This is a genomic window from Mesorhizobium sp. B2-9-1 (assembly GCF_006439455.1).
In the GTDB taxonomy this organism is placed as follows: domain Bacteria; phylum Pseudomonadota; class Alphaproteobacteria; order Rhizobiales; family Rhizobiaceae; genus Mesorhizobium.
Map to the genome: position 1 here is coordinate 1 of NZ_VFTP01000007.1, position 53,954 is coordinate 53,954.

Below are 53,954 nucleotides of genomic sequence, written 5' to 3' on the forward strand. Positions count from 1 at the left end.
GGTGCGTTCTTGGAGAGATTGGCGGGACAGCCCCCCCCTCTGGCCTGCCGGCCATCTCCCCCTCGAGGGGGGAGATCAGATGTCGCCGGCGCTTTCGCCAATCGCCAACGTCGCAAAGGGGGCGCCGGCGTCCAAGCTGCCAATCTCCCCCCTTGAGGGGGAGATGCCCGGCAGGGCAGAGAGGGGGGCCTCGCGCCGGCCTGCGCAGCAGTCCTTTAAGCGCCGCCGCCTATTTCGCCGTGACGGTGCCCGTCATCGAGCTGTGGATCGCACAATGGAACGGATGCGCGCCGGCGGCCGATATCTTGACCTTGACGCGTTTGCCCTTGGCGAGGTGGCCGGTATCGAAGGAACCGTCATCCGCCGTGGCGGTGTGCGTCTTGGAATCGGCGTTGGTGAAGGTCACGGTGTCGCCAACGGCGACACTGATCTTGGCCGGGTGAAATTTCATGTCCTTGATCTCAACCGCGTGGTTTGCGGCGAAGGCGGGCATTGCGAAGGCAAGCAAGGCAAGGGTGAGCATAGTGCGCATGGTGGATTCCTCCTCAGAGTCCTCTCCCTAAGCTAAGGCGGGCGCAGCGTTTGTCATGCCACGAACCCCACTCTTTTATGCGACCCGTCGCAAAACGGCTTGTTGGCCGAATGCCCGCAGCGACAGAGGAACACCTTGGTGGTGCGGGCAATGGTATGCCCCGTGCCGGTGACGATCTCGGCGTGGCCTTCGACCTTGAGCGGGCCGTTGATGGTGGGAGTGACCCTCAGCGGGCCGTCTCGCGCTTCCAGCACCTGCGCTTCCTTCAGCGGCGGCTCGCCTGTGGCGGAAAAACCGGCCTTGATGTGGCTGTTGTCGCAGAACGGCTTGTTCTGCGACAGGCCGCAGCGGCAGAGCGTGGCGCGAAAGAAGGTGTCCTCGCCGAGCACGATCTCGGCATGCACCGCCAGCGGGCCGTTCTCGCGCAACCGCACGGTGTTGACCACCGGCGGCTTCTCCTGCGGCCCGCCATCTTTTCTGGTGTAGGTGATGGCGCCCGAGGGGCAGTTTTGCGCCAGCGCCACGACCTGCTCGACGCTGGCTGCTTCCGGGTGGATCCACTCGCCCGGCGCGTTGGGCACGAAGACATGCGGGTTGCCAAGCACGCAATTGCGCGAATGGATGCAGCGCTTGCCGCTGAAGGAAACGTCGATCTTCTCGCCTTCGACCGTGCCTGCCATGTGGGTGGGGTCTCCTGTTGGGTTGAGGCGAAGGCTAGGGCGGGGGCGCGAGGCGCGTCAAGCTGGCCGGATGACTACTTCCCCTTCTCCCCTTGTGGGAGAAGGTGGCTCGGCGCGCAGCGCCGAGACGGATGAGGGGTGCTCCAGCTTGGCGAAGACGCCCGGCGGCATCACCGCCAGGGCTGCAAACTCTTATCGTTCACATACGCAATAATGGTATCGCAGACCGCACCCAGCTCTTTCAGGACATCGTCGTTCCAGAACCGCAGCACGCGAAATCCCCTTGCCTTCAATTCGGTGTCGCGCTCCTGGTCATGGCGCGATTCCGCGTGCTGGCTGCCGTCGATTTCGACGATGAGTTTCGCCGCGGGACAGACAAAGTCGGCCACGTATCGGCCCATCGGCACCTGCCGCTTGAACTTGATGTTGTCCAGCCTTCGGCCGCACAGTTCCTGCCACAGACGCTCTTCCGCCTCTGTGGGCTCGCGGCGCATGGACCGAGCGAAATTTCGTTTGGCCGGGGTTACGGGTTGGTGGGGCATGGCGGAAGATTAGCCATGTAGGTGACCGCTCAAATATCCGGCGCGTCACTCCGCTGGAACACCCCTCATCCGTCTCGGCGCTGCGCGCCGAGCCACCTTCTCCCACAAGGGGAGAAGGGGAAGAGCTACTCCTCCAGATCGATCTCCTCGGTCTGGCCGCCGCTGCAGGTGTAGCAGCAGTCCTCGCAGGTTTCCTTGTTGTTGGGGCCGACGCCCCAATAGGTCCCCTCGTCGCCGTCGACCCAGGCGCCGTAGCAGATCTTCTCGCCCTCGTTGCACGAGATTGGCAACTGCTTGGTCTCGCCGTCGTCGAGATAGAAATCCTTGCCATTTCCCGGCCAGACATAGTCGCGGTCTTGGCTGTAGAGCTCGACGCGCATGGCGTTGGGATGATTGTTCTTGATCTGGAAGGTGACGTCGCCGGCACGAGCGGCGGGCGCGATGAGGACGACAAGCGAAAGCGCGGCGGCAACGCGGCGCGCAAAGGTGGAAGACATGAGAACCCCCGAGGTAGAATCGGCCCCCACGGCCGATGGTTGGATGATGACATGGCCGGCGCGTATGCCAAGGGGTGGCGGCGAAAATGGCTGACGGAATTTGGGGGAAGGCGCGACTTCCCCTTCTCCCCTTGTGGGAGAAGGTGGCTCGGCGCGCAGCGCCGAGACGGATGAGGGGTGTTCCAGCTTGGCAAGAACGCGTGCGCCCCGCTACCGCCAGGGCTGCAGACTCTCGTCCCGCACATAGGCGATGATGGTGTCGCAGACGGCGTTCAAGTCTTTCAGCACATCATCGTTCCAGAACCGCAGCACGCGAAAGCCCCTCGCCTTCAATGCGGCGTCGCGCTCCAGATCACGGAGCGACTCCGCATGCTGGCTGCCGTCGATTTCGACGATGAGTTTTGCTTCGGCGCAGAGGAAATCCGCGACGAACCTGCTTATCGGCACCTGCCGCTTGAACTTGATATTGTCGAGTCGCCGGCCGCGCAATTCGTGCCACAAGCGGTCTTCCGCCTCTGTCGGCTCACGGCGCATGGACCGAGCGAAATTGCGTTTGGCCGGGGTTAGGGGTTGGTGCGGCATGGCGCGAGACTAGCTAATGTTGTGGACTTGAACAGCCGGCGCCTCATTCCGCTGGAGCACCCCTCATCCGTCTCGGCGCTGCGCGCCGAGCCACCTTCTCCCACAAGGGGAGAAGGGGAAGGCGCCACGCTACTCGGCCAGGTCCACCGTCTCGGTGGAATGCTCGGTGCAGATGAAGCAGCAGGTGTCGCAGGGTTGGTCGTTGTCGGGGCCGACGCCGGCGGTGACGGAATCGTCGCCGTTCACCCAGGCGCCCCAGCAGATGTGCTCGCCCGGCTCGCAGGAGATTGGGACGGATTTGCGCGCCTTCGGGCGGATGAGGAACACCTTGTCGTCGCCCGGCCAGACTTTTTGGCTGTCGCGGCTGAACAGCTCGACCGCGACGCCGTCCGAACGCTGGTTGCGCACGAAGACCGACATGTCGGCGGCCAAGGCCGGGGTGCTGAGGAGAAGGAAGGCGAGCAAAGCGCGAATCATGGCGAGGTCCTCCGAGGGAGTAGAGCACGGGAGCGGAAGCGGCGCGACCTCCCCTTCCCCCCTTGTGGGGGAAGGTGGCTCGGCGCGCAGCGCCGAGACGGATGAGGGGTGCTCCAGCTTGGCAAGGCCGTTCGCTGCAAACGGCGTATTGTACCCGATCGCCGATGCCTCATTCCTTCCAGCACCCCTCATCCGGCCGCTTCGCGGCCACCTTCTCCCACAGGGGGAGAAGGGAAAGTCAGCGCCTCACCACCACATGCGGCGCGAATGTCTTTACCGCGTCCACCATCTCCTCTCCCCGCACGTCGAGCGAGGAGATCTCCATATGCACGATGTTCCGGCCGAAGGGCATCAGGCCGAAGGCATTGGCGGAGGAATAGCGGATTGCGTCGGGCGGCTCCTCGGTGAGCTCGAAATTGAGCATCGCCGCGCCCTTGCCGCCGGCGGCGAGCCGCACGCTCCTGACCTTGCTCCATGGCACCAGCACGTCGCCGGCGCGAGCATCGCGGAAACCTTGGCTGTCCAGCGTCACCTTGACCGAACTGTCGAAGGCGCCGCGCGCTATTGATACGCCGAGCCCCAGGCAGGCGGCGCTAAGCAGCGCGATCCACAGCACATGCCCGCCATTGGCCCCCGAAGCCACGCCCTGCAGCGCGCCGAAGCCGAAAATGCCGCCAAGCAGGAACGGTCCGATGGCGGGCAAGATCTTTCCCGACGGGCTGTTGCGGAGTTCGAGTGGCGCGGGCATCGCCTTCGCGCTCAACGCTCCGGCTTCAGCAAAGTCCAGATCCAGCCGATGAAGGTTAGCACCAGGAACGGATAGCCGAGCGCCGGCAGCGGCGCCGAGGTGGGCAAAAGCGGCGCGCCCCACAGGATCATGACGACCGAGACGGAGAACAACACGGCGGCGACGGACGCCGCGAGCCGCATCCACAGCGCGAATGTGGCTTGCGCGCTGACCATCACCAGCCCCGCTGCCCACAGCGCGATGCCGCCGGCATAGGAAGGCACGGAGGCCTGCAGTCCCGCCGCATTGCCGGCCAGAAGCAGGCTTTCGCCGGCGAGGAAGGTGAGGAAGCCCGCCGCGACGAGATCATTGCCGAGCCGCTGGTATTTCATCGTGAGTAGCGCGGTGGCGACGACGATGCCGACGCCGTCGATGGTCCAGACCGTCTCGCGCAGGGCGTCGTTCGCGACGAAAGTGCCCGCAAGGCCAAAGGCGCCGCCGATGGCGAGGCCGATCGCGGCGACGAGATCGAGAGTGGAGCGCATGTGATGTCTCCCCAAGCCGGGGAGAGGATACGCCAAGATGGGAGGATGGAGAAGGGAGGACACTAGTAAGTGCACCGGGACCATAGCCACGAACTGAAGTATCGAAAGCAACCTGCCGAGGGAACAGGGGCGAGGGGGATCGATGGCAAAAGGCCCAGGACCGAAATGACGTGCGCCACACTTACGACTCTGGCAGAATCGTGTAGGAATCTAACCTAGGACGGCATTGGTGGGGGGAGGTTTAAATTCTAAGGCGAATCGAGTTCGAAAACTTTCGAAAGCACTCTAAGTTCCGCGTCACCTGCAAAGAGCGAAATATCTTCGTAGGTCCAAACAACGCTGGAAAGTCCTCAGTGCTCGACGCTCTCCGGCTGTTCGCCGATGTCGCTCGCTACGCAGAATACAGACTTCCGGTCCTGAAGACGCAAAATCCATATGGCGTTTGCGCAACATACGAAATGGCTAATAAGAATTTTTGCCTGCCAATTGCGAACATACCGACAGATGAATCGGAAGATGACGTTAAGATTTCGATATTTCACGAGAATGGATCCGCCCTTCACATTATACTGAATGTCGACCGCCAACCAATCGTTTTTATACAATCAGATAAGAGAGCAAAGAGCACCAAGGCCTTCTTTAGAGACTGTTTTCCGGAATCCATAATTGTCGTTCCAACTCTGGGCCAATTTGAGGAAACCGAGAAACCGAACGATCCCGATTACGTCAGAGGCGTCGAGCATACTCGACTTGCCGCACGAAACTTTAGGAATATATGGCGACAGAAGAGCCACAGCGAATTTCAGGAATTCTCCGCGCTAGTGGAGGGTAATTGGAAAGATATCGAGGTTCAGAAACCGAAAGTAATTGTTGGAGTGCCATCGACGCTTGAGATGATTTATCTTGAGAAGGGCCATCCAAGAGAAATCTATTTGTCAGGATTTGGATTTCAGGCGTGGCTGCAAATCATGACCCATTTTCTTCGAGGATCGGGGGGAGATATCCTCGTTCTGGACGAGCCTGACGTTTACCTTCACGCCGACTTACAGAGAAGACTTTACGGCATTGCCAAAAAGAGATTTTCTCAAATTTTTCTTGCCACTCATTCGGCAGAGATCATGAACGAAGCCAATTCAGGCGATGTCGTTCTGGTGAGATCGGAACTTCAGACAGGGAAGCGGATCACCACCGAGGAAGGCTACCGTAGCGCGCATGCGCTATTAGGTTCCTCTGAGAACGCCGACTTCGCGCGTCTTTCTAGAGCCAGAAGGATAATAGCATTCGAGGGAAACGACCGCTCCATCTATCGAAGGTTCGAGCAAATGCTGATACCCGATGGGGTGTTTAGCGATCCTGATACGATGCTGCTCAAGATAGGTGGGTACGAACAATGGCCTCGGGTAGGCAATCTGCCTTGGGCCTTTCAGGAGCTTTTTGGAATTCAACCCAAGATCGCCGCGATCTTTGACAGAGATTATAGATGCTTGGACGAAATTGAAGGTCACGAGCAGAAGCTAAGAAGATCTGGGGTCTTCTGTCATGTTCTCCGGCGAAAAGAGATCGAGAACTATGTCATCGCTCGGGACGCGATCTACAAGGCTACTCAAAAGGCAGCTAGAAAGAAAGAGAAGACGATAGAAGATGCTTGGATCGACAATACCTTGTCCGCAATTTCATTGGAAATGCGTGAGGATTGCCTTATTAACGTCCAATCAGCGACAAGCAAGTACTATCAGCTCAAACGCGACGGGAGGGACACTCAAACCATTCTGAAGTCAGCTAAAAGCGAATTTGATAAAGATTGGACGACTCGGGGATATAGCTGCCGAATTTCTGGAAAAGAGTTTTTTTCGGCTTATAATCGGGTGCTTGACGAGGCCTACGGGACATCTATCTCGCTGTTTCAGGTTTTGGACGAATTCCACGCATCGGATTTCGATGTCGAATTCTGTGACATGCTCACAGAGGTAAATCGATACTTCGCTGAGGAATAGCGAGCGCTCCGCGCGCCAACCGGCTTCTCAATCCCCCATCTTCAGCGCCTGAATAAACGCCTCCTGCGGGATGTCCACTTTGCCGAACTGGCGCATCCGCTTCTTGCCCTCTTTCTGCTTGTCGAGCAGCTTGCGCTTGCGGGTCACGTCGCCGCCGTAGCATTTGGCGGTGACGTCCTTGCGCAGCGCCGAGATGGTCTCGCGGGCGATGACCTTGCCGCCGATTGCCGCCTGGATCGGGATCTTGAACAGGTGGTGCGGGATCAGCTCCTTCAGCTTCTCGCACATGGCGCGGCCGCGCTTTTCCGCCGCCGTGCGGTGCACCAGCATGGACAGCGCGTCGACCGGCTCCTCATTGACCAGGATCGACATCTTCACCAGGTCGCCCTCGCGATAGTCGGTCAGGTGATAGTCGAAGGAGGCGTAGCCCTTGGAGATCGACTTCAGCCGGTCGTAGAAATCGAACACCACCTCGTTGAGCGGCAGGTCGTAGGTCAGCATGGCGCGTTTGCCGACATAGGAAAGATCGGCCTGGATGCCGCGCCTGTCCTGGCAGAGTTTCAGGATGCCGCCGAGATAGTCGTCGGGGGTCAGGATGGTGGCGCGGATCCACGGCTCCTCGATCGAGGCGATCTTGACCACGTCGGGCATGTCGGCCGGATTGTGCAGTTCCTTCACCGAGCCGTCATTGAGGTTCAGGCGGTAGACGACGGAAGGCGCTGTGGCGATCAGGTCGAGGTTGAACTCGCGCTCCAGCCGCTCCTGGATGATCTCCAGATGCAGCAGGCCCAGGAAGCCGCAGCGATAGCCGAAGCCGAGCGCGGCGCTGGTCTCCATCTCGTAGGAAAAGCTGGCGTCGTTGAGGCGCAACTTGCCGACGGCGGCGCGCAGATCCTCGAAATCGGCGGCGTCGACCGGAAACAGGCCGCAGAACACCACCGGCTGCGCCGGTTTGAAGCCGGGCAGCGCCTTTTGCGTCGGGCGGCGGTCCTCGGTGATGGTGTCGCCGACGCGGGTGTCGGCCACTTCCTTGATCGAGCCGGTGAAGAAGCCGAACTCGCCGGGGCCGAGCTCGTCGACATTGACGCGGGCCGGCTTGAACACGCCCGTCCTCTCGACGAGATATTTCGCGCCGGTGCCCATCATGCGGATGGTCTGGCCCTTCTTCATCACGCCGTCGATGATGCGCACCAGCACGATGACGCCGAGATAGGCGTCGTACCAGCTGTCGACCAGCATTGCCTTCAGGGGCGCCGCGATGTCGCCCTCGCGCGGCGGCGGCAGCTGGTGGACGATCGCCTCCAGCACGTCCGGCACTCCCAGCCCGGTCTTGGCAGAGATCAGCACCGCATTGGAGGCGTCGAGGCCGATCACCTCCTCCACCTGCTCGCGGATGCGCTCGGGCTCGGCGGCCGGCAGGTCGACCTTGTTCAGCACCACGACGATCTCGTGATTGTTGTCGATGGCCTGGTAGACATTGGCCAAGGTCTGCGCCTCGACGCCTTGGGACGCGTCCACCACCAGCAGCGAGCCCTCGCAGGCGGCCAAGGAGCGCGACACCTCATAGGCGAAGTCGACATGGCCGGGCGTGTCGATGAGGTTCAGCACATAGTCCTCGCCGTTTTTGGCGCGGTAGTTCAGCCGAACGGTCTGGGCCTTGATGGTGATGCCGCGCTCGCGCTCGATATCCATCGAGTCCAGCACCTGCTCCTTCATGTCGCGCTCCTCCAGCGTGCCGGTGAGCTGGATCAGCCGGTCGGCAAGCGTGGATTTGCCATGGTCGATATGGGCGACGATGGAGAAATTGCGGATGTGGTCGAGGGGTGTCGTCATGCGCCGCGCTTTAGCAGGGGCGGGGTTGAGGGGCAAGCGGAACGCCTTTTTCCCTTCTCCCCTTGTGGGGTGAGAAGCGGTCCGCGTCAGCGGGCGAAAAGCCAATTGCTTGGCTTTTTCGAGCTTCGAACGCCCTGAGCCTGCGAAGGGCCGGGTGGTGGATCGGCGCGCAGCGCCGAGACGGATGACGGGTGTTGGACGGAACTCAGCGGCCAGCTAGTCTGGCGCAATGCCGCACCAGCCCGTCACCCAAGCCAAGCGCAGTTTTGCCCGAACGCTCCGCCGTGAGATGACGGAGGCTGAGCACAAGCTGTGGCAGGAATTGCGCGACCGCAGGCTCGATCGGATCAAGTTTCGCCGGCAGGTGCCCATTGGAAAATACGTCGCCGATTTCGCTTGTCTCGAGGCGCGGCTCATCGTCGAGCTGGATGGTAGCCAGCACGCGGACTCGGGGTCGGATTTGGCTCGCGGAGCTGAATTGAAGGCGAGAGGATTTCGGATCTTGCGCTTTTGGAATGATGATGTGCTGAAGGATCTGGACGGCGTCTGCGATACGATCATCGCCTATGTGAAGGATCTCGGCCTGCAGCCGTGGCGGTGAGCGGGTAGACGTCTCACTCCGCTGGAGCACCCCTCATCCGTCTCGGCGCTGCGCGCCGATCCACCTTCTCCCACAAGGGGCGAAGGGAAGGCCCCAATCACAAACCGGTGAAGCTGTAACGAACCTCTCCACCCCGACGAAATGAAGCATGACCCCGCAACGGAGACTGCTTCCCATGACCGGAACGACAACAAGGACCGTCCTGCTCGCCGGCGCGATGCTCGCGGCCACGATGGGCGCGGCGACCGCGCAGCCGCTCACCGTGGTCGAGCTGTTCACCAGCCAGGGCTGCTCGTCCTGCCCGCCGGCCAACGCCAACCTGATCAAGGTCAAGGACCAGCCCGGCGTGCTGGCGCTGTCGTTCAACGTCACCTACTGGGACTATCTCGGCTGGAAGGACACGTTCGGCCGCAAGGAATTCACGGAACGCCAGGTGACCTACGAGCCGTCGCTCGGCCATGACGGGCCGTTCACGCCGCAAGTGGTGGTGAACGGCAGAAGCGACGGCGTGGGCGCCTCGCCGGGCGAGATCCAGGGCCTGATCGCCAAAGGCGGCCGCACGCAGGGGCCGGAGCTTTCGCTTGGGCAGGGCAAGGTCAGCATCGGCGCCGGCAAGGCGCCGGGCGGCAGCGCCGACATCTGGCTTGTGCGCTACACAAGAGGCATCGTCGAGGTGCCGGTGGCGCGCGGCGAGAACACCGGCCGCACGCTGCCGCACGCCAATGTCGTGCATTCGCTGACCAAGCTCGGCAGCTGGAACGGCGCGGCGACGACGCTGCCGTTGCCGGCAGCCACCGGGGGCTGGAGCACCGCGGTGCTGGTGCAGGCGGCGCGCGGCGGACCCATCCTGGCCGCGGCCGCCAACTGATCTTTTCCCCTACGCGCGGGGCCGTAGACAGCGGCAACGCATAACCCGGCCCGCCTCCGCGCGCCAAACCCAAGGAGACTACCTATGTCCAAGTTCCTCACGCTGCCGGCGCTGGCCCTCGCGCTTTTAGCGTCCGTCTTCGTCGCCGGCGCCCGCGCCGACGACGCGACCAATGCGATGAAGCCCGCCAACGCGATGGCGACCGACGCCATGAAGCCGGCGGGCGCGATGAAGCCGGCGACGGACGCGATGAAGCCGGCCGACGCCATGAAGCCCGACGCGATGAGCACCGAGGCGATGAAGCCGGCGGATGCGATGAAGCCGGCGGATGCGATGAAGCCTGTGACGGATGCCATGAAGCCAGCGGACACCACCGCTCAGTAAGGCGAGCTTGGCTCACCCGGATTGCCAACCGAATTGCCAAGAGCAATTCGAGGCAATCCGACCTCTCCCCGATGGGGAGAGGAGGCTTTCGGCGCCGGCGCCAATCTCTTCTCCCCACCGGAGAGAAGGTGGCCCGAAGGGCCGGGGGAGCGCCGCCGCTCACAAGAACAGCCGCACGGCAAAGTGAGAACCACTTCGCGGCTGCGTTCGTATATAATGAAGCAACAACAGGAGATCAGGACATGAACGGCATAAAGGCAAAGGCCGCGCGGCGATCGCCATTCTTCGCCCGCGGCACGTTGGCAGTGCTCGGCCTTGCGGCCGTGGCGGCAGCGGCTCTGTGGCAGACACCGGCCCGCTCGGCCGAGGACGCGGTGGTGATCCCGCCGCCGGCTCTGGACGAGAAGGCGGCGAGCGGCACCGAGAAGGCTATCTTCGCCGGCGGCTGTTTCTGGGGCGTGCAGGGCGTGTTCCAGCATGTCAAGGGCGTCAGCAAGGCGGTGTCCGGCTATACCGGCGGCAGCGGCGAAAACGCCGTCTATGAAGTCGTCGGCACCGGCCGCACGGGGCACGCCGAATCCGTCGAGATCACCTACGACCCGTCGAAGGTCACCTACGGCCAGCTGCTGCAGGTCTATTTCTCGGTCGCGCACAATCCGACGCAGCTCAACTACCAGGGTCCGGACCAAGGCACGCAATACCGCTCGACGATCTTCGCCGAGAACGACGAGCAGAAGAAGGTCGCCCAGAGCTATATCGCCCAGCTCGACAAGGCCAAGGTGTTCGGCAAGCCGATCGTCACCACGCTGGAGACCGGCAAGACCTTCTACCCGGCCGAGGATTACCATCAGGACTTCCTGACGCTGAACCCGACCTATCCCTATATCGTCTACAACGACCTGCCCAAGATCGAGAATTTGAAGACGCTGTTCCCCAAGCTCTACAGCGAGAAGCCGGCGCTGGTGCTGGCCTCCAGCAAGAGCTGACGAGACACCCACTCGTCGTCATCCACGGGCGGAGCAAGGAGCGAAGCGACGCGCGTAGGCCCGAGGATCCATTCCGTGACGTATGAGCGCCGCAACGGTGCAGAATTCTGCTCCGTTGTACCCTACGGCAAGGGTCGCGGCATGGATTCCAGGGTTTGCGCGACGCCGCTTCGCGGCTGCTCCGCCCTGGAATGACGAGGCTGGGATCTTTCGATCGCTGGGTCTGTGTCCGCAGGCGGCATGCCTTGGCGATTGGCCGAAACGCTCATCGCGATCGTCATCCGCGGGCGAGCAAGGAGCGCAGCGACGCGCGCAAACCCGAGGATTCCGTGACGTATGAGCGTCGCTCACGGTGCAGAATTCTGCACCGTTGTGCCCTACGGCAAAGGTCACGGAATGGATTCCAGGGTCTCCGCGCGTCGCTTCGCTCCTTGCTCCGCCCTGGAATGACGAGGTTGGGAGGCTTCAGCCAATCGCCTGCGTTTGCGCCGATTTCACGGAAGGGGAACGGTGAACGTCCTGCCCGACAAATGGCAACCTCGCCGCTCTCGCTTTTCCTGGAATTGCTCCAGGCCGGCCCGAACTTTCGGGCCTTTGTTTTGCTGGCAAACAAAACACAATGTGAAGCAGTTCATAGAATTATACTTGACGCTGCAAAACATTGACATCCGATCTTCTGCCGCCACATAATCATCGCCGTCACTCTTTCGACAATTCTGTTTCAGCTGATCCGGGGCCGTGCTTCCGGGGCGGATTCTTGTTGGCTGCGTTGATGGCCGGGCATACCGGCCACACTTCGGGAACAACGACGGATGGGAGGAACGACAGATGGCCATCGACATAAAAGTCTCCGTCTACACCAATGGCGACGACGCCTTCGTCGCCTGGGCGCCCAGCGATTTCATCGCCGGATGCCGGGGCTTTCTGCTCGAGCGCGGCCGCAAGGCCGGGGCGAGCGAGAGGATCGAGCCGGTGGAGAACCGCGTCGGCTTCACCAAGGACAAGCCGAAATCGGGCGACCACAGGCCGTCGGACGTCTGGCCGTTCCAGCGCTTCAACTGGACCGACCATGCGGCCGATGTCGGCAATGTCGTGCGCTACCGGGTGACCGCGATGATGAGCGCCGGCCCCGGCAAGCCGCTGACCAAGGGCGTGTCGAGCGACTGGACGGACTGGGCGACACTTGCCACCGACGCGGGCGGCGGCTTTTCCTGCTACTTCAATCGCGGCCTGGTGCTGTCGCAATTCGTCGCCCGCTACATGGCCAAGAACAAGCTGTCGCCCGCGGCCTTCAAGAAGAGCCTGCAGACCAATGGCGACGCAAAATTCCGCGCTTTCCTCGAAGGCGATCTCGGGCTGCGCATGGTCGGGCTGACGCAGGTCGCCGGCGACGAATTACACGCCGCGCTCTACGAGCTCGGCGACGCGACGCTGGAGACAGCGCTGATCGGGCTCGGGCCGCGGCTCCATCTCATCCTCGCCAACGGCTCCGACAAAAGTGGCGACGGCAACAAGGACGCGCGCAGGAACCTCAACGACCACGGCATCGCGACCATCGACCGGATGCTGAAATCGAAAGGCCTCGGCCACAACAAATTCGTCGTCGTGTCCAAGGACGGCGAGCCGAAGATGGCGTGGACGGGCAGCACCAACTGGAGCACGACCGGCCTGTGCACGCAGGTCAACAACGGCTTGCTGATCGAGGACGCGGCGGTCGCGGCGCATTTCCGCAAGCATTGGGACCTGTTGAAGGACGCCTCGCCGCCCAAGACCGACCCGGCCAATTTCACGCCGGCGCTGATGGCGGACAACGATGCCCCCAAGACCTTCACGGTCGGGACCGCCAAGGCGACCGTCTGGTTCACCCGCACCTCGGATGGTGCCGACATGGCGGCGCTGCGCGATGTCATCGCCTCAGCCAAACAGGCGGTGCTGTTCTTGATGTTCACGCCGGGCAAGCAGGGGCTGCACACGCTGGCCGGCCAGCGCGCCAGGGAAAAGGGCATGTATGTGCGCGGCGTGGTCTCGACGCTGAGCGCGGAGGAGGGCGGCACCGAGCAGAATTTCCTCGACATCGACCTGGTGAGCAGCGACCGGAAATTCACGCCCGACCACTATGCGGTGGCGCAGCCGCAGGGCCTCGATACGCCGCTCGGGCCATGGATCGCCGAGGTCAACCGGCGGAGCTTCCTGTCGCAGATCGGCCACGCCATCGTGCACTCGAAGATCCTGGTGACCGACCCGCATTCGAACGACTGCGTGGTGGTGACCGGCAGCCACAATTTCTCGGCGCCGGCGAGCGAGAAGAACGACGAGAACCTGGTGATCGTGCGGGGCCACAGGAAGCTCGCCGCCGCCTATGCCACCTACGCGATGTCGGTCTACAGCCACTACCGCTACCGCTCCTACATCCGCGAGATGCGGGCCCAAGGCAGGACGCCGTGGAGCTATCTCGACGACGACGACCAGTGGCTGAAGACCGAGCTCAGGACCAAGGCGCAGGAGATCGCGTTCTGGACGCAGGGTTAGTTGTTCGACGCAGGGAACTTTGGCCGCTCATTTCCGTGAAATCAGTGCAAACGCTGGCGATTGGCCTCCAACCTCGTCATTCCAGGGCGGAGCAGCCGCGAAGCGGCGTCGCGCAGACCCTGGAATCCATTCCGTGACGTTGATCAAACGTGCAGCGGAGCAGAATTCTGCACCGCAGCAGCGCTCATGCGTCACGGAATGGATACTCGCGCGCGTCGCTTCGCTCCTTGCTCCGCCCGTGGATGACGAGGTTGGGAGGCTTCCGCCAATCCCGGGCGTCTGCGCCGATTTCACAGAAAGGAACGGTGAAAATACTGCCGGCCGACAAGCGGCAACTTAGCCGCTTGCGATTAGATCGGGCATCGATGAGGGCACCCACAATCACTTCTGCTTAAACTGTGCTGTCTTCAGAGCTGTTTCCAGCGACACGGCTGTGTTCTCGACAGTTTCTTCAATCGGCGGTCCAACCCGGATCGCGTCGCCAGGTGGAAGCGTAAACGTTGGGGCCGCGTCGTTGACCCTATTCACAACCCAAAAAAGAAGCGTCATGACGGCGATGTACGCCATGAGGGAAATCAGCAAGCCAGAGATTCCCCAGGTGCGAGCTATCCAATGCGCGGTCGACAAGCCGAAGGCCATGACGGAAAACCCGGCAAAGATCAGGCCGTAAAGAACGCCAACCAGACCTCTGCGAAACGGATAGCTCTGTGCGAATTTGAACATCCCCCAATAGTGCGGCGACACAATTGCAATTTTCTCAAGCACCTATTTAAAGTTGAACCATTTGGAACAGGTCGGATAGACGCGGCGCCGGCAGCTCGCGCAGTCTCCGATCGATCTCATTCATCCCGTCGCAGGGCATTTCTCTACGCAACCGGGGAGAAAGACGCCCTCCCTGTCCAGAACTGTCAGCAGCAGCGGCGATTCACAGTTGCACCGGGCGGCATCCGACCTATATGAGATCACCTTTTCCAGCCGGCCGTATTTCAGCATGTCATCCATCATCTCGATCTCCGGTGTCACGAAAACGTATGCCACCGGCTTCAAGGCGCTGAAGGAAATCAATCTCGACATCGAGCGCGGCGAGATCTTCGCGCTGCTGGGGCCGAACGGCGCCGGCAAGACGACGCTGATCTCGATCGTCTGCGGCATCGTCAACCGCTCTTCAGGCACTGTCACGGTGGACGGCCACGACATCGGCCGGGACTACCGCGCCGCGCGCAGCCTGATCGGGCTGGTGCCGCAGGAGCTTACCATCGACGCTTTCGAGACGGTCTGGGCGACGGTGAACTACAGCCGCGGCCTGTTCGGCAAGGCGCCCAACGCGGCCTTCGTCGAAAAAGTGCTGCGCGACCTTTCGCTGTGGGACAAGAAAGATTCGAGAGCGATCACCCTGTCCGGCGGCATGAAGCGCCGGCTGATGATCGCCAAGGCGCTGTCGCACGAGCCCCGCGTGCTCTTCCTCGACGAGCCGACCGCGGGCGTCGACGTCGAATTGCGCCAGGACATGTGGGCGATGGTGCGGCGCCTGCGCGAGGACGGCGTCACCATCATCCTCACCACGCATTACATCGAAGAGGCCGAGGCGATGGCCGACCGCGTCGGCGTCATCAACAAGGGCGAGATCATCCTGGTCGAGGGCAAGGCCGAGCTTATGCGCAAGCTCGGCCGCAAGCAGATGAATCTGGAGCTGCGCGCGCCGCTCGCCGCCGTTCCGGACGGCCTGTCGCACTATTCATTGGAGCTGTCGGACGACGGCAACCAGCTCACCTACACCTATGACAACCAGAGCGACCGTCCGGGCGTCGCCTCGCTGATCCGCGACCTCGAGGCGGCCGGCGTCCAGTTCCGCGACCTCGACACCAAGAACAGCTCGCTCGAAGAGATCTTCGTCAATCTTCTGAGGCAAGAGCCATGAACCTGCGGGCTGCCCCCAATTTTCGTGCAGTATGGGCGATCTACCGGGTCGAGATGGCGCGCGCCTTCCGCACGGTGCTGCAGAGCATCATCTCGCCGGTCATCTCGACATCGCTCTATTTCGTCGTCTTCGGCTCGGCCATCGGCTCGCGCATCACCGAGATCGACGGCATCGCCTATGGCGCCTTCATCGTGCCGGGGTTGATGATGCTGTCGCTCCTGACGCAATCGATCTCCAACGCCTCCTTCGCCATCTATTTCCCGAAATTCGTCGGCTCGATCTACGAGCTCCTGTCGGCGCCGGTCTCCTATCTGGAGATCATCATCGCCTATGTCGGGGGTGCTGCGACCAAGTCGGTCATGCTCGGCCTGATCATCCTGGCCACGGCGGCGCTTTTCGTGCCGCTCAGGATCGAGCATCCATTCTGGATGATCGCCTTCCTGGTGCTGACCGCGGTGACCTTCAGCCTGTTCGGCTTCATCATCGGCATTTGGGCAAAGACCTTCGAGCAGCTGCAGCTGGTGCCGCTGCTCATCGTTACGCCGCTCACCTTCCTCGGCGGCAGCTTCTATTCGATCCACATGCTGCCCGGCATCTGGAAGACGATCACGCTGTTCAACCCGGTCGTCTACCTGATCAGCGGGTTCCGCTGGAGTTTTTACGGCAAGGCCGACGTCTCGGTCGGCGTCAGCCTCGGCATGACGGTGATGTTCTTGGCGATCTGCATCGCGATCGTGGCGTGGATCTTCAAGACGGGCTATCGGTTGAGGAACTGAACAGGGCTCAGCCGCCGCAGAGCCTTTGTTTTTACGGCACCTGTGTGATGCTGCCGCTGCCGCGCACCTGCGAACGCCGCATGGTCGGGTGCCCGTAGACATCGACGTCGCCGCTACCGGAAATCGAGACATCCGCATCCGCCTGCGCGGTGATCTCGGCATCGCCGCTGCCGCGGATATCGACCTTAGCAGATTGGGCGGTCAGGTTTTTGAGACGCCCGTCGCCTGAACCGGAAATCTGAAGGTCGACGGTCTGAGCCGTTCCGGCGGCGGTGATGCTGCCGCTGCCGCGGATGTCCAGCCGCAGCGCGGGCTGGTTGATCTCGTCCAGGGCGAGATCGCCGCTGCCGATTATCTTCCAGTCCGTTATCGCAGGCCCCGACAGGGTGACGTCGACGCGGTTGTTGAACCAGCCCGGATCGCAGTCCAGGCTGAGCTTGCTGCCTTCCATCCGCACATGGTCGACCAGGACCGATTCGCCGCTGACGACGGCTTGCGCCACGTCTCCCGGCCGGTAGCGCACCGCTGCCGGAACGGCGATGGTGAAACCATCGCCGGCGCTGAACGGCAGCGTGACCTGTTTCGTCGTGGAGGTGGACTTTCCGCAGGTGGATTGCCCGCCGATCCACGAGCCGCCGGCATAGATCCAGTCCGGCCCGGAAAGCCCGATGCCAAGCGCCAGAAAGACGATTGCGCCGGTCAGCCCCGCTGTCGCGACGAATGCCAGTTTTCCAGTCATTGTGCGGTTCCTTCCACGTGATGACAAACAAAGCTCAGGCGCGATCGCGGTCAGGTCGCGCCAGACGCGAATGCAGCCTGGCGTAGCGCCCGACGACCCGTAGGCCGGCGCTGAACCCGAGCAACAGCAAGGCGCCGCCGCCGATGAAGCCGCTCACCAGCCCGGCGCCGATGAAGAGGCGGCCGAGCACGGCGGTGAGCGTTCCGGCAGGATCGAACAGCAGCGTCGTGAGGATGATCTTGATGCCCAGCGCGCCGATGGCGACAAGCGTGATGCCAAGCCCGATGCCAAGGATGATCGCGGTGAGCAGAAGCGGCAGCAGCAGGACGAGATCGACGAAGGCAAGACCGGCAAGCGCGAGTGTCGCCCCCAGCATGTTGGACATGCTCCAATGCGCCTCGAAGCGGCGCAGCCCGGCCTCGGCGCGCAGCTCGCGGGCGAGCCTGGCCGGATCGCCCAGCGCCGCCGCGACCTCCGCTTCGCCGCGGCCGGAAGCATCAGCGAAATGGGAGCTATAGTCGCCGACTATGTCGTCGATCTCGTGCGCCGGCAGGCCGGCCAGCCCCTGTCTCAGCGTCTGCAGGAAAGCGTCCTTGGTCATGGCAGATCCTCGAGAATTTTGTCGATCGCGCCGACGAGCGAGCGCCAATCGCGGCGATGCGCTTCGAACGCCTTCTGTCCTAGCGGCGAGAGCCGGTAATATTTGCGGGGCGGTCCGTTGCTCGACTCCGCGATGCGGGTGGCGACCAGGCCGTCATTCTGCATGCGGCGCATCAGCGGGTAGATCGTGCCTTCCCCCATGCCGACCGCGGCGACCAGCTGGCTGGCGATTTCGTAGCCATAGCTTTCACCCCGCGACAGCACGGCCAGCACGCACAGGTCGAGCGCGCCTTTTCGCAATTGCACCTGGATCGAGTCGGTCATGTCGCATTCCGGTTCACCGGACAGCTTGGTTCCCGGTTTACAAAACAGATATAGCAAGCTACCTGTTTATGCAAGATACCAGTTGATGCAGCTTACCGAGCAAAGAGAAACTGCCATGATCCAGCCACGGTTCATCCGGCTGGCGCAGGAGTGTGTCTGGCATGCCCGGAAAACCAAGCGTATTCAGATCGCCTTGATCAACCGCAGCAGGCCCAGCATTTCCACGAAAGTCCCTTTGCGGAACGCGATATAGGTCGGCTCCTCGACGCCATGGAAGCGGCGCTTGAAGGCCGCTTGGCCCTGCAGGTTGAAGCGCGAGCGGTTGATCCAGGGCGAGTTGTAGGCGCGCTGGAAGGTTCCGCGCCAGAAGCCCGATTCGGCGAAGCCGCTCGGCTCGATGTCGAGCAGCGGCGAGAGCCCGAGCGTCACCTGTGAGACGCCCTCCTCGCGAAAGCGGTCGACGGCGAATTTGGTCAGGCCGATCTCGGCATGTGGCGTCGCGTCGACCTGCTTGCGCTTGAAGGAGGTGGTGTAGCCGACGACCTTGCCGTCGCGGAACAACGGGTCGAAATCGAGGACGGCGAGAAGCCGGCCTTCAGGGCCGTGCAGGAGGAAGCGGCGCATGTCGGCGCCGATCTCTTCGGAAAAGCGACGGTTGAGGAAACCCATTTCCCAACGCTTGATGATGCGCTCTTTGCGCCAGTCGGCGGAAAGCTGCTTGATCTCGTCCTGCAGCCCGTCGCCCTTGTCCTCGGCGAGGGTAAAACCCTTCTTCGTCAGCCAGCGCTCGGAATAGCGCACGGTCTCGTTGCGCCTGCCGGAAAAATCATGCGCAGGCAGCGGCAGCCTGGTGTCGATGCCGAGGCGATTGACCTGGTAGCCGAGGCCGGCGAGCACCTTGGCCGTGTCGGCGCCGACCTGGACGAACCAGGGGCTGTCGGCAGCCTCGACGAAGTGCTTGATATAGGCCGGACGGTCGGCCGGGTCTGCCACCGGATCGCCAAGCGCGAAATGACGGCTCATCTTGGTGCCGAAGGCGATGTAGCCGTCGCCATCGCTGAAATAGGACAGTTTCTGCTGCACGGCCGTCGAATAGGCGAGCGAGAAGTCGCCGTAACGGCGCACCAGCGCCAGGCGCTCGTCGTCCGTCAGGTCGCGTCGCGGGACCTTGGGTGCCACGGCATCGAGAAGCCTGTCGAAATAGATGCGCAGGGGCGCCATGAGCTCCGCGTGCCAAGAATGGATGACCTGCCCCCTCAGGTCGCGAATCGCCGGCGCGGCCGATTGCGGTCACGTCGCGCCAGCGCGATATAGGATGCAATTGGCGACGAATGAAGGGGAAATGTCCGAAAGCGTCCGTATCGTCCATCGGAAACGCGCCACGCGCGTGTAGGGCTTGATATTTCCATGCAATGTTATATATCAAATTATAGATATATAGGCGAATGGTGCTATGGAAGACGTCCTTCGATCCCTCGGCTTTCTCTGCCTCGGCAGCCGGATGAAACGAATAGGCGAGCAGTTGCAGGCCGATACGCAGCGCGTGCTCGACCGCCTGGAGGTGCGCATCCAGTCGAGTCAGTACCCGCTGCTCGCCGCGCTCGACAGGTTGGGTCCGCTGCCGGTCGGAGAGCTGGCGCAATCCCTCGGCGTCGCGCAACCGGGCGTGACGCGCAGCGCGACGCTGCTTGCCGAGCTGGGGCTGGTCGAGGTCAACCCTTCGAATGACGACCAGCGGCGCAGGATCGTTTCGCTGAGCCGCAACGGCCGGCGGCTGGTCGACCAGGCGAAGCGGGAGATCTGGCCGAGCATCGAAAATGCCGTAGCGGGTCTGTGCGCCGATCTTTCCGGGCCGCTGCTCGGCCAGCTTGCCGCCATCGAGGATCGTCTGGCCGCGACGCCGCTCGATCGTCGCGCCGAAAACACCAGGGTGGCCGCGTCGTGAAACATCTTCTCGACCGCCCCATCTGGAGCGCGCTTACGACGCGGCACCAGGCTCTCGCCGAAGGGGGTGAGCTGGCGAGGCGATATCGCCCGTCGATCGTTCCTTTCGCGGCCACCGCAGCCGACGATACGGACAGCCTGCGGGCGCTGGCCAGGCTTCTCCCACCGGGCGAAGCCGCCGTGCTGGTCCAGGCGGACGAGATCGCCTTGCCGCCGCAAATTTCAGCTGTTTCGACGGCGACGCTGGTGCAGATGATCGCCGAGCAGCCGATGCCGGCGACACCAGACGGGCGCATCCGGCAGCTGATGAAAGACGACGCAGCGGAAATGCTGGCGCTCGCGTTGCTCACCAAGCCCGGTCCCTTCACGCTGGAGGCGCTGAGCCTCGGCGATTTCTGGGGCATCAGGATCGACGGCCGGCTGGCGGCGATGGCCGGCGAGCGCATGAAGCAGCCTGGCTGCAGCGAGCTCAGCGGCGTGTGCACGCATCCAGACTTTCGCGGCCGCGGTCTTGCCAGCCTGCTGTCAACGTTCGTCGCCGGCCGGATCGCAGCACGCGGCGAGGTTCCATACCTGCACGCCTATGAAAGCAATGCCGCGGCGACCGGACTCTACGAATCGATCGGCTTCCGTTTGAGAAGCAGGATGAACATGGCCATGGTTCAACGCGCCGAATAAGCACTGGCAGCGGATGTCTCTCGCTTCGTCATCCACGGGCGGAGCGAGGAGCGTAGCGATGAAGCGCAGACCCAAGGGATCCATTCCGTGACATGCGAGCGTCGCAACGGTGCAGAGTTCTGCTCCGCTGCGCCCTGCGATCGCGGCATGGATTCCAGGGTCTACGCGACGGAGCTTCGCTCCTGCTCCGCCCTGGAATGACGACGTCGGGGAAGGCGTTAGCCAATCCCCAACGTCGAGCTGTCGGTCCGTGCTACCCCTAGCGCGTCACACCGCGATCTTGCCGCCGCCCTGCTTCGTGATGGCAACGACGGACGGCCGCACCGGCATGTCCGGCTTGAAGTCCGGCCAGCGCGTCGACGGGTCCTCGTAATAGGACGGGCGGCCAAAACCTTCCCAATCCTCGCCGCCGTCGCCTGGATGCTGGACGGCGACGAAAGCGGTCTGGTCGTCCGGCGAAAACAGCGGGCCGCACATTTCGGCACCGATCGGCACGCGGAAGAACAGTTTCGACGTTGCCCGCGCGTCACCCTCGGTATCGACCGCCCAGAGGCCGTCGGTGCGGCCGGTGGCCTTCGGGCCCTGGCCGTCGGTGGCGACCCACAGGCGCCCGGCAGAATCGACGGCGCAATTGTCAGGCATGCCGAACCAGCCATGGGCGGTGGTCCCGGTCGAGAAGGTAGCACCGACATCGGCAACGGAAGGATCGCCGCATTTCAACAGCACTTCCCATTTGCCCTTGGTCGCCGCGAAGTCGCCCCCTTCCTCGACGATCTCGATGATGTGGCCGAAAGCGTTGTCGGCGCGCGGATTGGCGGCGTCGACCTGCTCGGCCTTGCGCTTGGAATTGTTGGTCAGCATGACATAGACCTTGCCGTTGCCGGCATTGGGCTGGATATCCTCCGGCCGGTCCATCTTGGTGGCGCCGAGCAGGTCGGCGGCGCGGCGCGTCTCGATGAGAACGTCGGCCTGGGAAGCAAAGCCGTTCTCGGCCGTCAGCGGGCCTTGACCGAAAACGATCGGCATCCATTCGACCGAGCCGTCCTCGGCGAATTTGGCCACATGCAACGTGCCGTCGTCGAGCAGGTCCAAGTTGGCGGCGCGGTCGTTCGGGTTGAAAATCCCCTTGGTGACGAATTTGTAGACATAGTCGAAGCGCTCGTCGTCGCCGAGATAGAAGACGACGCGGCCGTCCTTGGCGACGATCGATTCGGCGCCCTCATGCTTGAAGCGGCCCATGGCGGTGCGCTTCCTCGGCACGGAGTTGGGATCGTTGACGTCGACCTCGACGATCCAGCCGAAACGATTGGGCTCGTTCGGCTCCTTGGCGAGGTTGAAGCGGTCGTGATGCGTGCCCCACTCATAGGCGCCTTCCGGAATGCCGAGGCGCTTGTAATTGGCGGCTTCGCTGTGGCCCTCCGGCAATTCGCCCGAGAAATAGCCGTGGATGTTCTCCTCGGCCATCACATAGGTGCCCCAGGGCGTGACGCCGCCGGCGCAATTGTTGAGGGTGCCGATGACCTTGGTACCGGACGGGTCCGCATTGGTCTTGACGCGGTCATGGCCCGCCACCGGGCCGGAGAGCGCCATCTCGGTGGTGGACATGATGCGGCGGTTGAGCTTGCCGTCGCGCACCACTTGCCATTTGCCGCCTTGCTTGCGGATCTCGACGATGGTGCCGCCATGGGCGGCCATCTCGACATCGACCTGCTCCTTTGAGAGCGGCGCCACCTCGGCCTTCTTCTTGCCGTCCTTCTCGACGACCGAGACGATGCCGGGGAACATCAGATGCGGGTTGGTGTATTCGTGGTTGACGACCAAAAGGCCGTGCTCGGCCGAGCCGTCGATCGGAATATAGCCGACATAGTCGTTGTTGTAGCCGAACTGTCTTGCCTGGGCTTCAGCCGACTGCTTCAGCGGATCGAAGTCGGGGGAATCGGAAAACAGCGGATCGCCCCAGCGCAACAGCACGTCGGCGTCATAGCCGGGCGCGACATGGTGCTTGTCGTCGATGCCGGCTTCGAGCTCGTCGAACTTGAAGGCCGAAGCTTCAGCAGCGCGCGCCTCGTCGGCCGCAATCAGCGCCAGCGGACTGACAGTGGCGGCGATGGCCGACACGGCCAGCGAACCCATGAGAAAGCCGCGGCGCGAGAAACGCGCGGCGATGATCTCGCCCATGGTGCGGTTGTCGGTCGGGTTGACCGGCGGGCCGTCATTTTCCTCGAGCTGGCTGGTGCGGAAACGGGTCTCAGGGGTCAGGCTCATGAGTTTGCCCTCGGGCTTCTTGAGTGGCTGGGGATCTTGACCTTTCGACCCCTAAAGCGCGCCGATCACATTTTCGTGACACTGCCGTGATTGAACCGCAATAGTTGTTTGCCGGCTCGCGGCAGCTTTTGCGACACCCGGCTTCGGTCCCTTGAGCGCCTGCGCTCCGCTGCGGTCGGCTTGACGACATCGCCTGCTTCGGAAACAAGAGCTGGCCGGCGTGGCGACGGCGTTTCAAAAAGGGACGGCAAGGTGAGCTTCTGGGGACTGGCGCAACTCGGCATTTCGACCGTGATATTCCTGCTGGCGGCGACGGCGGCCAAGCAATGGGGCATGGCGCCGAGCTTGGCCAAGCTCCTTTTGACGCTGGCGCTCTACTCGGCCGGCAATCTGATCATGCTGAGGCTGGTGCGCGAGTTCGGCATGTCGGTATCGTTCAGCCTGTCGGCGGTGATCCAGCTCGTCGCAGTCAATGTCGTGGCGCTCGCCTTCTTCGGCGAGCGGCTCAATGCCTTGCAGGCGACCGGTGTGGTGCTGGCGATCGCCGCCGTCGCGCTGATCACGCTCGGGCCCTATATGCAGCGGCTGTAGCTGGACCCGAGGGCCCGAATGAAATCGACCGCCAACGCGCTCCTCAACAGGTTGGAATTCCCGGTGCTCGTGGCTGGGCTGGTGATCGCCGGCGGGCTGTGGGGCCTGGTGGAACTCATGGAGGTGGCGCGCGCGACGACGCCGCATGCCTTCGATACGGAAATCCTGCTCGCCTTCCGCCACGCCGGGCAACCGGACAGCCCGATCGGCCCGCTTTGGCTGGAGGGCGCGGTGCGCGACATCACCGCGCTGGGCAGCACGGCAGTGCTGGCGCTGATCACGACGGCGACGATCGCCTATCTGCTCCTGATCCGCAGACCCTCGACAGCCCTGTTCATGTTCGCGGCCGTCGCCGGCGGGCAAGCGCTCTCCAGCCTGCTCAAGCTCGAGGTCGACCGGCCGCGGCCCGATCTCGTCTCGCATCTCGTCACCGAGACCTCGCTCTCATTCCCCAGCGGGCATGCCATGCTGTCGGCCGTGACCTATCTGACGCTCGGTTCCTTGGCGGCCCGCTTCCTGCCGGACCGGACGACCAAGGTCTTCGTGCTCGGCCTCGCCGTGCTCACCACCGTGCTGGTCGGCGCCAGCCGCGTCTATCTCGGCGTGCATTGGCCCTCCGACGTGCTTGCGGGCTGGTGCGCGGGCTTTGCCTGGGCCATGCTGTGCTGGCTCGCGGCGCGCCTGCTGCAGCGACGCAAAGTGGTAGCCGACAGCGATTGACCGATGTCAAGTACATATATAATGATGCTTGAGACATCGTAACATTTATAGTATACATCTTTTAAAAATTCAAAGGTGGATTCCGGCCGATGATCACTGCCGCACAGATGCGCGCCGCGCGGGCGTTGACGGGCATCGACCAGAAGACGCTGGCCGAGCGAGCCGGAGTCTCGCTGCCGACGATCCAGCGCATGGAAGCGAGCGGCGGCGTCGTCAGGGGCGTGGTCGACACGCTGATGAAGGTCATCCAGGCGCTCGACGAGGTCGGCGTGGAGCTGATCGGCGAGAACCAGGCCAGCGAGCGCGGCGGCCGGGGCGTGCGCCTCAAGGCCACCGCGGCGCAGAACCCGCAAGGCTAAGCCGGCAAGCCGAAATGCGAGAGGTTGGCGAGACAGCGCCCCCTCTGTCCTGCCCGTCCTCCGCAGCAGCTTCGGAGGGTAGACCGGACACCTCCCCTCAAGGGCGGCAGCTTCAGCGCCGCGATCAATCCTGCGAGGAATCCAGCGATAGCGCGACGACCTCGCCTTCGCCCATCAGCGGCACGAAGATGCGCCTGCCGTCTGTGCCGACGTCGGCGCTGCCCGGCTTGAACTGCGCTATCGCCGTCGGCGCGCCGCCGCGCTTGTAGCCGTAGAGCGTGCCGGTCATGTAGGCAGTGGCGTAGATGGTGTCGCCGATGGCGACGACGCCGTCGAGGTCGGCGAACTTTTGCGCGCCGGGCAACGGCGCGACCTTCCTGGTGGCGAGGTCGACCGACAGCAATCCGCCGGGCTCGGCGGTGCTGAAATCGGTCTTGTCGATGCCCTTGCCCCAGGACGCGACGATCAACCTGTCGCCATCGGCGAAGACGCCATTCGGCGAGGCGAGCAGCGCATCTTTGACGAACAGCTCCGGTCGGTCGCCGTCGATGCGGTATATCGTGTCGGCCAGCATGTCGCTGACATAGACCTTGCCGGCGCCGTCGGCGGTCATGTCGTTGAGAAACACAGCGCCCGGCACATCGATGGTCTCGACCAGTCTGCCGCTGGCGAGATCGACGACGCGCACCCTGGTGATGTCGGCGGCGTAGAGCCTGCCGCCGGCGATCGCCATGCCCTTGGGCGCGTCCATGCCGTCCACCCAGTGGCGAGAGACGACCTTGCCGTCCATCGACAAGAGCGACAGGTAGCCATTGTCGTCCACCGCGCCGGGATTGCCGACGATGTTGGAGACGACGATGCGGTTGTGGGCGGCATCGACAAGCGCGGATTCCGGCTGCTCGAAGCCGGTGGCCTGCCAGACCTCGCCGGCCTGCGCGACGGACACAGCGCCGATGGCGGCGAAGACGGTTGAAGCGATGAGGTGTTTCATGGGTGCTCTCCGGTGATGACGGCAGAGAGCTAGGATTTTCGATACTTTCCTGGAAGCCGGAACGAGACTAGTATCGCAGTTCAATACGAATTCGCGCAAACGAGGTGCATTCCATGAACGGTCCGATCTTCGAGGCGCTGAAACGGACGTTGAAGGCCAAGGGCCTGACCTATCGAACGCTGGCCGAGCGCATGGGCGTTTCCGAGCCGACGGTGAAGCGCATCTTCCATGAGAAGAACTGCAAGCTCGACCGGCTGATGGAGATCTGCACCGCGGCGGATGTCGAGCTGGAGAACGTGCTCGGCGCGATGAACCGCGGGCCGGGTCCGGCCAACCGCGTCGCGCCGGAAATCGAGCGCCGGCTGGCGGCGCGGCCGGCGCTGCTGTTCGTCTTCGTCATGCTGTCGGAGAAGTTCACGGCCGAAGGCATCATGCGCTCGCAAGGCCTGAGCGAAGCTTCGATGTTCCTCTACCTGCGCGACCTCGAGGAGCTCGGGCTGGTGGCGCTAGGGCGCGGCCTGTCGGCAAGGCTGCTCGTCGAGACGCCGATCCAATGGGATTTCGAAGGTCCGCTGAAGCCGCATTTCGAGATGACCAACAAGAACTTCATCGGCTGGGCGATCGGCCACATGGAGCAGGGCGCGACCTTCATCAGCTTTTCCAGGCGCATGCGGCCGCAAACGGCGGAAATGCTGCGGCGCGAGGCCGAGGAGCTCGCCGAACGCGCCAGGCTGCTTGCCCATCACGACCAGCACACCACGCCCGAGGACGAGCTCACGGGCTACAAATGGACCTTTGCCTTCGGAGCGACGCCCTTTCCCGCGATCATGCCGATCGGCCCGCATCCGAGGGATGCGGGGGCCAGGGCGGCGAAGGAGAAACGGGCGTTGCCGGCGTAGCGCCTTCTCCTTCTCCCCTTGTGGGAGAAGGTGGATCGGCGCGCAGCGCCGAGACGGATGAGGGGTGTTCCAGCTTGGCCGAAGCGCTCGTCCAAAGCCGCAATCGCCAACGCCTCGTTCCCTGGAGCACCCCTCATCCGGCCGCTTCGCGGCCACCTTCTCCCACAAGGGGAGAAGGAGAGGCGCCGCGCTAAGCCGCTTTTGCTTCTTCCTGCGGTCCGGCGAGATCATCGCGCGCCTTGCGGGCCAATCTCTTGGCCGAGCGCTTGGGGCTGTCGCCGAACAGGTCGGCGGCATCGGCAAGGCAGGCCTTGGCAAGGCTCTTTTCGGAGCGCTTCAACAGCTTGCGCAGAAGCTTCGTCTCGTCGGCGGGACCGAGCGGTTCGCCATCGGCGTCGAGCAGGGCGCGCATGACGAAGACGTCGTGCAATTCGCCGAGCTCTTCGCCGAGCCTGTCGACCGCCTTGCGGCGCACCTTGATCGGTGTCGGCCACAGGCGGCCGAGCAGCGACAGATGCATGGAGTGGGTCTTTGTCGCCTTGCGCAGGTCGTGAAAATCGTCGGCCTCGCCGCGCGACTCCGCCTTGTCCAGCGCCTTTTTCGCCCGCCGCAAGGTGGCGCGGGCGCCGTCGGCCAATATATCGGCCGCCTGTTCCGGCAGATCGGGCAAAGCCAGCCTGTCGATGCGCTCCAGGCCTTCCCGGCAAGCGGCGATCGCCGCATTGATGGCGGCGTCAAGGCCGGGGCCGGCGTGGAGTTCGTGCTGGCGCAGCACCAGCCGCTCGCGCACGGGGTCGAGACCGCCGCCTGCCGATTGTTCCGGAAAGGCATCGGCCAAGCGGTCGACGGTCTCGATCAAGGCGGTCGCCTCGCGCGGGCCGGCCAGCAGCGCCGATACTTGCTTATAACATTCGTTCTCGGTCTGGCAGAACGGTTCGTCCCCGAAACGAACCAGGCGTAGCAAGGCGCGCACGCTTTTCAGCCGCTTGCGGCATTTGTGCAGTCCCTGCTCCGGCTTCTCGCGCGCCATCTCGAGATGGGCGACTGCCTTGCCGATCTCGTCGGCCAATATGCGCCTGACCTCGCCGGTCAGCGGCAAGCGCGGATCGATGCGGAAGCTCATGCGGCGATCTCCGGATTCCCCCCGAGGGCCAGCGACGCGTTGTAGAACCTCGACTCGCCGGTGACCTCGCGACCGAGCCAGTCGGGCAGCATTTCGTCAGATATGTCCTCCGGCGTCTCCAGCTCCGCGATCACCAGCTCCGCGAGCTCGCCGCCGAAAACATCGACTTCATAGAGATAGCCGCCGTGTCTAACATGGTGGCGTGTCTTCTCGATGACACGTCCGACGGCGAACGCCATCAATTCCTCAGCCTCGGCAAGCGGGATCGAATATTCAAATTCGTCGCGCTCGCGCGCCCTGTCGCCGAACTTCAGCGTGAGCTTGGCGGAGCGCTCGTCGCTGATGCGCACCCGCACCGAGCGGCCGGGCTGTGCGGCGACGTAGAATTGACGAATGCGGATTTCCGCCTCGACCTCATCGCGCCAGGCGGGACTGGAGACCAGGAACTTACGCTCGACTTCCTTGCCCATGGCCGCGCACTAAAGCCTGTGAGGATCGAGAAGGCAAGCCGAGTCGCGGTCAAATTTGACTTTAATCAATCGATTGATTAAAGTCGGCCATGAACAAAGGATCAATCGCAAGGAGGCCGCAGCGCGAGGTCGGCACCGCCGATCAAACGCGCGCGGCGCTTGTCCACGCGGCGCTCAGGCTGTTCGGGCGGAAGGGTTTCGACGGCACCTCGACGCGGGAGATCGCGGCCGAGGCCAAGGCCAATATCGGCTCCATCGCCTATCACTTCGGCGGCAAGGAAGGCCTGCGCGCCGCCGCCGCCGACTTCATCGTCGACACCATCCAGGGGATTGCCGGCCAGGCGCTGGGCGGCGTGCAAGCAACGGCGCCCCTGGACCCGGAAGCAGCCCAGGCGCAGCTTTTCGCGGCGCTCGAGCGGATGGTGGGCTTCGTCGTGGCCAGTCCGCAGGCCGGCGAGATCGTACAATTCGTACTTCGCGAGCTCTCGTATCCGACCGCCGCGCTCGACCGCATCTATGCCGGCGTGTTCGAGCCGACGCACCGGCGGCTGTGCCAGGTCTGGGAACAGGCGACCGGCGAGCCGGCCGAGAGCGAAGCGACCAAGCTTACCGTCTTCACCATGATCGGCCAGGTCATCTATTTCCGCATCGGCCGCGAGGCGGTGATGCGCCGGATGGGCTGGCGCGAGATCGGCAATGAAGAGGCCGCCAAGGTGGTTGCGGTCGCAACCGACAATCTCAGGGCAATGCTGGCCGCACGCGGGCCGGCCACCGGCAAGAAGGGCAAATCATGAGCTTTCTTTGTTCGCTGCCGCTCGCGGCCCAATTGTTCGGCGCCTGCGCGCCGGCCGCACCTTTGGCCGTCGGCTATGTCGAAGGCGAATATGTGCTGATGGCGCCGATCGAAGTGGCCCAGGTGGCGACGGTGACGGTTCGGCGCGGCGACCGCGTCGAGAATGGCACGGCGGTGGCGACGCTGGAAGATGCCGACGCCAAGATCGAGGTTGTGCAGGCCAAAGCCGCGCTTGCGCAGGCCCAGGCCCAGCTTGCCGATCTGCAGGTCGGCAAGCGCCCCGAGGAAATCGCCGTGCTCAAGGCCGAGGTCGACATGGCCAAAGCCCAGGCGGCCGACGCCAAGCGCAAATACGACCGCGCCAGCGACCTGTACAAGCGCGGCACCGGCACCCAGGCCGATTACGACACCGCCTCGGCTTCGCTGGAGACCGCCAATGCCCAGGTCGGCCAGGCGGAAGCCAATCTCGCCGTCGGCAATCTGCCGGCGCGGGCCGAGACCATCAAGGCCGCCGACAACCAGGTCAAGCAGGCGCGGTCGACCCTGGAGCAGGCCGAGTGGCGGCTGTCGAAGCGGGTTCTGGCGGCGCCCTCGCCCGGCCGCGTCAACGATGTCATCCGCAATCCAGGCGACACAGCCGGGCCGACCGCGCCGGTGATCTCGATGCTGCCGGACGGCGCCGTGAAGCTCAGCGTCTATGTGCCCGAAAGCGCGTTCTCGGCGGTCAAGGTCGGCACCGAGCTCAACGTCCATTGCGACGGCTGCGGGATGGGGCTGAAGGCACGCGTCAGCTATGTCTCGCCCGACCCCGAATTCACGCCGCCGGTGATCTACTCGCTGGAGAACCGGCAGAAGCTGGTCTATCTCGTCGAGGCGCGGCCGGAGGGCGATGCGGGACCGCTGCAGCCCGGCCAGATCGTCGATGTCGATCTTGCGGATCTCGGGCAATGAACGCCATCGACGTTCGCGGCCTGGTCAAGCGCTTCGGCGACAAGACCGTCGTCGACCATGTGACGATGACGGTCGCCGAAGGCGAGATCGTCGGCTTCCTCGGGCCGAACGGCTCGGGCAAGACGACGACCATCCGCATCATGTGCGGGCTTTTGACGCCGGACGAAGGCGACGGCACGGTGCTGGGCTTCGACATCCGCACCGACGCGCTCAAGATCAAGCGCGAAGTCGGCTACATGACCCAGAAATTCTCATTCTACGAGGACCTGACGATCGGCGAGAACCTCGAATTCGTGGCGCGGCTCTACCGGTTGAGGCCGGTCGAGGAGTATGTCTCGCGCACGCTTCAGGATCTCGGCCTGGCGAGCCGCCGCAACCAGCTGGCCGGCACGCTTTCCGGCGGCTGGAAGCAGCGGCTGGCGCTGGCCGCCTGCATCATGCACGAGCCGAAGCTGCTGCTGCTCGACGAGCCGACGGCGGGCGTCGATCCCAAGGCGCGGCGCGAGTTCTGGGACGAGATCCATCGCCTTGCCGGCGGCGGGCTGACCGTGCTCGTCTCCACCCACTACATGGACGAAGCCGAGCGCTGCCACCGCATCAGCTACATCTCCTACGGCAAGATGCTCGCCACCGGCACCGTGGACGAGGTGGTGAAGAATGCCGGGCTGACCACTTTCGTCTTGCAGGGGCCGCGGCTCGACCAGGTGGCCGAGGCATTGCAGGGCAGGCCCGGCGTCGACCAGGTGGCGCCGTTCGGCGCGACGCTGCATGTCGTCGGCTCCGACAAGGCGGCGCTCGAAAAGGCGCTGGCCGACGTCGAGAAGGAACACAAGGGCGTCACCGTGAAACCAGGTGAGACCAGCCTCGAGGATGTGTTCATCCAGTTCATGGCCGGCTCGAAGGACAATATGGCATGAACGCGGTCTTCTCCTTCGCCAGGCTGGGCGCGCTGCTCGCCAAGGAATTCATCCAGATGCGGCGCGACCGCATCACCTTCGCCATGATGCTGGGGGTGCCGCTGATCCAGCTGGTGCTGTTCGGCTATGCGATCAACAACGACCCGAAGAGCCTGCCGGCCGCGCTGGTGGCGACCAGCAGCGACCCCTACACGCGGGCCATGGTCTCGGCGCTGCAGACCACCGGCTACTACCGATTCGACCATGTCGCGCAAAGTGCCGAGGAAGCCGAGTTCCTGATGGCGCGTGGCGACGTCTCCTTCGTCGTCACCATCCCCGCCGATTTCGCCCGCCGCGTCGAGCGCGGCGACAATCCGCAGATCCTGATCGAGGCCGACGCCACCGACCCGGCGGTCGCCAGCGGCGCGATCTCGACGCTCAGCACCGTGGCCGGCCAGGCGCTGCTCAGGGCGCAGGGCACTGAGGAGACTGCCAAGGAGGCGGCGCGCGGCCAACTCGATGTCGTCGTGCACCGGCGCTACAATCCCGAAGGCATCTCGCAATACAACATCGTGCCCGGCCTGCTTGGCGTCATCCTGCAGATGACGATGGTGATGATGACCTCGATCGCGCTGACGCGCGAGACCGAGCGCGGCACGATGGAAAACCTTCTGGCCATGCCGTCGAGCCCGCTCGAGATCATGATGGGCAAGGTGCTGCCCTACCTGGTGGTGGGCGCGGTGCAGGTGGTGGTGGTGCTGGCGGCGGCGAAGCTTCTGTTTGCCATTCCCTTCATGGGGTCGCTGTCGCTGCTGCTGTCGACCGTGCTGGTGTTCGTGCTGTCGCTGGTGCTGCTCGGCTACACGATCTCGACGATCGCGCGCACGCAGATGCAGGCGCTGCAGCTCACCTTTTTCTTTTTCCTGCCCTCGATCATGCTGTCGGGCTTCATGTTCCCCTATCGCGGCATGCCCGGCTGGGCGCAGACCTTTGGCGAGATCTTCCCGCTGACCCATTTTTTGCGCATCACCCGCGCGGTCATGCTGAAAGGGGCAGAGCTGCCGGCGGTGGCGACGGAGATCGGCTGGCTGGTGGTGTTCGTGGCATTGTTTGCCGGCGTGGCACTGGTGCGGTTCAGGCGGACGCTGGATTAGGCCGGACGCCCCTGACGCAGGGCAGGTCGACACGATTGGCCAAGATCAGTTGCGGCTGGTCATGCGCTCGCAGATGGCGCCGCCGATGGCAGGCAACAGGCCAAAGAGCAACAACTGGGCGGTTCCACCGATGCCAAACGCTCCAGCAAGCAGAAACGCAACCAGCAGCCCGAGTGCCCCGCCCAAGACAAATGGCAGGTAACCTAGCAACAGCTTCTCCCGGCAGTGACCAATTGATGGAAAACGTAACGTGATCGACCCAAAAGGCAAGTGTCCCGCTATGAAGGGCCTCTATGCCGCCGCGATGATTTCCGCATAGGTGCCGAAATCGACATTGCCGCCGGACAGCACCACGGCGACGCATTTGCCGGCAAGGTCGATCTCGCCGGATGAGAGCGCGGCAAACGCGACGCAGCCGCCGGGCTCGACCACGAGCTTGAGATGGGCCATGGCGTCGCGCATCGCCTGGGCGGCCGCCTTGTCGGAGACGGCGATGGCGCCGGCGAGATTCCGGCGGTTGATCTCGAAGGTGATGGCGCCCGGCTCGGCGGTAAGCAGCGCATCGCAAATCGAAGTGCGTCCGGGTTCGTTCGAGACCCGCTCGCCCTTGGCCAGCGAGCGGCGCGTGTCGTCGAAATGTTCGGGTTCGACCGCCCAGACTTGCGTGCTCGGTGAGGCGTCCTTGACGGCCACGGAGATGCCGCTCGACAGGCCGCCGCCACCGCAAGGCACGACGACGGCATCAAGCGCTACACCGAGCACTTTCGCCTGCTTTATCAGCTCCAGGCCGATCGTGCCCTGGCCGGCAATGATGGCCGGATCGTCGAAGGGCGGCACCAGCACCATGCCCTTTTCGATATAGGGGCGAACGACCGTCATGCGGTCGTCCTTATAACGGTCGAACGGCACCACTTCGGCGCCCATCTTGCGGACATTGCCGACTTTCAGCGCCGGCGCATCGGCCGGCATGGCGATCACCGCCTTGACGCCGAACATGGCGGCCGAGGCCGCCACGCCTTGCGCGTGGTTGCCGGAGGAGAAGGCGACGACGCCCCGGCCGCGCTCTTCCTCGCTCAGGCTAGACAGCTTGTTGTAGGCACCGCGGATCTTGAAGGAGCCGGTGCGCTGCAGCGTCTCGGGCTTGAATAGGATGCGGCCGCCATAGCGCTTGTTGAGCTCGGGCGATTCGATCAGCGGCGTTTCGACGATCAGGCCGGAAAGCCGCTCGGCGGCGGCGCGGATGTCGGAGATGCCGGGCAGGGTGAGCATGATGGGCCTCGCGGGATAAGCCCGGTCATGGTGCACGCAAACCGAGGCGTCGCGCCAACGAAAAAATGTGACGGAGACAAGGTTTGCCACGATGGCGGCGGCGGCGGAACTGCTGATCTCCCCCCTCGTGGGGGAGATGGCCGGCAGGCCAGAGGGGGGCGCTGTCCCGCCGACATTGCGCCTGCCGGCAACCCCTCACCCCAGCAGCGTCTTCGTCCTTTTGCTGCCGCCCAGCTTGCGCCAGGAATTGAAGCGGTGGGTGGCGGCGGCGAAGGATATCTTCATCTGCTGGGAAACCGTGTAGCGCGACTTGCCTTCGTCGAACATGCGGTAGCAGCACTCGGCGCCTTCCTCGGTCAGCTTGCCGTCCGGCGTCTTGTTGTGCGGATTGGCCGGGTCGAATTTATCGAGTTGTTCCTCGACAAGACCTTTCAGGCGCTGCAGGTCGGCCTCGATGCTGGCGATGAGATCGAGAACCGGCTTGGCGTCAAAGGCGTGCGGGGGCTTCTTGTCCGTCATGCCGGGCGTCCTTCAATTTCGGTGGTGGTCAGCTATATAGGCAAACATTCGGCAATAATGAAGGGTTTGGCCACGCGGGATCAGCATTCGCGCGCCCGCAGCCCGCGCCGTTGGCAATTGACCTTCGACTGCCAAGATCATAGTTTAGAACAATTCTAAACTAGAGTGATCCCATCATGCTTTCCCGTGTTTTCGGCTTCGGCCGCCGTTCCTTCGATTCGCTTTCGGAGCAGGAGATCCTGGCGCTGGCGATCTCTTCCGAGGAGGATGACGGACGCATCTACCGCGCTTATGCCGATGGCCTGGCGCAGGATTTTCCGCAATCGGCAAAAGTGTTCGAGGCGATGGCCGAGGAAGAGGACGGCCATCGCGATTCGCTCATCGAGCTTCACCGCAAGCGCTTCGGCGAGCGCATCCCGCTGATCCGGCGCGAGCATGTGAAAGGCTATTTCGAGCGCAAGCCCGACTGGCTGGTGAAGCCGCTCGGCATCGAGCATGTGCGGCGGCAGGCCGAGGAAATGGAGCGGCAGGCCTATCGCTTCTACGTCGAGGCGGCCAAGCGCACCACCGACGCCTCGACGCGCAAGCTGCTCAACGACCTCGCTGCGGCCGAGCAGGGCCATGAGAGCTCGGCGCATGAATTGGAGCAGGAGCATGTGCCGGGCACGGTCAAGGAGGAGGAGGCGACGGCCGAGCAGCGCCAGTTCATCCTCACCTATGTGCAGCCGGGGCTGGCCGGGCTGATGGACGGCTCGGTGTCGACGCTGGCGCCGATCTTCGCCGCGGCGTTCGCCACGCACGACACCTGGCAGACGCTCCTGGTCGGCCTCGCCGCCTCGATCGGCGCCGGCATCTCGATGGGTTTCACCGAGGTCGCCTCCGACGACGGTAAGCTGTCGGGGCGCGGCTCACCGCTCAAGCGAGGGTTGACGGTCGGCCTGATGACTTCGCTGGGCGGCCTCGGCCACGCGCTGCCCTATCTGATCCCGCATTTCTGGACGGCCACCGCCGTGGCGGCGGTGGTGGTGTTCTTCGAGCTCTGGGCGATCGCTTTCGTGCAGAACCGCTACATGCAGACCCCGTTCTGGCGCGCCGCCTTCCAGGTGGTGCTGGGCGGCGCGCTGGTGTTCGGGGCGGGCGTGCTGATCGGCAATGCGTAGCTCTTTACCTTCTCCCACAAGGGGAGAAGGGAGAGCCTACCCATTCACCTTGCGGCGCCTCGGCCCTTTCCTTCATCCCGTAGTCGCGCACGACATGGGCAATGCGCAGACGGTAGCCGGCGAAGATTCCGCCGCGCCCCGCCTTTTGCGCCTGCCGGTGCTCCTCGGTGTTGCGCCAGGCTTTCACCGCTTCCTCGTCGCGCCAGAAAGACAGCGACAGCACCCGCTTCGGATCGGTCAGGCTCTGGAAGCGCTCGACCGAGATGAAGCCGTCGATGCTCTCGAGCAGCGGCTTAAGCTCGGCGGCGATGCCGAGATAGGCATCGCGCTTGCCTTCCGCCGGCTCCACCTCGAAGATGACAGCGATCATGCCTCTATCCCTTCCTTGACCGTCACGTCGGTCCTGAAGATCTGCCGCGGACCATGCGGCCCGGACACCAGCTTCAGGAAGAGGCGATCTTCCTTCAAGATGAATTTCTCGCGCCGCGCGAACTCGTAATTTGCCTTGCCCGCCGGGTCGGCGGCAAGCCGCGCGCGGTAGGCCTCGTAGGCCGCGAGGCTCTCGATGTTGTAGGCGGCGTAAGCGGTGGTGGCCGAGCCTTCATGCGGGGCGTAATAGCCGATCAGGTCGGCGCCGCAGCGCGGAATGGCCTGGCCCCAGGCCCGCGCATATTGCTCGAAGGCCGCCTTGCCGAACGGGTCGATCTCGTAGCGGATAAAGCAGGTGATGGTCATGTCGGTCTCCTCGTCCGTTGGTTTTTGACGACGACGGTTCGATCGCGGTCGAAACATCGTCTCCGTCATCGTGCTAGGCATTCTCCTGTCAGGAGTGTTTGCCGCGCTGCTTGAGCCGACCGCAGAATAGTGCTTCCCTGACAAGAATGCTTCGACGAGGATCGAACCATGCGTGAAGGACCCGACATCGCCCGCATCGCCAGCCTGGTCGGCGACCCGGCCCGCGCCAACATGCTGAACGCCCTGATGGGCGGCACCGCGCTGACGGCGTCGGAACTGGCGCTGGAAGCCGGCGTGTCGCTGCCCACCGCTTCCTCGCATCTGTCGAAGCTGATGGATGGCGGCCTGCTGACTTTGGCCAGCCAGGGCCGGCACCGCTATTACGGTCTCGCCGGGGCGCAGGTTGCCGGCATGATCGAGGCGATCATCGGCGTCGCCGAAGCGGTCGGCCCGAAGCGCGTGCGGCCGGGACCGCGCGACGCGGCCATGCGCGTGGCGCGGGTCTGCTACGATCACCTGGCCGGCGAGCAGGCGGTGGCGATGCTCGACCGGCTGCTCGACAGGAAGCTTTTGCTGCGCGACGACAACCAGATCAGGCTCTCGCCATCCGGCGCCTCGCATTTTTCCGCGCTCGGCATCGAGACCGCTGCCAAGGCGCGGCGGCCGGTTTGCCGCGCCTGCCTCGACTGGAGCGTGCGGCGATCGCACCTCGCCGGCACGCTGGGTGCGGCCATCCTCGACAAGATCATCGCCGAGAAATGGGCGAGGCGCGAAAAGGACAGCCGCGCCGTGGCGTTCTCGCCGAAGGGCCGGCAGGAATTCGAGAGGGTGTTCCTGGCGTAGTTCTGCGCAAGCGATACGCTCGCAATATCGGCGCGAGGCGCTCCCCTCTGCCCTGCCGGGCATCTCCCCCTCTAGGCCCTCTAGGGGGGAGATCAGCAGTTCTGGCGCTCCGCTATTCCTGCAAGGTTGGAGATTGGCGAAACCGGCTGAGCGATCAATCTCCCCCTAGGGGGAGATGGCCGGCAGGCCAGAGGGGGGCGCGAAGGATCACGACGTGGGCTTCTTCCGCACAGGCTCACCCCCTTTTCAGTGGCTTCCCCAGCTTGAAGAACTCCTTCCACGGATCGGCCTTCTTCAGCTCGTTCAGCGTCGTCTTATCGCCAAGCGGGAAGGCATTCGGCGCGAGCCCCTTCTTTATCTCCGGCCAGGTCGCCGGCATCGACACTGTCGCGCCCTTCTTGGCGCGCGAGGAATAGGGCGCGACCGTGGTCGAGCCCCTGCCGTTGCGAAGATAGTCGACGAAGATCTTGCCGGTGCGCGCCTTCTTCGACAACGTCGCCGTGTAGCGGTCGGGCGCGGCCTGCTCGAGCGCGCGGGCGAAATCATGCGCGAAATCCTTGACCTCGTCCCACTCCGCCGACGGCTTCAGCGGCACCAGCACGTGGTAGCCCTTGCCGCCCGAGGTCTTGACCAGGTTCGGCAGCGACAGCTCGTCGAGCTGCTTGTGGATGTCGAGCGCCGCCTCGCGCACGCGGCCGACATCGACGCCTTCGTCCGGATCGAGATCGAAGATGATCTGGTCCGGCTTTTCCAGCTCGTCGATCGTCGAGCCCCAGATATGGACCTCGACCACGCCGTACTGGACAAGCGCGGCCAGCCCGTCGAAATCCTTGATGAACAGTATCTCCTCGCCGTCGGTCGGATCCTTCATCCTGGCGATCTTGTCGCTCATGCCGGGCGAGGCGTGTTTTTGGAAGAAGCGCTGGCCGTGGATGCCGTCCGGCGCCCGCACCAGGCTCAGCGGCCGGTTGACGACGAATTCTGCCATGCGCGGCCAGACCAGCGCGTAGTGATCGAGCAGGTCCCGCTTGGAAACCTTTTCGTCGGGCCATAGCAGCTTGTCGGGATGCGAGAGCTTGATCGAGGTCTTCGCCGTTCCGGCCGAGGGTTTCGGCGCGGTCTCTGTACCCGGCTTCGCCCCGGTTTCGACCTTCTTCGGCTGTTCCTGCACGACTTCCTCCGCCGGTTTGTCCTCGCGCAACCCCTGGAACGAGGCGTGGCGGATTATACGGTCGGAAGTCCAGCTGCGGAACTCCACTTCGCCGACAAGTTCCGGCTTGACGAAGGTGAGGCCCTTGCCCTTGGGCACGGCGCCCGAGAACGGCGAGGCCGTCGCCTTGAGGCCGTCGAGCTTCTTCTTCAAATCGGTCATCACCTTGCCGGAAAAGCCGGTGCCGACACGGCCGGCATAGTGCAGCTTGCCGCCTTCGTTGAACCCGACCAGCAGCGAGCGCAGGCCGCGCCCGGTCTTGTCCGAGGGCAGATAGCCGCCGATGACGAATTCCTGGCGCAGCGTGCATTTGGATTTGATCCAGGAGAGCCCCCGCCCGCTGCGGTAGGGCGCGTCGGCGCGTTTCGACACCACGCCTTCCAGGCCCATGCGGCAGACATGCTGCAGCATGACCTTGCCCGGCTCGTGGAAATGGTCGCTGAAGCGCAGCGCCGAATGTTCGGGCTGCTGGCCCAGCAGCTCTGCCAGGGCCTGCTTGCGTTCGACCAAAGGTTCGCGGCGCAGGTCCTTGCCGTCGAGCCGCATCAGGTCGAAGACATAGTAGACGAAGCGGTCGGCGCGGCGGGCCGACAGATCCGCCTGCAGCAAGGGGAAGGACGACACGCCGCTGTCGGCCAAAACCACGATCTCGCCGTCGATGATGGCGTCGCGGCATTTCAGCCTGGCAAGCGCGCCGGTGACCGGACCATCGAATTTGTCCGTCCAGTCGAGACCGGCGCGGGTGAGCAGCCTGACCTCGCTGCCGGCGATCTGCGCCTGCATGCGGTAGCCGTCGAATTTGACTTCGTGAAGCCAGTCCTCGCCGGCGGGCGCATCCTTTTCCAGCGTCGCGAGCTGCGGCTCGATGAATTCGAGACGCTTGCTAGGCCCGGCCTTGGTCTTGGCGGCAGCCGGCCTGTTGGATTGCCAGACTTTCGGCTTCTCGCCCCTGGCGGCCTTGCCTTCGCCCACCTCCTCGATAGTCAGGCCCGACTTCACCGATTTCGGTTTCTCCTCGAGAACGTCCTTGCCGGGCCGGGCGGCGGCATCGTCGGATTTGATCAGCAGCCAGTTGTCGCGCGTCTCGCCCGGGCGGGGCCGCAGCCTGACCAGATGCCAGCGGCCGTTGAGCTTGTGGCCCTCGAGCTCGAAGTCGATATGGCCCTTCTTGATGCCCTTGGCCGGATCGCCATCCGGCGTCCACTTGCCTTCGTCCCAGACGATGACCGAGCCGCCGCCATATTGGCCCTTCGGAATGGTGCCTTCGAAGGACGCGTAGTCGATCGGGTGATCCTCGACATGCACGGCCAGCCGCTTCTCGTGCGGATCGAGGCTCGGGCCGCGCGTCACCGCCCAGCTCCACAAGACGCCGTCATGCTCAAGCCGGAAATCATAGTGGAGCCGCGTGGCGGCATGCTTCTGGACGACGAAGATGCCGCCGCCTTGCTTTTGCCTGCCGACCTTGCCGGCCGGCTCGGCGGTCTTCTTGAAATCGCGCTTGGCGTGATACTGCTCGAGGCCGGCCATGCCGCCACCCTCCTATGCGGATTTGCGTTTTGGCGCGGCCTTGCTCTTGCTTTTCCCGGCCGCCGCTTTCGCTGTGGCCTTGCCGGCTTTGCCGCCGCCGCCTTCCGCGTTCAGGCTCTTCTTCAACGCATCGAACAGGTTGACCACGTTGGACGGCTTTGGCTGCGCCTTGGCCTTGGGCGCCGTCTTGCCCGCCTTCTTGGCGCGGATCAGCTCGAGCAGCGCCTCCTCGTAGCGGTCGTCGAATTTCGACGGGTCGAACTTCGTCTTCTTGCCGTCGATGATGTGCTGGGCCAAGTCGATCATCTCCTTGTCGGTCTTCGCCGCTGCGATGTCCTCGAACACCGTCGCCGGCCGGCGCACCGTGTCGTCGTAGCGCAAGGTGGTCAGCACCATGCCCTTGCCGAGCGGCTCGATCGCCACCGGGCGCTCGCGCCGATAAAGCACGATGCGCGCAAGCCCTGCCATCTTCCTGGCCGCCATCGCGTCGCGGATGACGGCGAAGGCTTCTTGCGACACCTCGTCCGCCGGGGAAACATAGTAGGGCGTGTCGAGGTAGATCTGCTCGATCGAGGATTTCTCGACGAAGCCGTCGAGGCTCATCGTGTGCGAGGATTCGATCTGCACCGCCTCGATCTCGTCCTCCTCGATATGGACGAAGTCGCCGTCGCTCACCTCATAGCCCTTGATCTCGTCGCCCTCCTCAAGCGGCTTGCCGGTGCCCGCATCGACATAGATGCGCTTGACGGTGTTGCCGGTCTTGCGGTTGAGGATGCGGAAAGCGACCTTCTCGGCATGGGTCACGACGTTGGTGAGCTCGATGGCGCATGTGACCAGCGACAGTTTGAGATAGCCCTTCCAAGCCGGGCGTGGTGCCATTGCGAACTCCTGCGCGATGCGGTTTCAATCGCAACGGACAGGGGTTCGCTTGGGTTCCGGGAGGGCTGGCCACGCAGCCTGCTATTCGGCGGCCTGCAGGTTGACCTTGCTCTCGGCGATCTCGGTGAGCTTGCGGTCCGTCGCCTCTTCTTCCTTGAGGTTCTTGGCCAGCACGTTGGCGCAGTCGCTGCGGCCGAGCTGCCTGGCCCAGGCGATCAGCGTGCCGTAGCGCGTTATCTCATAGTGCTCGACGGCCTGGGCGGAGGCGATCAGCGCGGCGTCCAGAACCTCCTTGTCGTCGACATCGCCGCTGACTTCGTCGGCCTCCGCGAGGATGCCGTCGATGGCCGGGCAATTGACGGTCTTGGCCTTGACGCCGTGCAACTCGAACACTTGCTCGACCCGCTCGATGTGGCCCTTGGTCTGCGCGAGATGCTTCTCGAAGCCGGCCTTCAATTGCGGATCGGTCGCCTTGTCGATCATCTTCGGCAGCGATTTCTCGATCTGCTTCTCGGCATAATAGATGTCGCGCAGCGTGTGGATGAAGAGGTCGTCCAGCGTCTTGATGTCTTTCGAAAAGAAGCCCATGGCGGTTGCCTTTCCATGTTTCGCATTGTCGGGAAGTTGCGCGGCAGGGCAGCCGTCAACTTGGCCGGGTTCGCCCCGGCCTTGCGGGGTCAACGTCCTCTTCCGGGGCAGGTTCCTGCCCGCCCAGGCGCGCGAAAGGAAATTCCCCTGCCACTGGCCGAACGTGAAACAGATGCGCGCGCAAGCGACATCGGAACGAAACATATGTGATGCAAAAGTCACACGAGCCGGAAACGCGACGAAAGGCACCGAAAGACCGCGAATCAGCCGCAATCCAGCCACGAAGCAACGTGTTTCGGACCAGAAATTAACATCACGTTCACGGACTATTCACGCCTCAACGCTATGCTCTCGAACAATTCGGACGGGACATCCGAAAGCGGACAGGGACCAGGTAAAATGAACTTCTGGAATCACATCGCCGGCTACGCCGCCGCCATTCGCGAATTCGTCGCGCCGACCTATCGGCCGGAGCGCTATTACATGCGCGGCCCAGGCCCGGCCTGCGCGCGCCGCGGCAACTCGCTGGGCGTCGGCGCGAACTGATCATGACCCGCGAACGTGCCCGCCACGGCCGCATCTGCAGGCCGGCCGCCGACCAGCGCGCCACCACCTATCGCGCCGAGCGCCTTGTGCTCGCCGCCAACTGGCGTGCGACAACGCCGCGACTTTGACGCCGCCGCCGGCTGGCTTAGTGTCTCCCCTAGGTTAGTGTCCAGGGTCACAAGCAGCCGGGGCCGCCATGACCGACCTGCCCGAACGTCCCACCTTGCCGCGCCAGGCCTATGACGCCCGCCAGCCGCTGATCGTCTTCGACGGCGTTTGCGTGTTCTGCTCGGGCTTTGTCCAGCTCATCCTCAAGCTCGACCGGAAACAACGTTTCCGCTTTGCTACGGCGCAGTCGCCGCTCGGCGAGGCGCTGTTTCGCGAGCACGGCCTGCCGACCGACGACTACGACAGCAACCTCGCCATCATCGAGGGCGCGGCCTTCACGAAGCTCGACAGCTTCGTCGCGGTCATGGCCGCGCTCGGCTGGCCATGGCGCGCCGCGAAGGCGCTGCTCATCCTGCCGCGGCCGCTGCGCGACTGGCTCTACGACCGCGTTGCCAAGAACCGCTACGCGCTGTTCGGCCGGAAAGACAGTTGCGCGATACCTTCGGCCGAGTTGCGGGAGCGATTGATCGGCTGACGGCGGTTACGGAGGCTTGGGGGCAAGGCATGAAGCTTCTCATCGTCGGCGGCTACGGCACCTTCGGCGGACGCATCGTCCAATTGCTGGAGAACCAGCCGCGCCTCGAGCTCATCGTCGCCGGCCGGTCGCTCGCCAGGGCCGAGGCTTACTGCAAAGGCCGGGGCGCGACCAAGGCCAGGCTCGTGCCGGCGGCATTCGACCGCGGCGGCGACCTTGGCGTGCAACTCGCCGGCATGTTTTCCGACATCGTCGTCGACGCCAGCGGTCCGTTCCAGGCCTATGGCGAGGGGCGCTACCGGCTGGTCGAAGCCTGTATCGGTGCGCGTACCCATTATCTCGATCTTGCCGACGGTTCGGACTTCGTCGCCGGGGTATCCACTTTCGACGCGGCGGCCAAGGCAGCCGGCGTGATGGTGCTCTCCGGCGTGTCGAGCTTTCCGGTGCTGACGGCGGCGGTCGTGCGGCGCCTTTCGGCCGGCATGGCGCGTGTAGACGGCATCCGCGGCGGCATCGCGCCGTCGCCCTTCGCCGGCGTCGGCGAGAACGTCATCCGCGCCATTGCAAGCTATGCCGGCCGGCCGGTGCGGCTTTTGCGCGACGGCAGGCAGACCGAAGGCTACCCGCTCACCGAGCAGATGCGCTATACGATCGCGCCGCCCGGGCGCGTGCCGGTGAGAAACACGCTGTTATCGCTGGTCGACGTGCCGGATTTGCGCGCGCTGCAGGCATTGTGGCCGGAAGCGAAGACGATCTGGATGGGCGCCGGCCCGGTACCCGAGGTGCTGCACCGGGCGCTGATCGGCCTTGCCTGGCTGGTCCGCGCCGGCTTGGTGCGGTCGCTGTCGCCGCTGGCGCCGCTGATGCATTGGGCGACCAACCGGCTGTCTTGGGGCGAGCATCGCGGCGGCATGTTCGTCGAGGTCGATGGCGTGGACGCAGAGGGCAGACCAAACAAACGATCCTGGCACCTGTTGGCCGAGGGCGATGACGGGCCGCTGATCCCGTCCATGGCGATCGAGGCGATCGTCCGCAAGGCGCTCGACGGCCGCATGCCCGGGCCGGGCGCGCGGGCGGCGGTGCGAGACGTCGAGCTGGATGATTATGAGGCGCTCTTTGCCGGCAAGACAATCCACACCGGCGTCAGGGACGACACCGGCCAGGGGAAGGCGCTCTATCCCGGCCTGCTCGGCGATGCCTGGACGAGGCTACCGGCTGAAGTCCGTGCGATGCATGAGGGAGCGGCGATGGCGGATGGACGCGCCAGCATCGAACGCGGCGGCGGCATGCTTAGCCGGCTTGCTGCGCGCATGGCCGGCTTCCCGCCTGGCGCGGCCGATGTCCCCGTCAAGGTGCGTTTCGTTACCGACGGGCAAGGCGAGACCTGGACGCGGACTTTCGCAAAGCATGGTTTTTCGAGCCGGCAGTTCGCGGGGCGTGGCGGCTCGGAGCGGCTGCTTTGCGAGCGTTTCGGCCCGCTCGTCTTCGCCATGGCGCTGGTTCCCGGCGAGAACCGCCTGTCGCTCGTGCTGCGCCGCTGGAGTTTTCTCGGCCTGCCATTGCCGATGTGGCTTTGCCCGCGCTCGAACGCATATGAAACCGTCGAGGACGGCCGCTTCCGCTTCCATGTCGAGATATCGCATCCGGCGACTGGGCTGATCGTGCGCTACCGCGGCTGGCTCGAACCGTCGCACGGTTCGAGCACGGTGGGTTCGTCGGCCGTCTCGCCCAGTTCGCGGCAGCCGGCGGCCGTGCACAGCGTCCAACCCTTCCCGGTGGCGCCGGACGCTGCGAGCACCAGGCGCGGTTGGGGTCCGATCCGTGGCGCATAGACCCACCAGCCGCTGCGCAGCACCGAGCCCTCCGGCGGCTCCATGCCGGCGCCGGAGCCCTTGACCCGCGCCTCGACGACCTGCAGCCCGGCCGGCGACACTTTCCAATCCTCCTGCCAGCGCGTCCGTTCCACCGAATGCGTCCAAGACAGCGTGAAGGCGGCGACGGCAAGCGTCACCGTCTTGCCGGCGGCGAGGACACACAGGCTCATGTGGTCCCGGCCGTGGACAGCCGGCGGGCGCGCCACCAGTGCCAGCCGATCCAGACCAGCGCCAGCGCCCAGCCGGTCTCGTCGGTGAGCGGCAATGCGGCCACCAGCAGCAGGCCGGCGCAGAACGCGACGAGACGCTCCCACCAGGCCACGCGGCGGGCGAGGAAGCCGACGGCGGCGGCGCCCCAGAGCACGATGCCCATGCAGGCTTTGACGACGATATAGCCGACCTCGACGGGATAGCCGAACGACGCCGCGATCGGGCCGGCGTCCTGCAGCATCAGGGCCGGCGTGTAGACGGCCATGAACGGCACGACGAAGCCGGCAATGGCGAGCTTGGTCGCCTGGATGCCGATCTTGAGGCCGCTTTCCTTGGCCATCGGTGCTGCGGCAAAGGCGGCGAGCGCCACTGGCGGGGTCAGGTCCGCCATGATGCCGAAATAGAAGACGAACATGTGGCTGACCACCAGCGGCACGCCCAGCGACAGCAGCGCCGGGCCGGCAAGCGAGGAGGTGATGATGTAGTTCGGGATGGTCGGAATGCCCATGCCGAGAACCAGGCAGGTGAGCATCGTCAACACCAGCGACAGGAATAGATTGTTCTGGCCGATCGAGATGATCCAGCCGATGAAGGTGGAGGCGATGCCGGTGAGCGTCAGCGTGCCGATGACGATGCCGACGATGGCGCAGGCGATGCCGACGGGCAGGGCATTCCTCGCTCCTTCGGCGAGCGAATCGACGCAAATGCGCAGCGTCTCGCGCCCGCCCTTGAAGGCGAAGCAGGCAATGACGAGCGCTGCGATGACGAGGCTCAGCACATTGACGCCGAAGCGCATGAAGGATGCCGCCGCAAGACCGAGCGCCAGCCAGAAAACGAGGCGAAAGGCGAACGGCCCGATCAAGGCTGCCAGCGGCGTGCCGAGGATGAGCACGACGGTCAGCGCGAGGCCCATCGTGCCGGCGAAGATCGGCGTGTAGCCGGCAAACAGCAGATAGACCAGCACCGCGAGCGGCAGCACAAGCGGCCAGTGCTTCCTCACCGCTTCCCAGGGATTGGGCAGCTCCGCCTTGGCCATGCCGTGCAGCCCGGCCTTGCCGGCTTCCAGATGCACCTGCCAGAAGCAGGCGCCGAAATAGAGCAGCGCCGGGATGATCGCCGCCTTGACCACCTCGGCGTAAGGGATGTTCAGCGTCTCGGCCATGATGAAGGCGACGGCTCCCATCACCGGCGGCATGATCTGGCCGCCCATCGAGGAGGTCGCCTCGACCGCGCCGGCGAAGGCGGAGCGGAAACCGAAGCGCTTCATCAGCGGGATGGTGAACTGGCCGCTGGCGACGACATTGGCGACGCCCGAACCGGAGATGGTGCCCATCAGCGCCGAGGACAGTACGCAGACCTGGGCCGGGCCGCCGCGCCACGAGCCGACGAGGCCGAGCGCGAAATCGTTGAACAGCGCGATCATGCCCGCCCGTTCGAGGAAGGCGGCAAAGACGACGAAGATGAAGATATAGGCGGCCGAGACATAGACCGGCGTGCCGTATATGCCTTCGGTGCCAAAGGCGAAGGTGTCGACAAGCTGCGCGAAATCATAGCCGCGATGGATGAAGGGCGGCGGCAAATGATTGCCGACGAAGCAATAGGCGAGGAAGATGAAGGCGATGACCGCCAGCGGCAGGCCCATCAGCCGCCGCGCCGCCTCGAAGACCAGCACCACCAGCAGCGTGCCGACGATCAGGTCCGGCGTGGTGAGGAAGCCGGAGCGGCGGATGAGGTCGGCATAGAAGACCCAGTTGTAGAGGCCGGTCGCGAATCCCAGCACGCCGAGCGTCCAGAACACGGCTTTCGCGGCGGCGCTCCTGGCACGCAGATTGGCGATCAGGCCGAAACCGAGCAGCAGCAGGAAGCCGACATGCATGGCGCGCACCACCTGGCTGGGCAGGCTGCCATAGGCGGCGATGTAGATCTGGAAGACCGAAAAGGCGACCGCGATGAGGAAGGCCGCCTTGCCGGCGAGGCCTTCGCCAAAACCGGGCGGCAGACCTTCGACCTGTTCCTCGGCGGTGGGGGAAAGAACGATGGGGGTATCGGTCATTGGCGGATTCCTGGCGGGCAATACCGTCTCGGATGAGAAGAGAGAAACCGGGTATGGCGCTCCCCCTCACCCAGCCTCCGCTTCGCTCGGCTGACCTCTCCCGAGGGGAGAGGAGGCGGTCGGCGTTGGGCGCCAGTCTCTTCTCCCCGACGGGGAGAAGGTGGCCGCGAAGCGGCCGGATGAGGGGGCTGGCGCTGCGCTATGTGATAGCCCTTGCTCGATGGAGGAAGCCTACTTCAGCAGCCCTTTTTCCCTGTAATATTTCTCCGCGCCGGGATGCAGCGCCACTGGCATGCCGTCCAGCGCCTTGGCCGGATCGATCGCCTTGGCGGCGGCATGGGCGGCCACCAGCTGGTCGAGATGCTCGAACAGCAGCTTGGTCATCTGATAGGCGGTCTCGTCGGAGACGTCGGCGCGGGTAATCAGGAAATTGCCGACCGCGGCGGTCGCGACATCCTGCGTCTGGCCTTCATAGGTGCCTTTCGGGATAACCACGGAAAGATAGGGCGCGCCGATCTTGGCGACGTCCTCGGCAGGTACGGCGACGACGTTGATGGGAACCGAGGTGGCGAGATCGCGGATGGAAGCGACGCCGAGGCCGGCCGACTGCAAGGTGGCGTCGAGCTGGCGGTTCTTGATCAGCTCGACCGACTCGGCGAAGGGCAGGTATTCGACCCGTCCGAGATCCTCGTATTTGAGACCGGCGGCGGCGAAGATGGCGCGCGCGTTGAGCTCGGTGCCGGAGGCGGGCGCGCCGACCGACAGGCTCTTGCCCTTGAGGTCGGCGAGCGTCTTGATGCCGGATTCCTGGCTGGCGACGATCTGGATGTAATTGGGATAGATCGCGGCAATGCCGCGCAGCTTGTCGAGCTTGCCCGGGAAGCCGGCCTCCGTGTTGCCTTCGGCGGCCATCTTGACCGAATCGCCGAGCGCAAAGGCGATCTCGCCCTTGCCCTGCTGCAGCAGGTTGAGGTTCTCGACCGAAGCCTTGGTCGCCTGAACCTGGGTGCGGGCGCCTTCGATGCCCTTGCCGTAAATCTCGGACAGAGCGACCCCGAGCGGATAGTAGACGCCCGACGTGCCGCCGGTGAGCACATTGATGAATTCCTGCGCCCCGGCCGATACGGCGCCAAGGCCGAGCGACAAGGCCAGCGCGCCGGCGGCAATGGACTTGGTCCTGAAATTGAACATCGCGATTTCCTCCCTGAAATGCCGGCCCGCAATCCGCCCCTCCTGGCGAGCCCGCGACGAGTTTAGACGGCGGAAGGCAAATGCCAACCCGCAATTGCGTGCGTTAGACCAATGGTTGAGCGATGGCGAAAGGCGACGGCTTGCGCTTGATGGCTTTGGGGGCGAAAGATTTTCAAGACGCCTGTCGAAATCGGTCGATGCCGCACGACATAGGTCGGCACGCGACGATGCGGCCTTCAAGAAAACGGGAGAACATCCATGCGTTACATGCTTTTGATCTACAATGACGAGGCCGCGATGGCGAACGTGCCGAAGGAGCAGACCCAGCAGGTGCTCGCGGCCTATGGCGCCTATACCGAGGCGCTGAAGAAATCTGGCGCGTACATCGCCGGCGAGCGGCTGCGCCCGACGCAGGCGGCCACCGCGGTGCGGATGGCGAACGGCAAGACCAACGTGCTCGACGGCCCCTATGCCGACACCAAGGAGCAACTGGCCGGCTTCTATATGATCGAGGCGGCCGACATCGACACGGCCATCGAATGGGCCGCGCGCTGCCCCGCGTCCAGCACCGGCACAGTCGAGCTGCGGCCGATCTGGGAAATGGCCGAATACGTAGCCGCCGCATAGCGACCTCATGATGTATGATCGCTCGCAGATCGCGCGGGCGGCCGCCGAAGCGGCCGCCCGGCGCAGCTACGGCAAGCTGGTCGCCTGGCTGGCGGCGCGCACGCGCGACGTCGCCGGCGCCGAGGACGCGCTGGCCGATGCCTTCGCCGCCGCGCTCGAACGCTGGCCGCGAACCGGCGTGCCGGCGCAGCCCGAAGCCTGGCTGCTCGCCGTGGCGCGGCGGCGCGACGTGGACGCCGTGCGGCGGCGTCTGACCGGCGAGGCGGCGCGCGACCACCTGAAGCTGATCGCCGAGGAGATGGAGGCGCGCGTGCGCGGCGAAGACCTGCCCGACGACCGGCTGCGGCTGATGTTCGCCTGCGCCCATCCGGCGATCGAGGCCAGCGTGCGCGCGCCGCTGATCCTGCAGACGATCCTCGGTTTCGACGCCGCGACGATCGCCTCGGCCTTCCTGGTTTCGCTGGCGACGATGGGCCAGCGGCTGGTGCGGGCCAAGGCGCGCATCCGCGAGACCGGGATTCCATTTCGCGTGCCGGAGCAGGCGGAGCTGGGCGAGCGGCTGGGCGCGGTGCTGGAGGCGATCTACGCCACCTTCGCCGAAGGCTGGTCGGATCCGACCGGCACCGACAGCCGGCGGCGCAATCTCGCCGCCGAAGGGATCTGGCTCGGACGGCTGGTCGCCTCGCTGATGCCGGACGAGCCGGAGGCGCTCGGCTTGCTGGCGCTGATGCTGTTCGCCGAGGCGCGCCGCTCGGCAAGGCGCGACCCGCAGGGCGACTTCGTGCCTTTAGCCGAGCAGGACATCGCGCTCTGGGACGACAGCCTGATCGACGAGGCGGAAGCCTTGCTGGTGCGCGCCGCGCAAAGGGGCATCATCGGCCGCTACCAGCTGGAGGCCGCCGTGCAGTCCGCCCATACGGCACGCCGGCGCGGCAGCGGCACCGACTGGGCGGCGATCCGCCAGCTGTATGACGCGCTGCAGGCCGTGGCCGGCTCGCCCGTGGTGGCGATCAACCGCGCGGTGGCGATCGCCGAAACCGAGGGCGCTACGGCCGGCCTGGCGGCGCTTTACGTGCTGGGCGACGACAAGCGGCTGCAGGACTACCAGCCCTATTGGGCCGCCCGCGCCGGGCTGTTGGCGAGACTCGGCAACACCAAGCAGGCGGCGGAATCCTATGACCGGGCGATCGGCCTCGAGCGCGACGCCGCGCTGCGGCGTTTCCTGCAGGGCGAGAAGGCGAAGCTTTTCGGGAACTAGTGGCACTGCACAGGGATTTTGACCGGTCGGCTCTGTTTGCGTTGGTGGCATGCGTGGAGATTGCCGAAACGCCATCGCGATCGTCATTCCAGGGCGGAGCAGGAGCGAAGCTCCGTCGCGAAGACCCTGGAATCCATGCCGTTGCCTTCGCCAAGGAATGCAACGGAGCAAAATTCTGCACCGAAGCGGCGCTTCCAAGTCACGGAATGGATTCTATGGTCTGCGCGCGTCGCTGCGCTCCTTGCTCCGCCATAGAATGACGAGGTTGGGGCGGCTTCAACCAATCCCCGGCGGTTTGTGCTGGTTTCACGGAAATGAACGGAAAATCTTGCACCAAGACAAACGACAACCTTTCAAAATCCCTGTGTCGGAGAACTAGAGCAATTGCTGGAATAGCCTAATTCTTCCAGTTCCGTGAAATCGGCGCGAACGCTGGGGATTGTCCGAAGCCTCCCAGCCTCGTCATTCCAGGGCGGAGCAGCCGCGAAGCGGCGTCGCGGAGACCCTCGAATCCTGTGACCTGATCGAAGAACGCAACAGGGCACAATCTGCACCGTAGCAGCGCTCGGAAGTCGCGGAATGGATCCTCGGGTCTGCGCGCGTCGCTACGCTCCTTGCTCCGCCCGTGGATGACGACCGTGGGGGCGTTGAAGCGCCTAAGCCCCCAGCCCGTCGAACAGGATGGTCGAGAGATAGCGCTCGGCGAAGGAGGGGATGACGACGACGAGGGTCTTGCCCTTGTTCTCCGGCCGCGAGCCGACGACGATTGCCGCCTGGAGTGCTGCGCCCGACGAGATGCCGACCGGCACGCCCTCGAGACGGGCGACGAGGCGGGCATTGGCGACCGAATCCTCGTTCGAGACCCTGACGACCTCGTCATAGATCGAGGTATCGAGGATTTTCGGCGCGAAGCCGGCGCCAATCCCCTGGATCTTGTGCGGGCCGGGCTGGCCGCCCGACAGAACCGGCGAGGCCTCCGGCTCGACTGCCACGACCTGCAGCGAAGGCTTGCGCTTCTTCAGCACCTGGCCGACGCCGGTGATGGTGCCGCCGGTGCCGATGCCGGCAACGAAGATGTCGACCTCGCCATTGGTGTCGTTCCAGATTTCCTCCGCCGTGGTGCGGCGGTGGATTTCGGGATTGGCGGGATTCTCGAACTGCTGCGGGATGATGGCGTTGGGCAGCGTGGCGGCGAGTTCGTCGGCCTTGGCGATCGCGCCTTTCATGCCTTTCGGGCCTTCGGTCAGCACCAGCTCGGCGCCGAGCAGCGCCAGCATCTTGCGGCGCTCGACCGACATCGTCTCCGGCATGGTGAGGATCAGCTTGTAGCCCTTGGCGGCGGCGGCGAAGGCGAGCGCGATGCCGGTGTTGCCGGAAGTCGGCTCGATCAGCGTGGTCTTGCCGGGCGAAATCTTGCCGGCTTCCTCCAGCGCCTCGATCATGGCGACGCCGATGCGGTCCTTGACGGAGGCGATCGGGTTGAAGAATTCGAGCTTGGCCAGAAGATTGGCGACGATGCCCTTCTCCTTGGCGAACTTGTCCAGCCTGACCAGCGGCGTGTCGCCAATCGTCTCCGTGATCGAGTTGAAGACGCGGCCGCGGCCGGGCACGCGCGCGGAGGTGACGGGCTTGTTCATTGGTTTCGCTCCCAAGGCAATGGCACAGGCGAACAGAATAAGGCTTTCAGCCGCGCAAGATAGGCTGAGGCTGGAAAATATCCGAGTGGGGCGGTTGCTCAAAAGCACCCGCGGCCGGAAATGCATTTTCCGCCACGCCGGGTTTCAGGAATAGTTTGGCCGAATCCGGGATCGGTTGAGATCGGAACCTATTGACGCGCCGCTATGGCGGCAGCCGCGCCCATCATGAAGCCGGCGGCGGTGCGGTTCAGCACCTTCAGCGCGCGCGGCGATTTCAGGAACCAGCGCGCCTTGGCGGCCAAAGCCAGATAAGGCACCAGCACCACGAACAGAACCGCCACGGTGAGCATCGCAAGGATGGCGTAGTCGGCAAGCGTGATGGTCTTGAGGTCGACGATGGTCGGCGTGATGGCGAGATAGAAGATCATCGTCTTGGGATTGCCGAGCGTCACCGTCAGCCCGGCGATGAAGCTCGACACCAGCCCGCCCTTGGCCTTCCGCGCCTCGATGTTTTCGGGCGTGATGCCGCTGGTCCAGAAGCGCCAGGCAAGGAAGGCGAGATATGCAACGCCGGCCCATTTGATGGCGAGGAAGACCATGCCGAAGGTCTGCGCGACGAAGGCGAGCCCGAGCACGACGGCGGTGAGATAGGTGAGGTCGCCGAGCATCAGGCCGAATGACATGGCAAGCGAGGACCGGAAGCCGGAGCCGAGCGCGCGGGCGACAAGCGCCGTAACGCCGGGGCCCGGAATGGCGGCGGCAACGCCGAGCGCGGCGCTGTAAGCGAGAAATCCGGTGAGTGTCATTGGTTCTGGCCTAGCGTATGATTCCCCGAAGGGATCGATGAGGAGCGGGGCTTTTATCATGACGCCCGGCCACTGGTAATTCCCTCGCGGCGGGATTCGTTACGCCAGCTCGACGGAGTGCGCGTTCCCTTGTTGGCAGTCCGAACACTTTGGAGATTGGCCGAAACGGCCCGGCCTCGTCATCCACGGGCGGAGCAAGGAGCGAAGCGACGCGCGCAGACCCGAGGATCCATTCCGTGACCTCGAAGCGTAGCAACGGTGCAGAATTCTGCTCCGCTGCGTTCTATGATCAGGGTCACGGAATGGATTCCAGGGTCTCCGCGACGCCGCTGCGCGGCTGCTACGCCCTGGAATGACGAGGTTGGGAAGGCTTCCGCTAGTTGCCAACGTTTGCGCTGATTTCATAGAAATGAACGGGTAAAGCCTTGTCCATCGACAAACGGCACCTTCTAAAACCCCTATGTCGAACAGCTACCCACCATACGTAATACGCCAAATCGTCCCGTTGCCGTCCTCGGTCATGATCAGCGCGCCGTCCTTGGCGACGGCGACGCCGACCGGCCGGCCCCAGACCGCGTCGTCGGATATGACGAAGCCGGTGGCGAAGTCCTCATATTCGCCGGTCGGCTTGCCATCCTTGAACCTCAGCCGCACCACCTTGTAGCCGGTGCGGACATTGCGGTTCCACGAGCCGTGCAGAGTGACGAAGGCGTCGCCCTTAAAATCGGCCGGGAAGTTGGCGCCATCATAGAAGGCGATGTTGAGCGGCGCCGAATGCGCCTGCACCAGCACATCCGGAACCGTGACCTTGCCGGCGAGATCGGGGCGCGTGCCCTTGTGGCGCGGATCCTCATTGTCGCCGATATAGTACCAGGGCCAGCCATAGAAGGCGCCTTCCTTCACGGCGGTGGCAAATTCGAATGGGGTGTTGTCGCCGAGCTCGTCGCGTTCATTCACCACGCACCAGAGCGCGCCTGTCGCCGGCTGCACGGTCATGCCGGAACAATTGCGCAGGCCGGTGGCGACGGTCCTGCGGTTGTTGCCGTCGGGGTCGAAGGCCAGCACGTCGGCGCGGCCCTGTTCCGGACCCCAGGCCTCGCCGAGCGGCTGCGATTTCGCCCACGCCTCGACACCGCCCTTCGGCTTCGCGCCCATATCCTCGGCGATATTGGAGCCGGAACCGACCGACAGATAGAGCGTCTTGCCGTCGGGCGAGAAGGCGATGTCGCGCGTCCAGTGATGGCTGGCGGGGACTTTGGCAACGACGGTTTCCGGTTTGCCGGACGCCTCCAGGTCACCGTCGCGATACGGGAAGCGGACGACGCTGTTGCTGTTGGCGACATAGACCCATTGCGGCTTGTCGCCCGGCGGGTAGAAGGCGATGCCGTAGGGCCGGGTCAGGCCCTTGGCGAAGATCGATTTCTGCGCGGGCTTGGCGCTGCCTTCCGCGAGGCGATAGACTCGCACCTGGTTCGCCCGGCTGTCGGCGACGAAGAGGTCGCCGTTCGGCGCCACGCGCAAGACGCGGGGACTGTCGACGCCGGAAGCGATCAGCTCGGCTGAAAAGCCGGGCGGAAGCTTCGGCTTTGCGTCCTCGGGGCGCTCGGTGACGCCGCCGCCATTGGACGCGGACTCCGTCATATCGGGTTTCGGCAAATCCTCAGGTTTCAGCAGCCGGCGCACGCCCGGACGGTCGGCTTTCCAGTCCCCGAAAGCTTTTTCGCCGCTGAGCAAGGGCTGATCCGCCTGCTGCGCAAAGGCAGCCGTGGCAAAAACCAGCGCGAGGCCCGCAAGGCCGGCGATCCGCATCATGCTGTCCTCCGTCGTCTGTCAACATGTCCTGTCTCCGGGCGCCTCAAACGATCGGGCGCGCAGAGATAGGACATATTGGGCAAACGATCAAAAAGAGAAGCGTGCGCAAGCCGATTTGACGGAGCGCCGGCCTCAGGTCTCTTCGGCATCCAGATCGTCGTCGAGGCGCTTTTCTAACTCGACGAGATCAGCCGGCAAGGGCAGGCCCATGGCGCGCATTTCCCTTAGCTTCTCGCGCAGCTGCTCCTGGATCTCGTGCTCGTCCTCGGGCTGGTTCACCATCTCCTCGAGCAGCAGGCTGATCTGGGCCTTGAGCGATTCCAGCGCCATGTTTTTCTCCTTTGCACCCTTAGCTGTGTCGAGGTTCAGGTCAGGCCGGCCTCACCTGAATATCGATACACCTAACGAAGCATGCGCGAAATCAGCTGTGCCGTATAGTCGACCATTGGCACGATACGGGCGTAGTTCAGCCGGGTCGGCCCGATGACGCCAAGCGCGCCGATGACGCGGGCGTCCTTGTCGCGATAGGGGGCGACGACCAGCGAGGAGCCGGACAGCGAAAACAGCTTGTTCTCCGAGCCGATGAAGATGCGCACGCC

General features: G+C 64.2%; 59 protein-coding genes and 1 pseudogene (1 of these 60 running past the window's edge). 26 read left to right on the forward strand and 34 right to left on the reverse strand.

Annotated elements, in window-relative coordinates; genetic code table 11:
• Positions 1–229 precede the first annotated feature (229 nt).
• The 8 genes from FJW05_RS14805 to FJW05_RS27450 all read right to left on the reverse strand — a co-directional run bounded on the left by FJW05_RS14805 (position 230) and on the right by FJW05_RS27450 (position 4,582).
• A complete protein-coding gene (locus FJW05_RS14805) occupies positions 230–532 on the reverse strand; it encodes a cupredoxin family copper-binding protein (RefSeq protein WP_140633275.1) in 303 nt (100 codons plus the stop codon).
• A gap of 53 nt (positions 533–585) precedes the next feature.
• A complete protein-coding gene (locus FJW05_RS14810) occupies positions 586–1,212 on the reverse strand; it encodes a CDGSH iron-sulfur domain-containing protein (protein WP_140633278.1) in 627 nt (208 codons plus the stop codon).
• A gap of 170 nt (positions 1,213–1,382) precedes the next feature.
• Positions 1,383–1,754, reverse strand: a complete 372-nt coding sequence (locus tag FJW05_RS14815) for a DUF559 domain-containing protein (protein WP_140633281.1) — start codon at positions 1,752–1,754, stop codon at positions 1,383–1,385.
• A 125-nt stretch (positions 1,755–1,879) separates the two neighbouring features.
• Positions 1,880–2,251, reverse strand: coding sequence for a hypothetical protein (locus FJW05_RS14820; protein WP_140633284.1), 372 nt, complete (start codon positions 2,249–2,251; stop codon positions 1,880–1,882).
• Positions 2,252–2,461: 210 nt separating this feature from the next.
• Positions 2,462–2,833: an endonuclease domain-containing protein gene (locus FJW05_RS14825; RefSeq protein ID WP_140633287.1), complete on the reverse strand. Its 372-nt coding sequence runs from the start codon at positions 2,831–2,833 to the stop codon at positions 2,462–2,464.
• Between the two features lie 129 nt (positions 2,834–2,962).
• On the reverse strand, positions 2,963–3,310 hold the full coding sequence (locus FJW05_RS14830; RefSeq protein WP_140633290.1) for a hypothetical protein: 348 nt from the start codon (positions 3,308–3,310) through the stop codon (positions 2,963–2,965).
• A gap of 238 nt (positions 3,311–3,548) precedes the next feature.
• A complete protein-coding gene (locus FJW05_RS14835; protein ID WP_140633293.1) occupies positions 3,549–4,013 on the reverse strand; it encodes a hypothetical protein in 465 nt (154 codons plus the stop codon).
• A gap of 56 nt (positions 4,014–4,069) precedes the next feature.
• Entirely contained in the window at positions 4,070–4,582 is a 513-nt protein-coding gene (locus FJW05_RS27450; protein ID WP_181164954.1) for a hypothetical protein, read from the reverse strand.
• 257 nt (positions 4,583–4,839) lie between these two features.
• Here FJW05_RS27450 and FJW05_RS14845 point away from each other — a divergent pair, with 257 nt between their 5' ends.
• Positions 4,840–6,576, forward strand: a complete 1,737-nt coding sequence (locus FJW05_RS14845; protein ID WP_246673463.1) for an ATP-binding protein — start codon at positions 4,840–4,842, stop codon at positions 6,574–6,576.
• 27 nt (positions 6,577–6,603) lie between these two features.
• On the opposite strand, the gene lepA is transcribed toward FJW05_RS14845, so the two are convergent.
• The gene (lepA, locus tag FJW05_RS14850) at positions 6,604–8,409 is read right to left on the reverse strand and encodes a translation elongation factor 4 (protein WP_095769428.1); all 1,806 of its coding nucleotides are present in this window, start codon (positions 8,407–8,409) and stop codon (positions 6,604–6,606) included.
• A gap of 229 nt (positions 8,410–8,638) precedes the next feature.
• Between lepA and FJW05_RS14855 the strand changes: the two genes are divergently transcribed.
• From FJW05_RS14855 to FJW05_RS14875, 5 genes are all read left to right on the forward strand, one after another.
• Positions 8,639–9,010 (forward strand): DUF559 domain-containing protein, encoded by a 372-nt coding sequence (locus FJW05_RS14855; RefSeq protein ID WP_140633299.1) that lies wholly within the window; start codon positions 8,639–8,641, stop codon positions 9,008–9,010.
• A 175-nt stretch (positions 9,011–9,185) separates the two neighbouring features.
• A complete protein-coding gene (locus FJW05_RS14860) occupies positions 9,186–9,878 on the forward strand; it encodes a DUF1223 domain-containing protein (protein WP_140633302.1) in 693 nt (230 codons plus the stop codon).
• A gap of 84 nt (positions 9,879–9,962) precedes the next feature.
• Positions 9,963–10,262 (forward strand): hypothetical protein, encoded by a 300-nt coding sequence (locus FJW05_RS14865; RefSeq protein WP_140633305.1) that lies wholly within the window; start codon positions 9,963–9,965, stop codon positions 10,260–10,262.
• A gap of 242 nt (positions 10,263–10,504) precedes the next feature.
• Entirely contained in the window at positions 10,505–11,248 is a 744-nt protein-coding gene (msrA, locus tag FJW05_RS14870) for a peptide-methionine (S)-S-oxide reductase MsrA (protein WP_140633308.1), read from the forward strand.
• A gap of 828 nt (positions 11,249–12,076) precedes the next feature.
• Positions 12,077–13,777: a phospholipase D-like domain-containing protein gene (locus tag FJW05_RS14875; protein WP_140633311.1), complete on the forward strand. Its 1,701-nt coding sequence runs from the start codon at positions 12,077–12,079 to the stop codon at positions 13,775–13,777.
• Positions 13,778–14,158: 381 nt separating this feature from the next.
• On the opposite strand, the gene FJW05_RS14880 is transcribed toward FJW05_RS14875, so the two are convergent.
• Complete coding sequence (locus FJW05_RS14880; RefSeq protein ID WP_140633314.1) at positions 14,159–14,542, reverse strand: hypothetical protein; 384 nt, start codon at positions 14,540–14,542, stop codon at positions 14,159–14,161.
• Between the two features lie 226 nt (positions 14,543–14,768).
• Between FJW05_RS14880 and FJW05_RS14885 the strand changes: the two genes are divergently transcribed.
• Both FJW05_RS14885 and FJW05_RS14890 read left to right on the forward strand, forming a co-directional pair.
• A complete protein-coding gene (locus FJW05_RS14885) occupies positions 14,769–15,695 on the forward strand; it encodes an ABC transporter ATP-binding protein (RefSeq protein ID WP_140546691.1) in 927 nt (308 codons plus the stop codon).
• Positions 15,692–16,471, forward strand: a complete 780-nt coding sequence (locus FJW05_RS14890; RefSeq protein ID WP_140546692.1) for an ABC transporter permease — start codon at positions 15,692–15,694, stop codon at positions 16,469–16,471. Before FJW05_RS14885 ends, FJW05_RS14890 begins: the two co-directional genes overlap by 4 nt.
• Positions 16,472–16,502: 31 nt before the next feature.
• Here FJW05_RS14890 and FJW05_RS14895 read toward each other — a convergent pair whose 3' ends face one another.
• From FJW05_RS14895 to FJW05_RS14910, 4 genes are all read right to left on the reverse strand, one after another.
• Positions 16,503–17,210, reverse strand: a complete 708-nt coding sequence (locus tag FJW05_RS14895; protein WP_140633317.1) for a DUF2807 domain-containing protein — start codon at positions 17,208–17,210, stop codon at positions 16,503–16,505.
• A gap of 34 nt (positions 17,211–17,244) precedes the next feature.
• Complete coding sequence (locus FJW05_RS14900) at positions 17,245–17,811, reverse strand: DUF1700 domain-containing protein (protein ID WP_140546694.1); 567 nt, start codon at positions 17,809–17,811, stop codon at positions 17,245–17,247.
• Complete coding sequence (locus tag FJW05_RS14905; RefSeq protein ID WP_140546695.1) at positions 17,808–18,134, reverse strand: PadR family transcriptional regulator; 327 nt, start codon at positions 18,132–18,134, stop codon at positions 17,808–17,810. Before FJW05_RS14905 ends, FJW05_RS14900 begins: the two co-directional genes overlap by 4 nt.
• Before the next feature lie 183 nt (positions 18,135–18,317).
• Positions 18,318–19,355, reverse strand: a complete 1,038-nt coding sequence (locus FJW05_RS14910; RefSeq protein WP_140633320.1) for a phosphatidylglycerol lysyltransferase domain-containing protein — start codon at positions 19,353–19,355, stop codon at positions 18,318–18,320.
• 232 nt (positions 19,356–19,587) lie between these two features.
• Here FJW05_RS14910 and FJW05_RS14915 point away from each other — a divergent pair, with 232 nt between their 5' ends.
• Together FJW05_RS14915 and FJW05_RS14920 are read left to right on the forward strand one after the other, a co-directional pair.
• The gene (locus FJW05_RS14915) at positions 19,588–20,079 is read left to right on the forward strand and encodes a MarR family transcriptional regulator (RefSeq protein WP_140633323.1); all 492 of its coding nucleotides are present in this window, start codon (positions 19,588–19,590) and stop codon (positions 20,077–20,079) included.
• Complete coding sequence (locus FJW05_RS14920; RefSeq protein ID WP_140633326.1) at positions 20,076–20,756, forward strand: GNAT family N-acetyltransferase; 681 nt, start codon at positions 20,076–20,078, stop codon at positions 20,754–20,756. The genes FJW05_RS14915 and FJW05_RS14920 overlap by 4 nt, the downstream gene beginning before the upstream one ends.
• A 267-nt stretch (positions 20,757–21,023) precedes the next feature.
• Here the strand turns inward: FJW05_RS14920 and FJW05_RS14925 are convergent, their stop codons facing one another.
• The gene (locus FJW05_RS14925) at positions 21,024–23,021 is read right to left on the reverse strand and encodes a PhoX family phosphatase (protein WP_140633329.1); all 1,998 of its coding nucleotides are present in this window, start codon (positions 23,019–23,021) and stop codon (positions 21,024–21,026) included.
• Between the two features lie 252 nt (positions 23,022–23,273).
• Here FJW05_RS14925 and FJW05_RS14930 point away from each other — a divergent pair, with 252 nt between their 5' ends.
• The 3 genes from FJW05_RS14930 to FJW05_RS14940 all read left to right on the forward strand — a co-directional run bounded on the left by FJW05_RS14930 (position 23,274) and on the right by FJW05_RS14940 (position 24,691).
• On the forward strand, positions 23,274–23,612 hold the full coding sequence (locus FJW05_RS14930) for a hypothetical protein (protein ID WP_140546700.1): 339 nt from the start codon (positions 23,274–23,276) through the stop codon (positions 23,610–23,612).
• 18 nt (positions 23,613–23,630) lie between these two features.
• Positions 23,631–24,332 (forward strand): phosphatase PAP2 family protein, encoded by a 702-nt coding sequence (locus tag FJW05_RS14935; protein ID WP_140633332.1) that lies wholly within the window; start codon positions 23,631–23,633, stop codon positions 24,330–24,332.
• 89 nt (positions 24,333–24,421) lie between these two features.
• A complete protein-coding gene (locus FJW05_RS14940; protein ID WP_140633335.1) occupies positions 24,422–24,691 on the forward strand; it encodes a helix-turn-helix transcriptional regulator in 270 nt (89 codons plus the stop codon).
• A gap of 124 nt (positions 24,692–24,815) precedes the next feature.
• Here FJW05_RS14940 and FJW05_RS14945 read toward each other — a convergent pair whose 3' ends face one another.
• Complete coding sequence (locus tag FJW05_RS14945; protein ID WP_140633337.1) at positions 24,816–25,682, reverse strand: SMP-30/gluconolactonase/LRE family protein; 867 nt, start codon at positions 25,680–25,682, stop codon at positions 24,816–24,818.
• A 113-nt stretch (positions 25,683–25,795) separates the two neighbouring features.
• Between FJW05_RS14945 and FJW05_RS14950 the strand changes: the two genes are divergently transcribed.
• Positions 25,796–26,581 carry a helix-turn-helix transcriptional regulator gene (locus FJW05_RS14950; RefSeq protein WP_140633340.1) on the forward strand — a complete coding sequence of 262 codons (786 nt, stop codon included), beginning with the start codon at positions 25,796–25,798 and terminating at the stop codon, positions 26,579–26,581.
• 190 nt (positions 26,582–26,771) lie between these two features.
• Here the strand turns inward: FJW05_RS14950 and FJW05_RS14955 are convergent, their stop codons facing one another.
• Positions 26,772–27,704 carry a CHAD domain-containing protein gene (locus tag FJW05_RS14955; RefSeq protein WP_140633343.1) on the reverse strand — a complete coding sequence of 311 codons (933 nt, stop codon included), beginning with the start codon at positions 27,702–27,704 and terminating at the stop codon, positions 26,772–26,774.
• Positions 27,701–28,174 (reverse strand): CYTH domain-containing protein, encoded by a 474-nt coding sequence (locus FJW05_RS14960; protein ID WP_140545792.1) that lies wholly within the window; start codon positions 28,172–28,174, stop codon positions 27,701–27,703. Before FJW05_RS14960 ends, FJW05_RS14955 begins: the two co-directional genes overlap by 4 nt.
• A gap of 89 nt (positions 28,175–28,263) precedes the next feature.
• Between FJW05_RS14960 and FJW05_RS14965 the strand changes: the two genes are divergently transcribed.
• Genes FJW05_RS14965 through FJW05_RS14980 form a run of 4 tightly spaced genes read left to right on the forward strand, consistent with a single transcriptional unit; the run spans position 28,264 to position 31,968 of the window.
• Positions 28,264–28,968: a DUF1956 domain-containing protein gene (locus FJW05_RS14965; RefSeq protein WP_140633345.1), complete on the forward strand. Its 705-nt coding sequence runs from the start codon at positions 28,264–28,266 to the stop codon at positions 28,966–28,968.
• Positions 28,965–29,918 carry an HlyD family efflux transporter periplasmic adaptor subunit gene (locus FJW05_RS14970; RefSeq protein WP_140633348.1) on the forward strand — a complete coding sequence of 318 codons (954 nt, stop codon included), beginning with the start codon at positions 28,965–28,967 and terminating at the stop codon, positions 29,916–29,918. The genes FJW05_RS14965 and FJW05_RS14970 overlap by 4 nt, the downstream gene beginning before the upstream one ends.
• Positions 29,915–30,835 (forward strand): ABC transporter ATP-binding protein, encoded by a 921-nt coding sequence (locus tag FJW05_RS14975; RefSeq protein ID WP_095770115.1) that lies wholly within the window; start codon positions 29,915–29,917, stop codon positions 30,833–30,835. The genes FJW05_RS14970 and FJW05_RS14975 overlap by 4 nt, the downstream gene beginning before the upstream one ends.
• Positions 30,832–31,968, forward strand: coding sequence for an ABC transporter permease (locus FJW05_RS14980; protein WP_140633351.1), 1,137 nt, complete (start codon positions 30,832–30,834; stop codon positions 31,966–31,968). Before FJW05_RS14975 ends, FJW05_RS14980 begins: the two co-directional genes overlap by 4 nt.
• Before the next feature lie 45 nt (positions 31,969–32,013).
• On the opposite strand, the gene FJW05_RS27455 is transcribed toward FJW05_RS14980, so the two are convergent.
• The 3 genes from FJW05_RS27455 to FJW05_RS14995 form a co-directional block, all read right to left on the reverse strand.
• The gene (locus FJW05_RS27455) at positions 32,014–32,178 is read right to left on the reverse strand and encodes a hypothetical protein (protein ID WP_181164956.1); all 165 of its coding nucleotides are present in this window, start codon (positions 32,176–32,178) and stop codon (positions 32,014–32,016) included.
• A gap of 81 nt (positions 32,179–32,259) precedes the next feature.
• Complete coding sequence (locus FJW05_RS14985; RefSeq protein WP_140633354.1) at positions 32,260–33,237, reverse strand: threonine/serine dehydratase; 978 nt, start codon at positions 33,235–33,237, stop codon at positions 32,260–32,262.
• 195 nt (positions 33,238–33,432) lie between these two features.
• Positions 33,433–33,756, reverse strand: coding sequence for a hypothetical protein (locus FJW05_RS14995; protein ID WP_095770189.1), 324 nt, complete (start codon positions 33,754–33,756; stop codon positions 33,433–33,435).
• A gap of 176 nt (positions 33,757–33,932) precedes the next feature.
• On the opposite strand from FJW05_RS14995, the gene mbfA reads away from it, so the two are divergent.
• A complete protein-coding gene (gene mbfA, locus FJW05_RS15000) occupies positions 33,933–34,916 on the forward strand; it encodes an iron exporter MbfA (protein WP_140545787.1) in 984 nt (327 codons plus the stop codon).
• 4 nt (positions 34,917–34,920) lie between these two features.
• Here mbfA and FJW05_RS15005 read toward each other — a convergent pair whose 3' ends face one another.
• Together FJW05_RS15005 and FJW05_RS15010 are read right to left on the reverse strand one after the other, a co-directional pair.
• Positions 34,921–35,286 carry an antibiotic biosynthesis monooxygenase gene (locus FJW05_RS15005; protein WP_140633360.1) on the reverse strand — a complete coding sequence of 122 codons (366 nt, stop codon included), beginning with the start codon at positions 35,284–35,286 and terminating at the stop codon, positions 34,921–34,923.
• On the reverse strand, positions 35,283–35,651 hold the full coding sequence (locus FJW05_RS15010) for an NIPSNAP family protein (protein WP_140633362.1): 369 nt from the start codon (positions 35,649–35,651) through the stop codon (positions 35,283–35,285). Before FJW05_RS15010 ends, FJW05_RS15005 begins: the two co-directional genes overlap by 4 nt.
• Positions 35,652–35,819: 168 nt before the next feature.
• Between FJW05_RS15010 and FJW05_RS15015 the strand changes: the two genes are divergently transcribed.
• Complete coding sequence (locus FJW05_RS15015; RefSeq protein WP_140633365.1) at positions 35,820–36,494, forward strand: winged helix-turn-helix domain-containing protein; 675 nt, start codon at positions 35,820–35,822, stop codon at positions 36,492–36,494.
• A gap of 235 nt (positions 36,495–36,729) precedes the next feature.
• Here FJW05_RS15015 and ligD read toward each other — a convergent pair whose 3' ends face one another.
• The 3 genes from ligD to FJW05_RS15030 all read right to left on the reverse strand — a co-directional run bounded on the left by ligD (position 36,730) and on the right by FJW05_RS15030 (position 40,698).
• Positions 36,730–39,231: a DNA ligase D gene (gene ligD / locus FJW05_RS15020; protein WP_140633368.1), complete on the reverse strand. Its 2,502-nt coding sequence runs from the start codon at positions 39,229–39,231 to the stop codon at positions 36,730–36,732.
• Positions 39,232–39,243: 12 nt separating this feature from the next.
• Positions 39,244–40,110, reverse strand: a complete 867-nt coding sequence (locus FJW05_RS15025; protein WP_140633371.1) for a Ku protein — start codon at positions 40,108–40,110, stop codon at positions 39,244–39,246.
• 81 nt (positions 40,111–40,191) lie between these two features.
• Complete coding sequence (locus tag FJW05_RS15030; RefSeq protein ID WP_140545781.1) at positions 40,192–40,698, reverse strand: ferritin-like domain-containing protein; 507 nt, start codon at positions 40,696–40,698, stop codon at positions 40,192–40,194.
• 399 nt (positions 40,699–41,097) lie between these two features.
• Between FJW05_RS15030 and FJW05_RS15035 the strand changes: the two genes are divergently transcribed.
• The 4 genes and pseudogenes from FJW05_RS15035 to FJW05_RS15045 form a co-directional block, all read left to right on the forward strand.
• A complete protein-coding gene (locus tag FJW05_RS15035; protein ID WP_140545780.1) occupies positions 41,098–41,244 on the forward strand; it encodes a hypothetical protein in 147 nt (48 codons plus the stop codon).
• Positions 41,245–41,246: 2 nt separating this feature from the next.
• Positions 41,247–41,372, forward strand: a complete 126-nt coding sequence (locus FJW05_RS27925) for a hypothetical protein (RefSeq protein ID WP_281405778.1) — start codon at positions 41,247–41,249, stop codon at positions 41,370–41,372.
• 68 nt (positions 41,373–41,440) lie between these two features.
• Positions 41,441–41,887 carry a thiol-disulfide oxidoreductase DCC family protein gene (locus tag FJW05_RS15040; protein WP_140633374.1) on the forward strand — a complete coding sequence of 149 codons (447 nt, stop codon included), beginning with the start codon at positions 41,441–41,443 and terminating at the stop codon, positions 41,885–41,887.
• 29 nt (positions 41,888–41,916) lie between these two features.
• Positions 41,917–43,509 (forward strand): annotated as a pseudogene (locus tag FJW05_RS15045) (DUF4166 domain-containing protein); the annotation flags it as partial.
• Positions 43,510–43,553: 44 nt separating this feature from the next.
• On the opposite strand, the gene FJW05_RS15050 reads toward FJW05_RS15045, so the two are convergent.
• The 3 genes from FJW05_RS15050 to FJW05_RS15060 form a co-directional block, all read right to left on the reverse strand.
• Entirely contained in the window at positions 43,554–43,931 is a 378-nt protein-coding gene (locus FJW05_RS15050; protein ID WP_140633377.1) for a DUF1850 domain-containing protein, read from the reverse strand.
• Entirely contained in the window at positions 43,928–46,024 is a 2,097-nt protein-coding gene (locus tag FJW05_RS15055; RefSeq protein WP_140633380.1) for a TRAP transporter permease, read from the reverse strand. The genes FJW05_RS15050 and FJW05_RS15055 overlap by 4 nt, the downstream gene beginning before the upstream one ends.
• A gap of 231 nt (positions 46,025–46,255) precedes the next feature.
• A complete protein-coding gene (locus tag FJW05_RS15060) occupies positions 46,256–47,215 on the reverse strand; it encodes a TAXI family TRAP transporter solute-binding subunit (protein ID WP_140633382.1) in 960 nt (319 codons plus the stop codon).
• 258 nt (positions 47,216–47,473) lie between these two features.
• Here FJW05_RS15060 and FJW05_RS15065 point away from each other — a divergent pair, with 258 nt between their 5' ends.
• Positions 47,474–47,842 (forward strand): YciI family protein, encoded by a 369-nt coding sequence (locus FJW05_RS15065; protein ID WP_140545776.1) that lies wholly within the window; start codon positions 47,474–47,476, stop codon positions 47,840–47,842.
• A gap of 10 nt (positions 47,843–47,852) precedes the next feature.
• On the forward strand, positions 47,853–49,100 hold the full coding sequence (locus FJW05_RS15070) for an RNA polymerase sigma factor (protein WP_140633788.1): 1,248 nt from the start codon (positions 47,853–47,855) through the stop codon (positions 49,098–49,100).
• A 656-nt stretch (positions 49,101–49,756) separates the two neighbouring features.
• Here the strand turns inward: FJW05_RS15070 and cysK are convergent.
• The 5 genes from cysK to hrcA all read right to left on the reverse strand — a co-directional run.
• Positions 49,757–50,737, reverse strand: a complete 981-nt coding sequence (cysK, locus tag FJW05_RS15075) for a cysteine synthase A (protein ID WP_140633385.1) — start codon at positions 50,735–50,737, stop codon at positions 49,757–49,759.
• Between the two features lie 188 nt (positions 50,738–50,925).
• A complete protein-coding gene (locus FJW05_RS15080; protein ID WP_140633387.1) occupies positions 50,926–51,543 on the reverse strand; it encodes a LysE family translocator in 618 nt (205 codons plus the stop codon).
• Between the two features lie 471 nt (positions 51,544–52,014).
• Positions 52,015–53,355: a sorbosone dehydrogenase family protein gene (locus FJW05_RS15085; protein WP_140633389.1), complete on the reverse strand. Its 1,341-nt coding sequence runs from the start codon at positions 53,353–53,355 to the stop codon at positions 52,015–52,017.
• Between the two features lie 132 nt (positions 53,356–53,487).
• Complete coding sequence (locus tag FJW05_RS15090) at positions 53,488–53,685, reverse strand: hypothetical protein (protein ID WP_140633392.1); 198 nt, start codon at positions 53,683–53,685, stop codon at positions 53,488–53,490.
• 71 nt (positions 53,686–53,756) lie between these two features.
• Positions 53,757–53,954, reverse strand: the 3' portion of a protein-coding gene (gene hrcA / locus FJW05_RS15095; protein ID WP_140633394.1) for a heat-inducible transcriptional repressor HrcA. Its footprint extends 885 nt past the window's final position; only the last 198 of its 1,083 coding nucleotides appear in the window; its start codon lies beyond the right edge, outside the window; the stop codon is at positions 53,757–53,759.

Excerpts from the sequence above, each read along its gene's own strand:
- FJW05_RS15010 (WP_140633362.1), bottom strand. The coding sequence starts at position 35,651 with ATGACCATCACCTGCTTTATCCGCTACGAGATCGACCCGTTCGGCAAG.
- FJW05_RS14855 (WP_140633299.1), top strand. The coding sequence starts at position 8,639 with ATGCCGCACCAGCCCGTCACCCAAGCCAAGCGCAGTTTTGCCCGAACG.
- FJW05_RS15040 (WP_140633374.1), top strand. The coding sequence starts at position 41,441 with ATGACCGACCTGCCCGAACGTCCCACCTTGCCGCGCCAGGCCTATGAC.
- FJW05_RS14865 (WP_140633305.1), top strand. The coding sequence starts at position 9,963 with ATGTCCAAGTTCCTCACGCTGCCGGCGCTGGCCCTCGCGCTTTTAGCG.
- FJW05_RS14960 (WP_140545792.1), bottom strand. The coding sequence starts at position 28,174 with ATGGGCAAGGAAGTCGAGCGTAAGTTCCTGGTCTCCAGTCCCGCCTGG.
- FJW05_RS14975 (WP_095770115.1), top strand. The coding sequence starts at position 29,915 with ATGAACGCCATCGACGTTCGCGGCCTGGTCAAGCGCTTCGGCGACAAG.
- ligD (WP_140633368.1), bottom strand. The coding sequence starts at position 39,231 with ATGGCCGGCCTCGAGCAGTATCACGCCAAGCGCGATTTCAAGAAGACC.
- FJW05_RS14895 (WP_140633317.1), bottom strand. The coding sequence starts at position 17,210 with ATGACTGGAAAACTGGCATTCGTCGCGACAGCGGGGCTGACCGGCGCA.
- msrA (WP_140633308.1), top strand. The coding sequence starts at position 10,505 with ATGAACGGCATAAAGGCAAAGGCCGCGCGGCGATCGCCATTCTTCGCC.
- FJW05_RS15080 (WP_140633387.1), bottom strand. The coding sequence starts at position 51,543 with ATGACACTCACCGGATTTCTCGCTTACAGCGCCGCGCTCGGCGTTGCC.
- FJW05_RS14860 (WP_140633302.1), top strand. The coding sequence starts at position 9,186 with ATGACCGGAACGACAACAAGGACCGTCCTGCTCGCCGGCGCGATGCTC.
- FJW05_RS15060 (WP_140633382.1), bottom strand. The coding sequence starts at position 47,215 with ATGTTCAATTTCAGGACCAAGTCCATTGCCGCCGGCGCGCTGGCCTTG.
- FJW05_RS14955 (WP_140633343.1), bottom strand. The coding sequence starts at position 27,704 with ATGAGCTTCCGCATCGATCCGCGCTTGCCGCTGACCGGCGAGGTCAGG.
- FJW05_RS14995 (WP_095770189.1), bottom strand. The coding sequence starts at position 33,756 with ATGACGGACAAGAAGCCCCCGCACGCCTTTGACGCCAAGCCGGTTCTC.
- FJW05_RS14830 (WP_140633290.1), bottom strand. The coding sequence starts at position 3,310 with ATGATTCGCGCTTTGCTCGCCTTCCTTCTCCTCAGCACCCCGGCCTTG.
- FJW05_RS14925 (WP_140633329.1), bottom strand. The coding sequence starts at position 23,021 with ATGAGCCTGACCCCTGAGACCCGTTTCCGCACCAGCCAGCTCGAGGAA.
- FJW05_RS15050 (WP_140633377.1), bottom strand. The coding sequence starts at position 43,931 with ATGAGCCTGTGTGTCCTCGCCGCCGGCAAGACGGTGACGCTTGCCGTC.
- FJW05_RS14980 (WP_140633351.1), top strand. The coding sequence starts at position 30,832 with ATGAACGCGGTCTTCTCCTTCGCCAGGCTGGGCGCGCTGCTCGCCAAG.
- FJW05_RS14825 (WP_140633287.1), bottom strand. The coding sequence starts at position 2,833 with ATGCCGCACCAACCCCTAACCCCGGCCAAACGCAATTTCGCTCGGTCC.
- FJW05_RS14885 (WP_140546691.1), top strand. The coding sequence starts at position 14,769 with ATGTCATCCATCATCTCGATCTCCGGTGTCACGAAAACGTATGCCACC.
- FJW05_RS14805 (WP_140633275.1), bottom strand. The coding sequence starts at position 532 with ATGCGCACTATGCTCACCCTTGCCTTGCTTGCCTTCGCAATGCCCGCC.
- FJW05_RS14985 (WP_140633354.1), bottom strand. The coding sequence starts at position 33,237 with ATGCTCACCCTGCCCGGCATCTCCGACATCCGCGCCGCCGCCGAGCGG.
- FJW05_RS14890 (WP_140546692.1), top strand. The coding sequence starts at position 15,692 with ATGAACCTGCGGGCTGCCCCCAATTTTCGTGCAGTATGGGCGATCTAC.
- FJW05_RS14950 (WP_140633340.1), top strand. The coding sequence starts at position 25,796 with ATGAACGGTCCGATCTTCGAGGCGCTGAAACGGACGTTGAAGGCCAAG.
- FJW05_RS14945 (WP_140633337.1), bottom strand. The coding sequence starts at position 25,682 with ATGAAACACCTCATCGCTTCAACCGTCTTCGCCGCCATCGGCGCTGTG.
- FJW05_RS14965 (WP_140633345.1), top strand. The coding sequence starts at position 28,264 with ATGAACAAAGGATCAATCGCAAGGAGGCCGCAGCGCGAGGTCGGCACC.
- FJW05_RS14875 (WP_140633311.1), top strand. The coding sequence starts at position 12,077 with ATGGCCATCGACATAAAAGTCTCCGTCTACACCAATGGCGACGACGCC.
- FJW05_RS15055 (WP_140633380.1), bottom strand. The coding sequence starts at position 46,024 with ATGACCGATACCCCCATCGTTCTTTCCCCCACCGCCGAGGAACAGGTC.
- FJW05_RS15070 (WP_140633788.1), top strand. The coding sequence starts at position 47,853 with ATGTATGATCGCTCGCAGATCGCGCGGGCGGCCGCCGAAGCGGCCGCC.
- FJW05_RS15090 (WP_140633392.1), bottom strand. The coding sequence starts at position 53,685 with ATGGCGCTGGAATCGCTCAAGGCCCAGATCAGCCTGCTGCTCGAGGAG.
- FJW05_RS14940 (WP_140633335.1), top strand. The coding sequence starts at position 24,422 with ATGATCACTGCCGCACAGATGCGCGCCGCGCGGGCGTTGACGGGCATC.
- FJW05_RS14820 (WP_140633284.1), bottom strand. The coding sequence starts at position 2,251 with ATGTCTTCCACCTTTGCGCGCCGCGTTGCCGCCGCGCTTTCGCTTGTC.
- FJW05_RS14810 (WP_140633278.1), bottom strand. The coding sequence starts at position 1,212 with ATGGCAGGCACGGTCGAAGGCGAGAAGATCGACGTTTCCTTCAGCGGC.
- FJW05_RS15085 (WP_140633389.1), bottom strand. The coding sequence starts at position 53,355 with ATGATGCGGATCGCCGGCCTTGCGGGCCTCGCGCTGGTTTTTGCCACG.
- FJW05_RS27450 (WP_181164954.1), bottom strand. The coding sequence starts at position 4,582 with ATGCGCTCCACTCTCGATCTCGTCGCCGCGATCGGCCTCGCCATCGGC.
- FJW05_RS14915 (WP_140633323.1), top strand. The coding sequence starts at position 19,588 with ATGGAAGACGTCCTTCGATCCCTCGGCTTTCTCTGCCTCGGCAGCCGG.
- FJW05_RS15065 (WP_140545776.1), top strand. The coding sequence starts at position 47,474 with ATGCGTTACATGCTTTTGATCTACAATGACGAGGCCGCGATGGCGAAC.
- lepA (WP_095769428.1), bottom strand. The coding sequence starts at position 8,409 with ATGACGACACCCCTCGACCACATCCGCAATTTCTCCATCGTCGCCCAT.
- FJW05_RS14815 (WP_140633281.1), bottom strand. The coding sequence starts at position 1,754 with ATGCCCCACCAACCCGTAACCCCGGCCAAACGAAATTTCGCTCGGTCC.
- FJW05_RS15035 (WP_140545780.1), top strand. The coding sequence starts at position 41,098 with ATGAACTTCTGGAATCACATCGCCGGCTACGCCGCCGCCATTCGCGAA.
- mbfA (WP_140545787.1), top strand. The coding sequence starts at position 33,933 with ATGCTTTCCCGTGTTTTCGGCTTCGGCCGCCGTTCCTTCGATTCGCTT.
- FJW05_RS14935 (WP_140633332.1), top strand. The coding sequence starts at position 23,631 with ATGAAATCGACCGCCAACGCGCTCCTCAACAGGTTGGAATTCCCGGTG.
- FJW05_RS15025 (WP_140633371.1), bottom strand. The coding sequence starts at position 40,110 with ATGGCACCACGCCCGGCTTGGAAGGGCTATCTCAAACTGTCGCTGGTC.
- FJW05_RS14910 (WP_140633320.1), bottom strand. The coding sequence starts at position 19,355 with ATGGCGCCCCTGCGCATCTATTTCGACAGGCTTCTCGATGCCGTGGCA.
- FJW05_RS14905 (WP_140546695.1), bottom strand. The coding sequence starts at position 18,134 with ATGACCGACTCGATCCAGGTGCAATTGCGAAAAGGCGCGCTCGACCTG.
- FJW05_RS14900 (WP_140546694.1), bottom strand. The coding sequence starts at position 17,811 with ATGACCAAGGACGCTTTCCTGCAGACGCTGAGACAGGGGCTGGCCGGC.
- FJW05_RS15030 (WP_140545781.1), bottom strand. The coding sequence starts at position 40,698 with ATGGGCTTCTTTTCGAAAGACATCAAGACGCTGGACGACCTCTTCATC.
- FJW05_RS15015 (WP_140633365.1), top strand. The coding sequence starts at position 35,820 with ATGCGTGAAGGACCCGACATCGCCCGCATCGCCAGCCTGGTCGGCGAC.
- FJW05_RS15005 (WP_140633360.1), bottom strand. The coding sequence starts at position 35,286 with ATGATCGCTGTCATCTTCGAGGTGGAGCCGGCGGAAGGCAAGCGCGAT.
- FJW05_RS27925 (WP_281405778.1), top strand. The coding sequence starts at position 41,247 with ATGACCCGCGAACGTGCCCGCCACGGCCGCATCTGCAGGCCGGCCGCC.
- cysK (WP_140633385.1), bottom strand. The coding sequence starts at position 50,737 with ATGAACAAGCCCGTCACCTCCGCGCGCGTGCCCGGCCGCGGCCGCGTC.
- FJW05_RS14970 (WP_140633348.1), top strand. The coding sequence starts at position 28,965 with ATGAGCTTTCTTTGTTCGCTGCCGCTCGCGGCCCAATTGTTCGGCGCC.